At 42.5% G+C, this 54,482-nt stretch carries 49 protein-coding genes, 2 pseudogenes and 1 riboswitch; of the genes and pseudogenes, 5 read left to right on the top strand and 46 right to left on the bottom strand.

What is annotated here, in order from left to right; translation table 11 throughout:
• Window positions 1-461 precede the first annotated feature (461 nt).
• The 31 genes and pseudogenes from L4D76_RS20970 to punC form a co-directional block, all read right to left on the bottom strand.
• A complete protein-coding gene (locus L4D76_RS20970) occupies window positions 462-1,889 on the bottom strand; it encodes an O-antigen ligase family protein (protein WP_428442821.1) in 1,428 nt (475 codons plus the stop codon).
• Window positions 1,890-1,963: 74 nt separating this feature from the next.
• Window positions 1,964-2,464: a hypothetical protein gene (locus L4D76_RS20965; RefSeq protein ID WP_428442820.1), complete on the bottom strand. Its 501-nt coding sequence runs from the start codon at window positions 2,462-2,464 to the stop codon at window positions 1,964-1,966.
• A gap of 92 nt (window positions 2,465-2,556) precedes the next feature.
• Complete coding sequence (locus tag L4D76_RS20960) at window positions 2,557-3,333, bottom strand: tyrosine-protein phosphatase (RefSeq protein WP_428442819.1); 777 nt, start codon at window positions 3,331-3,333, stop codon at window positions 2,557-2,559.
• Window positions 3,324-3,587, bottom strand: a complete 264-nt coding sequence (locus L4D76_RS20955; protein WP_428442822.1) for a VanZ family protein — start codon at window positions 3,585-3,587, stop codon at window positions 3,324-3,326. Before L4D76_RS20955 ends, L4D76_RS20960 begins: the two co-directional genes overlap by 10 nt.
• Before the next feature lie 142 nt (window positions 3,588-3,729).
• Window positions 3,730-4,407 carry a VpsP family polysaccharide biosynthesis protein gene (locus tag L4D76_RS20950; protein WP_428442818.1) on the bottom strand — a complete coding sequence of 226 codons (678 nt, stop codon included), beginning with the start codon at window positions 4,405-4,407 and terminating at the stop codon, window positions 3,730-3,732.
• A 7-nt stretch (window positions 4,408-4,414) separates the two neighbouring features.
• Window positions 4,415-4,546, bottom strand: a pseudogene (locus L4D76_RS20945) (UTP--glucose-1-phosphate uridylyltransferase); the annotation flags it as partial.
• A gap of 120 nt (window positions 4,547-4,666) precedes the next feature.
• Entirely contained in the window at window positions 4,667-5,413 is a 747-nt protein-coding gene (locus L4D76_RS20940; RefSeq protein ID WP_428442817.1) for a WecB/TagA/CpsF family glycosyltransferase, read from the bottom strand.
• Window positions 5,413-6,597 carry an aspartate-semialdehyde dehydrogenase gene (locus L4D76_RS20935; RefSeq protein ID WP_428442816.1) on the bottom strand — a complete coding sequence of 395 codons (1,185 nt, stop codon included), beginning with the start codon at window positions 6,595-6,597 and terminating at the stop codon, window positions 5,413-5,415. The genes L4D76_RS20940 and L4D76_RS20935 overlap by 1 nt, the downstream gene beginning before the upstream one ends.
• Complete coding sequence (locus L4D76_RS20930) at window positions 6,587-7,666, bottom strand: glycosyltransferase family 4 protein (protein WP_428442815.1); 1,080 nt, start codon at window positions 7,664-7,666, stop codon at window positions 6,587-6,589. The genes L4D76_RS20935 and L4D76_RS20930 overlap by 11 nt, the downstream gene beginning before the upstream one ends.
• A 10-nt stretch (window positions 7,667-7,676) precedes the next feature.
• A complete protein-coding gene (locus L4D76_RS20925) occupies window positions 7,677-8,801 on the bottom strand; it encodes a sugar-transfer associated ATP-grasp domain-containing protein (RefSeq protein ID WP_428442814.1) in 1,125 nt (374 codons plus the stop codon).
• 1 nt (window position 8,802) lies between these two features.
• A complete protein-coding gene (locus tag L4D76_RS20920) occupies window positions 8,803-10,134 on the bottom strand; it encodes a phenylacetate--CoA ligase family protein (protein WP_428442813.1) in 1,332 nt (443 codons plus the stop codon).
• Window positions 10,134-10,565: a serine O-acetyltransferase gene (locus L4D76_RS20915; protein WP_428442812.1), complete on the bottom strand. Its 432-nt coding sequence runs from the start codon at window positions 10,563-10,565 to the stop codon at window positions 10,134-10,136. Before L4D76_RS20915 ends, L4D76_RS20920 begins: the two co-directional genes overlap by 1 nt.
• A gap of 5 nt (window positions 10,566-10,570) precedes the next feature.
• Window positions 10,571-12,010 carry an O-antigen ligase family protein gene (locus L4D76_RS20910; RefSeq protein WP_428442811.1) on the bottom strand — a complete coding sequence of 480 codons (1,440 nt, stop codon included), beginning with the start codon at window positions 12,008-12,010 and terminating at the stop codon, window positions 10,571-10,573.
• Window positions 12,011-12,689: 679 nt separating this feature from the next.
• Window positions 12,690-13,790, bottom strand: a complete 1,101-nt coding sequence (locus tag L4D76_RS20905; protein ID WP_428442810.1) for a glycosyltransferase family 4 protein — start codon at window positions 13,788-13,790, stop codon at window positions 12,690-12,692.
• Window positions 13,787-15,220, bottom strand: coding sequence for an oligosaccharide flippase family protein (locus tag L4D76_RS20900; protein ID WP_428442809.1), 1,434 nt, complete (start codon window positions 15,218-15,220; stop codon window positions 13,787-13,789). Before L4D76_RS20900 ends, L4D76_RS20905 begins: the two co-directional genes overlap by 4 nt.
• A 1-nt stretch (window position 15,221) precedes the next feature.
• Entirely contained in the window at window positions 15,222-15,347 is a 126-nt protein-coding gene (locus L4D76_RS20895) for a hypothetical protein (RefSeq protein WP_428442808.1), read from the bottom strand.
• A gap of 62 nt (window positions 15,348-15,409) precedes the next feature.
• The gene (locus tag L4D76_RS20890; RefSeq protein ID WP_428442807.1) at window positions 15,410-16,543 is read right to left on the bottom strand and encodes a VpsD family glycosyltransferase; all 1,134 of its coding nucleotides are present in this window, start codon (window positions 16,541-16,543) and stop codon (window positions 15,410-15,412) included.
• Complete coding sequence (wecC, locus tag L4D76_RS20885) at window positions 16,540-17,787, bottom strand: UDP-N-acetyl-D-mannosamine dehydrogenase (RefSeq protein ID WP_428442806.1); 1,248 nt, start codon at window positions 17,785-17,787, stop codon at window positions 16,540-16,542. The genes L4D76_RS20890 and wecC overlap by 4 nt, the downstream gene beginning before the upstream one ends.
• Before the next feature lie 76 nt (window positions 17,788-17,863).
• Complete coding sequence (gene wecB, locus L4D76_RS20880; RefSeq protein ID WP_428442805.1) at window positions 17,864-19,000, bottom strand: non-hydrolyzing UDP-N-acetylglucosamine 2-epimerase; 1,137 nt, start codon at window positions 18,998-19,000, stop codon at window positions 17,864-17,866.
• A gap of 32 nt (window positions 19,001-19,032) precedes the next feature.
• Window positions 19,033-21,240, bottom strand: a complete 2,208-nt coding sequence (locus L4D76_RS20875; protein WP_428442804.1) for a GumC family protein — start codon at window positions 21,238-21,240, stop codon at window positions 19,033-19,035.
• A 52-nt stretch (window positions 21,241-21,292) separates the two neighbouring features.
• Window positions 21,293-21,820: a polysaccharide biosynthesis/export family protein gene (locus tag L4D76_RS20870; RefSeq protein WP_428442803.1), complete on the bottom strand. Its 528-nt coding sequence runs from the start codon at window positions 21,818-21,820 to the stop codon at window positions 21,293-21,295.
• Between the two features lie 37 nt (window positions 21,821-21,857).
• A complete protein-coding gene (locus L4D76_RS20865) occupies window positions 21,858-23,057 on the bottom strand; it encodes an outer membrane beta-barrel protein (protein WP_428442802.1) in 1,200 nt (399 codons plus the stop codon).
• Window positions 23,058-23,076: 19 nt separating this feature from the next.
• Window positions 23,077-24,477 carry an undecaprenyl-phosphate glucose phosphotransferase gene (locus tag L4D76_RS20860; protein WP_428442801.1) on the bottom strand — a complete coding sequence of 467 codons (1,401 nt, stop codon included), beginning with the start codon at window positions 24,475-24,477 and terminating at the stop codon, window positions 23,077-23,079.
• Between the two features lie 736 nt (window positions 24,478-25,213).
• Window positions 25,214-25,450 (bottom strand): HP1242/YdcH family protein, encoded by a 237-nt coding sequence (locus L4D76_RS20855; protein WP_428442800.1) that lies wholly within the window; start codon window positions 25,448-25,450, stop codon window positions 25,214-25,216.
• A gap of 343 nt (window positions 25,451-25,793) precedes the next feature.
• On the bottom strand, window positions 25,794-27,017 hold the full coding sequence (gene gltS / locus L4D76_RS20850) for a sodium/glutamate symporter (RefSeq protein ID WP_428442799.1): 1,224 nt from the start codon (window positions 27,015-27,017) through the stop codon (window positions 25,794-25,796).
• 688 nt (window positions 27,018-27,705) lie between these two features.
• Entirely contained in the window at window positions 27,706-28,044 is a 339-nt protein-coding gene (locus L4D76_RS20845; RefSeq protein WP_428442798.1) for a hypothetical protein, read from the bottom strand.
• Between the two features lie 286 nt (window positions 28,045-28,330).
• The gene (gene artM, locus L4D76_RS20840) at window positions 28,331-29,002 is read right to left on the bottom strand and encodes an arginine ABC transporter permease ArtM (protein ID WP_428442797.1); all 672 of its coding nucleotides are present in this window, start codon (window positions 29,000-29,002) and stop codon (window positions 28,331-28,333) included.
• Window positions 28,999-29,688: an arginine ABC transporter permease ArtQ gene (gene artQ, locus L4D76_RS20835; protein ID WP_428442796.1), complete on the bottom strand. Its 690-nt coding sequence runs from the start codon at window positions 29,686-29,688 to the stop codon at window positions 28,999-29,001. Before artQ ends, artM begins: the two co-directional genes overlap by 4 nt.
• Window position 29,689: 1 nt before the next feature.
• On the bottom strand, window positions 29,690-30,421 hold the full coding sequence (locus L4D76_RS20830) for a lysine/arginine/ornithine ABC transporter substrate-binding protein (protein WP_428442795.1): 732 nt from the start codon (window positions 30,419-30,421) through the stop codon (window positions 29,690-29,692).
• 195 nt (window positions 30,422-30,616) lie between these two features.
• Window positions 30,617-31,345, bottom strand: coding sequence for an arginine ABC transporter ATP-binding protein ArtP (gene artP / locus L4D76_RS20825; RefSeq protein WP_428442794.1), 729 nt, complete (start codon window positions 31,343-31,345; stop codon window positions 30,617-30,619).
• Window positions 31,346-31,951: 606 nt separating this feature from the next.
• On the bottom strand, window positions 31,952-33,160 hold the full coding sequence (gene punC, locus L4D76_RS20820; RefSeq protein ID WP_428442793.1) for a purine nucleoside transporter PunC: 1,209 nt from the start codon (window positions 33,158-33,160) through the stop codon (window positions 31,952-31,954).
• A 105-nt stretch (window positions 33,161-33,265) separates the two neighbouring features.
• Here punC and punR point away from each other — a divergent pair, with 105 nt between their 5' ends.
• Window positions 33,266-34,168, top strand: a complete 903-nt coding sequence (punR, locus tag L4D76_RS20815) for a DNA-binding transcriptional activator PunR (protein ID WP_428442792.1) — start codon at window positions 33,266-33,268, stop codon at window positions 34,166-34,168.
• A gap of 158 nt (window positions 34,169-34,326) precedes the next feature.
• Window positions 34,327-35,412, top strand: a complete 1,086-nt coding sequence (locus tag L4D76_RS20810) for a DUF4382 domain-containing protein (RefSeq protein WP_428442791.1) — start codon at window positions 34,327-34,329, stop codon at window positions 35,410-35,412.
• A 40-nt stretch (window positions 35,413-35,452) separates the two neighbouring features.
• On the opposite strand, the gene L4D76_RS20805 is transcribed toward L4D76_RS20810, so the two are convergent.
• The 10 genes from L4D76_RS20805 to purR all read right to left on the bottom strand — a co-directional run bounded on the left by L4D76_RS20805 (window position 35,453) and on the right by purR (window position 46,345).
• Window positions 35,453-35,995 carry a hypothetical protein gene (locus tag L4D76_RS20805; protein WP_428442790.1) on the bottom strand — a complete coding sequence of 181 codons (543 nt, stop codon included), beginning with the start codon at window positions 35,993-35,995 and terminating at the stop codon, window positions 35,453-35,455.
• A gap of 415 nt (window positions 35,996-36,410) precedes the next feature.
• Window positions 36,411-37,019, bottom strand: a complete 609-nt coding sequence (locus tag L4D76_RS20800; protein ID WP_428442789.1) for a CDP-alcohol phosphatidyltransferase family protein — start codon at window positions 37,017-37,019, stop codon at window positions 36,411-36,413.
• Complete coding sequence (locus L4D76_RS20795; protein ID WP_428442788.1) at window positions 37,012-37,662, bottom strand: ATP-binding cassette domain-containing protein; 651 nt, start codon at window positions 37,660-37,662, stop codon at window positions 37,012-37,014. Before L4D76_RS20795 ends, L4D76_RS20800 begins: the two co-directional genes overlap by 8 nt.
• Window positions 37,628-39,337: an ABC transporter permease gene (locus tag L4D76_RS20790; protein ID WP_428442787.1), complete on the bottom strand. Its 1,710-nt coding sequence runs from the start codon at window positions 39,335-39,337 to the stop codon at window positions 37,628-37,630. The genes L4D76_RS20795 and L4D76_RS20790 overlap by 35 nt, the downstream gene beginning before the upstream one ends.
• A gap of 193 nt (window positions 39,338-39,530) precedes the next feature.
• Window positions 39,531-40,706, bottom strand: a complete 1,176-nt coding sequence (locus tag L4D76_RS20785; RefSeq protein ID WP_428442786.1) for an ABC transporter substrate-binding protein — start codon at window positions 40,704-40,706, stop codon at window positions 39,531-39,533.
• Entirely contained in the window at window positions 40,703-42,982 is a 2,280-nt protein-coding gene (locus tag L4D76_RS20780) for a dihydrolipoyl dehydrogenase family protein (RefSeq protein ID WP_428442785.1), read from the bottom strand. Before L4D76_RS20780 ends, L4D76_RS20785 begins: the two co-directional genes overlap by 4 nt.
• Window positions 42,983-42,995: 13 nt before the next feature.
• Window positions 42,996-43,583 (bottom strand): carboxymuconolactone decarboxylase family protein, encoded by a 588-nt coding sequence (locus L4D76_RS20775; RefSeq protein ID WP_428442784.1) that lies wholly within the window; start codon window positions 43,581-43,583, stop codon window positions 42,996-42,998.
• 120 nt (window positions 43,584-43,703) lie between these two features.
• Entirely contained in the window at window positions 43,704-44,096 is a 393-nt protein-coding gene (locus tag L4D76_RS20770; RefSeq protein ID WP_428442783.1) for a hypothetical protein, read from the bottom strand.
• Window positions 44,097-44,323: 227 nt separating this feature from the next.
• Window positions 44,324-44,914 carry a TfoX/Sxy family DNA transformation protein gene (locus L4D76_RS20765; protein ID WP_428442782.1) on the bottom strand — a complete coding sequence of 197 codons (591 nt, stop codon included), beginning with the start codon at window positions 44,912-44,914 and terminating at the stop codon, window positions 44,324-44,326.
• Window positions 44,915-45,037: 123 nt separating this feature from the next.
• A riboswitch (cyclic di-GMP riboswitch) is annotated at window positions 45,038-45,142 on the bottom strand.
• 198 nt (window positions 45,143-45,340) lie between these two features.
• Window positions 45,341-46,345 (bottom strand): HTH-type transcriptional repressor PurR, encoded by a 1,005-nt coding sequence (gene purR, locus L4D76_RS20760; protein WP_428442781.1) that lies wholly within the window; start codon window positions 46,343-46,345, stop codon window positions 45,341-45,343.
• Between the two features lie 552 nt (window positions 46,346-46,897).
• Here purR and L4D76_RS20755 point away from each other — a divergent pair.
• Together L4D76_RS20755 and L4D76_RS20750 are read left to right on the top strand one after the other, a co-directional pair.
• Window positions 46,898-47,293: a hypothetical protein gene (locus tag L4D76_RS20755; RefSeq protein ID WP_428442780.1), complete on the top strand. Its 396-nt coding sequence runs from the start codon at window positions 46,898-46,900 to the stop codon at window positions 47,291-47,293.
• 80 nt (window positions 47,294-47,373) lie between these two features.
• Window positions 47,374-47,571: a hypothetical protein gene (locus L4D76_RS20750; protein ID WP_428442779.1), complete on the top strand. Its 198-nt coding sequence runs from the start codon at window positions 47,374-47,376 to the stop codon at window positions 47,569-47,571.
• A 56-nt stretch (window positions 47,572-47,627) separates the two neighbouring features.
• Here L4D76_RS20750 and L4D76_RS20745 read toward each other — a convergent pair whose 3' ends face one another.
• The 4 genes from L4D76_RS20745 to torC form a co-directional block, all read right to left on the bottom strand.
• Window positions 47,628-48,194 carry a hypothetical protein gene (locus L4D76_RS20745; RefSeq protein WP_428442778.1) on the bottom strand — a complete coding sequence of 189 codons (567 nt, stop codon included), beginning with the start codon at window positions 48,192-48,194 and terminating at the stop codon, window positions 47,628-47,630.
• Between the two features lie 221 nt (window positions 48,195-48,415).
• On the bottom strand, window positions 48,416-49,066 hold the full coding sequence (gene torD, locus L4D76_RS20740) for a molecular chaperone TorD (protein ID WP_428442777.1): 651 nt from the start codon (window positions 49,064-49,066) through the stop codon (window positions 48,416-48,418).
• A gap of 179 nt (window positions 49,067-49,245) precedes the next feature.
• Window positions 49,246-51,777, bottom strand: a complete 2,532-nt coding sequence (gene torA / locus L4D76_RS20735) for a trimethylamine-N-oxide reductase TorA (RefSeq protein ID WP_428442776.1) — start codon at window positions 51,775-51,777, stop codon at window positions 49,246-49,248.
• Between the two features lie 77 nt (window positions 51,778-51,854).
• Complete coding sequence (torC, locus tag L4D76_RS20730) at window positions 51,855-53,021, bottom strand: pentaheme c-type cytochrome TorC (protein WP_428442775.1); 1,167 nt, start codon at window positions 53,019-53,021, stop codon at window positions 51,855-51,857.
• Window positions 53,022-53,221: 200 nt separating this feature from the next.
• Here torC and torR point away from each other — a divergent pair, with 200 nt between their 5' ends.
• Window positions 53,222-53,935: a two-component system response regulator TorR gene (gene torR, locus L4D76_RS20725; RefSeq protein WP_428442774.1), complete on the top strand. Its 714-nt coding sequence runs from the start codon at window positions 53,222-53,224 to the stop codon at window positions 53,933-53,935.
• Window positions 53,936-54,296: 361 nt separating this feature from the next.
• Here the strand turns inward: torR and L4D76_RS20720 are convergent.
• Window positions 54,297-54,482, bottom strand: a pseudogene (locus tag L4D76_RS20720) (IS4 family transposase); the annotation flags it as partial.

Below are 54,482 nucleotides of genomic sequence, written 5' to 3'. Positions count from 1 at the left end.
GTTATATACCACTCTAGGAGTGACACAAAGTTCAGCGCCGATCTCTTTAGGCGTAAGCATACGAGCTAATAATAATATTCCTGCGGCTCGAGTGCGGATATCTCGGTGTATATGGTTCAACGACAGTTGCTGTAGGGTATGACGTTCAAACTCAGTTAGCTGTACAGTACATTGCATCGTGCGGTTCAATCGGCGTGTGTCAGGTGATAATAAAAGTGTAGCTTAATGAATTTGGTTTTCCTTAGGCACTTAGATACTTAGAAATTGTCCCAATAGATATACTACAATTATATCCTATTTTATTATTTTAAGAGTGTAGCTTTAATGGAGGTTTGGTTTAGCCCAAGCCATGGCTTGCTGTCAGTTTTTTACATAAATTTTTTCAAATATTATAAAGGTGAGATTTAATTGTATACTCGCCAATAAACAGTTAATGGGTGATTTCTTTGCTGGCTGCCAACCTATTTTCGGTGAATTATTCCTGCTTTGTTTGCCGTTACCCAGCCGTCTCGGGGCATTTGTCTGACGATGGTTGCCAGGCATAGGATCACGATAAAGGTGGCTGCATTCGCTGGCGGCTGCAGGTTAAAGTCCACGCTGATATGGATCAGCATTCCAATGATTGCCATGCAACAGCCAAAGGCGACCCCTTTCATCAGCTGACTATGACGGTTGCGCAGAGTCCATAAGGTATACCACAGGGTAAGTAACACCATTGCCCCCAGCATCAATGTTGCCGGCAGACCAGATTCAATCGCAAACTGCAGGTAGTCGTTGTGTGCGTGATCGTAAAAGATTCCCAAGAATTCCTGTTGGTAGGCTTGAAATGTAGAGTAGAAACTACCGGCGCCGGTGCCGGTTAGTGGAAAATCTCTAATTATATCTAGCCCCCAGTATACCACCTGATCCCGGTCTTCCTGATCCAGTGAGGTTTGCTCCAGTCGCTGTTTAACTTTTTCCAACCCGAACAGAGTACCGACCACAATAGTGTCAATCGCCAGAATGCTGACAATCAGTACAGTGAAGGCCCGAGGGCGGTGTTTATACAGTAACAGCACGAGTATTGAACCAATCACGGTTGCGGCAAAGAATGCAGTGTTGCCCATTCGGGAGCGGGTCATCACCAGCGCAATGACCATGATCACCAGACACAAGCGTATAAGCATTTTATTGCTGAGCATCGCCTGGATCCAGCGCACAAACCTTATGCGCCAGTTTTGTGAAGGTGAGGCATGCATCTGAGATACAATCAAACCTATCCCCAGCGACAGTACCATCATCAAATAGTTGGCCAGATGGTTTTTATACACGAACGAGCCGGTGGCGATATCACCCAGTGCGAAACCAAATACTGGGCTGCTTTTGATATCCAGCAGTACCAGCATCGCTCCATAAAAGGCCTGCAGGGTACCGCTGATGACCAATGCGGAAACAACCCATTTAACTCTGCTGCCATTGTTGACAAGCAGGCAGACGTTCAACGCCAGCAGAAAGTAGCTGACTCCCTTGAGCAGGGAAATAAAGGTTTGTTCCCTGTCGAGAGAGAGAGAGGCGGTTGTGATTGTCAGACCGGTTACACTATTGGTGGCCTGATGATAGATATCAGCCGTTTTTGGTGATATCCAGAACAGAGTTGATAATGGTACTGGAATTATCTGCAGCAGGGTCCAGAGCTGAAACAGTACTAAAGGACCTAATAACCACTTAAATGCGAGCAGCTGTTGCCAGGGTAGAGTGCCACGGTAATGCACCAGCAAAGCCAGCGTCTGAAGGGCTACCCAGATTTCCATAATGGACCAGGCCCATGGACGGTTGCTAGCCAGCGGGATTGGTAACCAGATCAGTAGCGCAAGTAGGCTATAAAAAGTAATTCGTTCCGTTTTTGGCATGATGGTTTAATAATGCTTATTACAGGAAGTGAAAAGAAACCGGGACTTAGAATCTGAGGCTTGGAGCCTATTGTTTAGTTTGGGGAGGCGGTGCCGATGCCGCCGGTACCGCCGCCGCCGTTACCAACAGACATTGGTGTGCTCAGCTGTTTATAGATCGTTGGGGTTGTGTTCGTGGCAGTACCAGCTACAGGTGCCTGAGTTAGTGTAAGTGGGTCATGCCCGGCAGTGATTAGCGCTGCAATTATATTGGCCGACTGAGAGGGAGCTTGTTTGATTGCTGCATCCACAATTTGTTGTTCCAGCTGTGGTGCTGCGCTTACCGCAGCCACTGTAATCTCGCTTGCTTGATTTGGGTTTGTTTTTACAAGTGTTGATACCACGGTAGTGAGTAGTTCAGGGTTGATTTTAGCAATGGTACTGATAATGGATCCGAATTTCATATCTTGCTCTGTTGCGTTTGTAATCACGTGCTGAATGTCTAGTCCAGCCGCGATATCAGACTTTATATCAGCAGTTGCATTACTGCTTGCCAATGCTAAAGAAAGGATAAGGCATGCGTTGCGTAATTTCATGGTCTACTCCTTGTGTGCAGGTTTTCAGATAGCCTGAAGGCAATTATTTAAACGAGAACAGCTGCAAGTATTGCTTAGCTGGCCAATTGGTTTTAATTACATATTTTTCCGAGTACTTGCCAAGATGGATTCTGAATGATTTCGTTGGGAGTGTGATAACTCATCATCCGTGCTCGATTGCTTCCAAACAGTTTTTCGACTACGGTCACGCCTGATGATAGAGTAGCGGGGCGCCGATCGATATTGTGCCCGTCACTGGCTATGACGTGTGCATAATCTTCAGACATCAGAGTGATGGCAGCTTTTTTTGACTCTTCCCTGAAGTGACCAGACAGAGAGCCAGCAGTAATTTGCATCAGACAACCCAGCTTAATAAAGGGTTGCAATTTTTTTGGATCACGCCAGATATCCCGATTCCGTTCCGGATGGGCAATCATAGGTAATATGTTGTTGGTTAGTAACCATTTAACCAGTTTCTCGGAACCTAGAGGGATATGTCCGTGGGGGAATTCAAGTAATAACACTTTTTTCCCCTGGTAATTGCCAATGAAGGGCAGCTGATCTTTCTCTGCCCACTGCATTATTTCCGGGCAGAGGTGAATTTCTGCCCCTACCCGCAATTGCAGGCCGATCTCAGCACGTTTGAAAACAGGCAAGAAAGCGGCTGCAACCTTAGTAATATTCTGGATGCAGTTATCGTAAATGCCCGGATGAATGTGTGGCGTTGCTACCACACACTCGGTACCGTCAGCCAATGCCTGCTTTGCCATTGCCAGTGACATCTCAAGATCGCAGGCTCCATCATCAATGCCCGGTAACAAATGGCAGTGTAAATCAATGTGCACTTGCTTAGCTGAATTTATGAACAATGGCTATGATCCTTGGTGGTGGTTTTCAGGAGCAAGCGGCTTACTATCCAACCCAGCAGCAGGCCAACATAGTTTGCCGTTAGATCCGCAAAGGAAAAATGACGATAAATGGATAATAGCTGCAGCAATTCATCGGCTGAGAATAATACAAACAGACAGATAAACGTCCGGTTGAACAAGTTTGCCGGTGGTTGGTGCTGGTAAGTACTTGCAGCCAAGTCCACCAGCAATGAGATACAAAAGGTTACCATCAGGTGAAGTACTTTGTCCCCCCCGACAACGTCCTCAGCGGCTTGAAAAAAAAGTTATACCAGCCGATGCTTTTCAGCAGTGAGGCGCAGATGAATAGCGCGACTGACATCAGCACAAATATTCGAAATAGTTTGGTGATCAACATTAGTTTTTTGTGACTCCACATCGTTTTGTTGTTAGGTTGTTTAATGCCAACAGTCGACAGCCTCGCTCTTTTTGAAGCGGTGAGGTAACAATTCGTTCCATATGTGATCGGGTTTGATAATGCGCCATTGCCTGCAATACGGCATCGAAGACGTCCATCCGTTGCTCTGAAGTAAGTATCGACCAGTTAGCCAGACCAATTTCAGCCATGCCATATAGTGTTGTTGCATCAAAAGGTCCGAATCTTTGACTTGTTGCCATCAACTGGAACATCCGGTCAGCCCCGGCTCCTTGTTGCCACTCAATTTTCGCCAGTCTGGCGTAACTGTCTGGCCAGCCAGGTCGCTGTTCAATTGAAGCGCGGTAATAATTGCTGGCCACTGAAAGTAGCTTTTTACGTTTCTCTTCAGAATCGATCCCTGATAATAACAGCCACTGAGCCTGGGATGCCGCGAGTGAGTTATAGTGAGGGTGCTCAGCATGTAAGCTTAGCATCCGGTGGGCGAGGATAGACGCGTTTTTGAGTTCCTGCTCGTTAGCTGAGCCATTAACTGCCCAGCGGTGTTGCATCTGCTCCAGCCCTACAGCATAGAGATTGGCAATACCGAACCTGCCAGCAAAAAAAATCAGCAGGCAGGCTATGATTGCCAGGCAAAAAGAACAACCTCTGCTAGCCATTGGAAACCAGCGCTTCATCAACACCATACTCAATCAGTGGATTGTTGACGATGGGCATCATTTCTTCCAGCACCGACTTTGTTGCCGACAAAAAGCGGTTACCGTAACTTGCAGTCGGGAAAAGGCATTTTTTGATCATATTTCAACCCTAAAATAATATAAGCCATAAATATAAAAACAAAGATGAGTAAGAATCCAATGAGGATTATTAGTTATCAGATATTCTATTTTGTGATTATTATCTTTTGTGACTGGATTTTTAATGGCTATTTGTAGAGGAGGATAACTTCTCTTTTAATAGTAGCCAGGCAAATTTAGAGTTAGTCACTAAGTACCTTTTCCACATGCGACTTGGCTCTTGTACTATTCGGTAAAACCATTCCAATCCATTATCCTGCATCCATTTTGGAGCTCGATTTACCTTACCAGCAACCACATCAAAAGTGCCTCCAACACCCATTACGAAATTAACCTCTAATTCATTCTTCCATTTGTTAATGAWATTCTCTTTTTTGGGGGAGGTGATGGCAACAAACAGTAATTTAGCCCCTGACTCACGGATCTGATTTACTACGGCTTCTTCATCGTTCCAAAAATAACCATGATGATATCCGGCAATCTTGAGTTCAGGGTATAACTCACTGACTGTATTGGCTGTTTTTGATACAATTTCTTCCTTAGCCCCCAAAAGAAATACAGGGAAGTCTCTATTTGCACTCATTTTCAGCAGGTTATGAAAAAGATCTACGCCAGTAACACGTTCTGGAATAGCATGGCCGCAAAAACGGGCACCCCACACAACCCCCATACCATCTATATTGATCACATCACATGCTTTTATTGAATCGGCTAGTAGCTTGTCTTTTTGCATATGAACTAATTTTGCGACGTTTACTACAACGTGTTGTATAAATTCGCCTTTGGACACTTTTTCTTCAATATAGGCAACCGTCAAATCCATAGTAGCACTGTCCATCGGTGCGTTTAAAAATTCAATTCGTTCCATTAGTTAGTCCTTTCTGATGAAAGTCTATTATAGAAAGCAAAGGAGTAGTAAACCCAAGCCTGAGTCCAGCGGATGTAATTTATTTTATTGGTGAAATATTTGTGCTTTTGATAAACAAATCGTTGTTCATTAGGGATGTACAACGTTTCGATAGCGCGATGAATAATCTTTTCGACCAGATCAATATCTTTTGGTTTACCGCTGACTTTTAAAAACGTCACTACAGCCTGAGATACAGAGTGCATATCTAAGGGGTATTTGTTGTTGTTGTAGTACTTTGCCGTACCATCCTGCTCAAAAAGCTCAGCCCTGTAATAAGCCAACCCCTTTTCTATAGCATTATCAAACTCTTTTGTTGAAAGTGCAGTTCTTAAGAGGTGCAGAGCTTCCAGAATAAATCCTGTATGAAAACCATCGATAAACTGATGATGATGTTTTGAGCCATAAACCCATTCGCCAGCTTTACCTTGTTCAGAAACAGATTGCCTTGCCACCTTCAAACTCACCAGCTTAAATTCTTCATTACCCGTCACATTAGCGACAAATGCGACCCAAGCTGCTCCCCATAAGCTGGCATTATGTACAAACGCAGTTTCTCCCGGAATATAGGCAAAAAATGATCGGCCATCATATTCACAATAGAGCATTTTTACAATGAAATTCGCAGCATCCAGTGCCGGCACGGTATATTTTGTCTTACCTGTTATTTTACCTAATTGATACAAGGCCTGAGCGACATAGATAGTCGTGATCACATTTGGCTTGCCTTTAGGTACATAAAATGCCCGAGCATTCCAGTCAAAGTGATACCCCCAACAAGCGTGCTTCCATTGAGCCCGATCACTTTGCTGAGTTAACAGCCAATCTGCAAGTTCAATTGCTTGCGTTAAAAAATCTTGTGTTTGGACTGATTTATAATTTTCTAATAACCCCAAAATAAAAATAGCAATACCTTTTGGATTACGTTTTTTAGCTACACTGAATAATGCACGAAAATTGATAACCGAACGTTTGTGAATTTGAATCCATGCCAAACCAAACAGGCCCTTTTTTAACAACGGAAAAACCGAAAAAAAACGACTGTTTAGGCCATCAAAAGGATCTGAGCCAACAAAAGATTCCTTTTGTGCCTGGGCTAGTAAATTCTTAGAGATTTTTAGTATATCTGAATTACTATTTTGCATGTGGTATCTCAAGTAGATCTTGATAAATTGATAACAATCTGTTGGCAACGATTTCCAATTCGAATAATAGTGAAAATTTATTTTTTGCTGCATTTCCCATTTTTTTACGTAATTCATCATTTTCTGCTAGCGTACACATTGCTTTGGCTATAGCTTCTATATCTCCGGGCCTCACTATAATACCTTCTTTCCCATCAGAAATAGCATCAGTAGTTGAACCTACAGGGGTAGTGATTACTGGTAAACCTTCACTCATAGCCTCTAGAATGGACATTGGTAATCCCTCGGCATAGCTAGGGAGTACAATAACGTCCGTTTTTGCTAATAACTTTTCTTTTTCTTCAGCATTAATCCAGCCTAAAAAAGTAACTCTTCCTGAAATGGTTGAGTCCTCAACAACTTTAATAAGTCTGGGTAAATCACCATTTCCTGCCACATACAAATGAGCGTTTTGGTTGATTGTTGAAACAATGGTAAATGCATTTAATAAGTCAATAATCCCTTTTCTTTGCGAAAGTTCACCCATAAAGGAAAAGTTACACACTTCATTTTTATGACGAGGCTTCATCGGTTCAGGACAACTTATTGGGTTGTGTAATACTTCCCATGCTACACCTGTATAATTAAATAATTTATCTACAACTGGAAAGCCTAAACATAACCTTTTGGAATACAGTGAAAATATATACTTAGTGAGCTTGAATTTTAACAGTGTAATGCCAGTAAAGTATTTATCGATCTGAGCTGTATGGAGATGGTATATCACAGGCAGTCCAAATAATTTTCCGACTAACAAAAAATATAATTTCCTGTAAAAACTCGTTTTTAATGAACCATGAATATGAATTAGTTCATATTTTCCAAATAACAAGACGAAAGGAAACTGTAAATAAGCCCACAGTATTGTGTAAATCTTATTCAACGACGAAACTGATGAGTGAGATGAAAAATAGCGTACGCTACAATTTTCGTTGAGTAATTTTGATTTCTTAAATGTATTTATAACAGTAGCAACCCCTCCCTTACCGGATGGCGAGACAGATACAACTATAACTTTAAATTTACTCATTTTAATCTCTCTACATATAAAGATATTTTTTAGGATCGCATTGTATAAAATCTTTCCTTATTCCACCTAGTCCGGCTTGTAAATGATCAATACCAAAATAGGTGTTAGCTTCAATCACTAATGCCCCATGTTCGGTAATGGCAATATCCCAGCCAACCAAATCTAAAAAAACGAATTGCTGCGCAAAACCTAAAATTTGTTCCTTGATGTTGTTCCAGTCAGGGATCTGTAACTCAGAAAAAACAAAATCGGTATCTGGGTGAGAAACAAATTTTTCGATTCCGTAATTATAACTGGCATAATCCCGTATGGCAGTACCGGTTTCGAGATTAATACCAATTAAAAACCCACCTGCAGAGCCATTATCAATTTCACGCCCAGAATTACCCATCCTTAATGTCATACCGATTAATGTGATCTTTCCATTATCATCTCTTTTAGTGATGGCCCTGAGAGTGTTTACACTATGCGGATAAATTTTGTCAATATAATCAATCTGCTTAATAGATGGCTCGATAACATAATTGCCAGCGAGTTCTTTAATCAATAAGTGACTTAAAGGTTTATTAGCAACCGTGTAAATCCCATCCACACAATATTTAGCTATTAGAATGCCTTTTCCACCTCTGCCATTAATAGGTTTTATGAAGATTTTATCGCAATTTAATGTTCCAATAACGTCATCGAAGCGTTCTTGGTTAACAACACTACCCTGGGCATCAAATAAAACATTGCCTTTTTTTAAAAATAAAATTTGAGATTGAGGGAAACCGAGGCCTGTAAATAAGCAATTCATTACTGATTTATCTTCTAAAATTGCATTTGCATAGGCAATATCATCGTAATGGGGGTACAAAACTTTATAGAAATAATACCCGGGAATATAATTTTTCATTTCTTCTAGAGAAAGTGTGCAATCAGCAGAATAGAAATCATGCGTATAATATTGCATTGGAATACAACCCCAAAAATCTTTAAGTGCCATTAATTCAGACTTAATCTGACTTTTAGGTTTTAAATTATCACACTCTCTAAAACGCCTCATGTTAAATTTATGCTTTTCGTTGAATATGACATAATATAAACAACGAATATGATCTAATATTAAATGTTTACACCGGATTAAATATTTCATCCTATAATCCTTCTATTTCCCTGACAGCTTGCCGAACTTTACCATTTTTTGTTCTTGGTAATTGCGTAACGATGCCAATGTCAACATCAATAGATTTACCAACTCGTTCTTTTGTATTAGCAATCAACAATGCTTTTTGTTCAGCAGTAAACAACTTATCCTCTACTACGGCCAAAATTTGAATATAAGTTAGTGACTTTTGCACAAACTGACATGCAATTAAACCTCTCACACCTTTGGGGATATGATTAAGAATATGAATTCTCTGACCATCCTCACCTATAAGGTAATCACCAACACGACCTTCAATATGGTCAATTAATGGAAATACACGACAACAAGGACAAGACTCATCATCAGATAAAACAACATGGTCACCGGTTTTATACCGGATAAGGGAATAAAGGCTGTTGTTGAAATTGGTACCAACAATTTCGTGCTTTCCGTCTCCAGCATCTAATAACTCTACATGGGAGTAGTCAGTTAAAATATGGTAGCGTCCATACTCACAACTCGCTATAGCCGCGACTCGCTCAAATAATCCATACCAATCAAAAACAGTACACTTAAAACGTTTTTCTATCAGTTTTTTATCATCGGATGACAGAGACTCAGAGGAGGTCATAATTGATTTTAGCTTCCCCTGATAATACTCATTTTTAACATCTAGATATTTAGCCAAAGTAACTATCGAAGAGGGATAAGCTTGAATAACATCAACACCATAGTCCACCATGGCCTGCAGGTATAAAGGCAGGTTTTCAGTTGTCATGTGAAAAGAGGAGAGCAAGATCATATCCTCAAAGTAGGAGTAACGCCAAAATGGTTGTTTCTTCTGACTTAAAGGAACAATCATATCACCTCGGATCCAAGCTCTTTTATCACCCGGCTTAAAGCCTGCCCATTGTAAACTACGAGAAATAAAGGCTTGTTCTATAATTACTGAATCCATATTTTGCGGAATAGATAAAGGTGTGCCTGTTGTACCACTAGTACAACCTCTCACCACTACACCTTTAATGCTTTCATTAATAAAGGATCTAGGGTTATCCTTAATATCATTTTTAGAGAGAAGAGGGAATTTATTGAAGTCAACACCATCGAGTGAGCGGTAAAATGGAACATTCCTTACAGCAGTTTTTAACACCGAGTCTAATTTCTTTTTTCTGTAAGAATTAACTTTCTTTTCGTCTTTTTCCAGCACATATAAGGATTCATATATTTCACTAGCACGTTTATTTTCTCTTAATGATTTCCGAGCAAAAGATCGACCAGAGATCAATAAGTTTTGAATGCTAATGGGGGCGTTTTTGTAGAAACCACTTGTAAACATCAATAATAATCCTTCGAAATAATGTCAGTTTTAACTATTTTTGCGGGTACTCCAACTACCATAGTGTTATTTGGAACATCATTTATCACTACAGCATTAGCACCGACGACGCAGTTATTACCAATTTTTATGTCGCCTAAAACTTTAGCACCAGTTGCGATATAAACATTATCGCCAATTACAGGCACCTTAAGAGACCGAGATCGCCCGCCAATAGTTACCCCTGATCCAATAACACAATTTTGCCCAATGACTGTTCGTTTATGGATGACAACAGCTATGCCACCATATCCAAGCTTAGTTCCATTACCAATATTAGTCTCACAGTACACAGCGCTGTTATGAATTAAACGAATTAATAAGTTTATAAGCTTGGGGATTATAGGGATCCCTTTTCGATGAAGATTATTTCCAATTCTATATAAAATCATTTATTTCATAACTCCATACTTTCTTTATGTTTCATGCAGCTAGAGATAAAGAATAGACTTAAAGCTAAAGCAACTATTCCATCAGGATAAGTAAAACCATAAGTTGTAGTGCATGTTAGCCAAACGGCTGTGATAAAAGAAATATTACCTATGATAATAGCTCTTGCATTATCATCCAATCCTGTAACTATTAAGAATAGTCGAAATAAAACCACGAACTTATATAAAACCCAAAAAACCCCAACTAATCCGAAACTGACTAATAAAGTAATTAGGCCACTATCATTTGTTTGCAGCAATAATGCACGCTGTATTTGACTTTCACTAAGACCTTGCTCATTAATATTAAAGTTAAATAATGTGGTTGCATAGTTCGAATGCACAAAGCCTGGTCCAAAAACAGGATTGTCAATAAATGCTTCTAAACGCTGAGGGTTTTCTGAAAAACGGTAAATAAAGTTGCCTTCATCACTACCCACTTCTTGAAAAATAGAGATGAAACGTTCAAAGATAAAACTATCCGACTGCATTAATAAAAAAGGGGAAAACAAAGTAAAGCCTAAGCATAAATAGTAAACAACGTTTTTCTTAACTCTTGATTCCGACATTACGAATATAATAATCAAACCTATCAACATAGCCATCCAGTAAGTTCTAGTATAGGATAGAATAATAGATGAAAGTGAAAAAATCACAATCAATAATAAAAGTCGTCTTGAACTTTGATCGCATTTGTTTAACAGTAATGATACTGAAACAAAAAAAGTGAGTAGTGCAAAAAAGTATGCTGTTAGATATACTCGAGTTACACTTACATTATCAGAAGCTAGTTCTATGACAGTCGTACTTTTTGTAAAGTTAAGCCCTGATATTTGTAATAGCATCATAATAAACTGAATAATACATAACGTAGCTATAAATCGGAATAATTTCCGAGACGAACTAGAATCGAAAAAAAATCGCAACAGATAGAAATAAAATAACAAATAAAGAAATCCACGCCCGACCTTTAAGGTCGAAACAATAGGAAGATCATAATGAATAGAGGTAAAAACAAATTGAACAACAACCATTGCAATAAATAATAAGACTATGTATGCAATAGAGCGTACTGCATAGTTATCCTTATGGAACTGTAAACCTCTTTGTAATACATCAAAAAAGTAAATTGAAATCAAAGCCAAAAATAACAAATCATCAAATTTAAAAAGTCCTGGTAAATTCATAAAATCTTCAATATCAATAAAACCTAGAAAGCGTACACTTGAGAGTAAAAATAAATAGGCAATTAACTTTGGTTTTTGTAGTAAAAAGTAACCAAGTGGTATTAATAAGGGTATAAATAGCGCTTTATAGTTCTCTGCTATTGAAAAAAAAACAACATAAGCAGATAAACAGCAGGTGATAGCGATAAGATAAAACTTCTTGGCTAGGTTATTAAACATGAGAAATAATCTCCATATTAAATCGCTATCAAACATCTTGCCAATTATAATAAATGTTAATGGTATTAATATCTGCTTAAACGTCCTGTCTAGACTGAAGATTCGTTTCTATAATGCATTACTTCGTCGTCGTTCGCTTTTGCATCACCTAAGGCTACTACTGAATCAGATCCACTTTTGAAAATTGCATCTATGTCGGAGTCGATGCATGGAACTGTATGTGTCATAGCTTAAAGTAACACTAATCCAAATGCCTCATAATAAGAATGGATTATAAAACGCCTACATGTTAGTATATTTATTATGAATTATTTTTGTCATTTTTTTCGAGCTGAATTTTTTACATTTATGGTTTGGAATAGTTTAATCTTAGGTCTGTCAACAATAAATATTATTTGTTTGAAACATTATTTGGAAATTTCTAAAGCTTGTAAAATCATTGAGCATTGATTTGCATCTAAATTTTTCCTGCAAATATAATTCAGACATTCCCAGTTAATTTATTTTTTATCCTTTGTGTTTTTTATCAGGTTGTATTTTTGTTTGGTCTTTATTGTCCAAAAATATATACACCATATCTTTGGGATAGAGTGAATTTTCATACTAGATATCGATTGTATAATTCAGGAAAGAGCTTTTACTTGCACCAGAAAAATTAGCACAAATAATAATGTAGATATTATTTATCTACAATATCATTTATGGCTCTAAGCAAACGCTCTTGATCAAATTTTTGATCAAGCTTCAATGCATGATTAAAACATTTTAGACCCCAAGCTTCATTGTCTTTCAAGATTTTATTTATACGGGACTGCCAACTTAGGGGGTTAAGATAATCTTGTACAATAAGTTCATTACTGCAAACTGTTTCGGGTAAACCGCCTCGATTAGAGACAATAACAGGAATTCCGTGAGAAGCAGCTTCGACAGATACTTTTCCAAAAGCTTCTTGCCAAATTGAAGGAACAAGTAATAATTTAGATGTAGAATACATATCAGCCACATCTCTAAAGAACGGATGGAACAAAATATTTCCTTGTTGTTTTTTCTGTAAGTTACGCCCAACCACTCGGAACTGCTCTCTTGGCATAAGATTGGCTATTTTTAAAAATGTATCAATTCCCTTCACCCCACTATCACCAACCATAGTTATGTATTTAGCTTTACAGAGGTCCGTTTGCATTTTACCTTCAGTTTGAGTGAAGGGATAAATGACTCTAGGAGTGATGCTTTCTTGTTTTTTTAATAGATCAGAAATATAGTTTGAATTGGCTAGAACTATATCGCTTCTAATTAACGATTTTGAGTTTTTGTTACAGTGAAAAAGAAAAAACGGATAATCCATTACTCTGCGTATTAAACGGAATAATTTTAATTTAACTGTTTTTGTTTCGCCATACTCAGGTCTTTTATTTAGACTAAACTCGTCATGAACATAGTAGATAGCCTTTCCGCCATGACCTACAGTTGCATTAATCGCGGCAATAGATGTCGCACAATTCCCAATAACAAGATCGAACTTGTTTTTTTTAAAAAAATCATAAATTAAAAAGTAGTTTAAAAAATCATCTAAATAGCTTAGATATCTTACATTTACAAGCGGTATGATTGATAACTTTTCATAACTATATTTATTATGTTTTTCATAAATTTTTCGTTCTCCAGAAACTACCGTTATTTCATATTTATCATTTAAGTTAGATACAATCTGGTTGATACAAGTTTCAGCACCACCGATTTTATATTGAGCATTCAGGCTAAACAACGCTATTGTTTTCATAAGCACATCCTGAAAAATAATTTTTTTGTCGCTTCGTTTTTATTTCCATATGAAATTGTAAGTGCGGAAAAAAGAGCAAAGAGGACAGTGGATAAAATTAACAGTGATCCCAAGCGGCTAAACAATTGTAGAAGAAGTGCACTAAAGCAGTAAACCAACAACGATAGAGTTACCGGAGCAATAAATACCTTAAAATAATCAATTATATTTAGATTGATTATTTTTGATAAGAAAATAAGTTGGGAGCTAACAAATACTATTTGGCTAAATACAAAAGAATATGCAATGCCAGTCACACCGTAAGTTTCATATAAGACATAAGAAAGTTGAACTAAAACAAAAAGTGCGAGACTGTTAGAAATAATTTCACGATATACGACGCCTTGAGACTTTAAAAGATCACCAACTATTATAGAGAGTGAAGAGATAACTGCGCCCACAACTAAAACCTTCAATATAGGTACCATTGCTAGCCATTTTTCTCCATACACAAGGCTAACAAGCACATCGGAATAAACAACTAATATTGTTGAAGCTGGAATAAATATCAAGGCCAAAATAAACGTCGTTATCCGGAATGTATCAGACAAGAATTGTTGATCATTTTGCTTTTTAGAAAATTCCACATATAAGATGGTACTTACATTTCTAACAACTAGATTTAAAGGCATTTGTAGTACTTTTAGTGCTCGGGTATAAAGACCAATACTAGCGGCCCCTCCAGACAGGTTTACAAAGTATCTATCTGTGTTTGACGTAGAGAAAAGAAAGATACTTTGGAGTGTCATAGCAAAAGACATACGGCTAAGCTTGTATATTGAAGATACATAAAAACCAGATAATAGATTATAATTTCTCACAGATATAGAGAGAACAATTAACAACTTAATTACTTGTCTAGCCAAATATGCATACAGCAAAGAGTAAAAGCCAAAATCAAGTAAAGCTAAAATAGTCACGATTACAGAATATAAAACTACAGAAGCAAATTCCGCTGCCCCCATTTGCCAAAAACAATCTTTTTTCAATAATGCTAATCGATATATATATTCTAACGTAATGACTGGTAAAGCCCAAACGAGAACAGAGTAACTTTGTGCAAAAGTCACCCCCCCCCAAAATCGTGAAATCGGTTCAATAAAGATTATGCTGACAAAGACATAGAAAATGCTTAATAACATCGAAACTATTACGATGCTACTTAAATCATGGTCAGTCGTTGTTTCACTTTGAACAAATGCCATTGCATAGCTTTTCATAGATAGCATGCTAAAAAGTTCAACAACAATTAACGCCAATGCAAAAGCACCGAAATCAGATGGCATTAACATTCTGGCGACCAATATTTCAGCAATAAAGATTAATGCTTGGGAACCGATGTTAAATATACTTGTAGAAAGAATGTTTTTTAACATTTTTTTTGTAACCATTTCAGTTTGCTCGGGTCAATTCTAATAATTCTTTCACCATTAACCTTGCGGAGCTAATGTAGTAGCGAATCGACATTGATTCAGCAGCTTCATCGCCTTCTTGACGGATGGAAGCAACAATGTCCATTGTTGTTACTTCTGGCCAATATCTGTACAGGTGCGAACTTGAACAAACTACTAAACATAATTTTAGCTCTCTGTGTATAAGGCCTCATAGGCCGAAACTACACTGGCAGCTGAGAACTCCACTTCTAAATAGCGGTGCGCTTCCACTGAATTGACTTCTTGTAACTTTTCAATAGCTCGGACTTGAGTATCAGTATTTACATACTCAACTTCCAGCCTCTGAAACGCTTCTCGCCGCTCAGCCAAAATACCCACTTCAGTGGTCAGTAGGGGGAGGCCGGTTGCTAACATTTCCAACGGCGCCAAACCGAAGGTTTCCTGCTCGGAAAAGAAGACACCAATATCTGCTGATTGATATTCGCGGATAATCTCACCGCGATTTAATCGTTCGAGAAAAGAGACTTCATTATTGAGTTCCAGTTCTGCCACTTGCTTTTCAAGCTCCATGAAATACGCTTGATCGACATTGGGGCCAATAATGGAGAGATGAACCTTTTTCCCCGCAGACTTTAATGCTTTCACCAGATTTATGGCCAGGTCGATTCGCTTGCGCCGGTTAATTAGTGCACAGGTCACTAGCCTCAATACGCCACCCGTTTCAATCCGCCGATCCAGAGCAACAAAATAGGCATCGTCGATGGGATTGCCAATAACGGTTACGGGCTTATCTATATTCTTCACCAGCGCCTTTTTAAGCATCTCGCTAACACAGGTGTAGCTGTCAACATATAAATTGGACATCCAGGGCATCAACTCCACATACAGGAAGTCGTTAGCCCATGACACGGGCTTGCGACAGATGTTTTTGTAAGAGTGGAGGGTTAAAATCCTTCTGCAGGATTTAGGAACACCTAACAACCAGGAGGCAATATGGGAATGCACAATATCTGGCTGATAGCATTTGATTTCAGCCCTGACTCGTAGATAAGTGCTAACGACTCCAGGCCACTTTACCCCCCAGCGCTTTTCATTAGCAGGGCAAGTTACAACCTCTAAATTGCCAGAAAGCCGTATAACCTCACCAGTATATTCATTTGAACAGAAGGGGTCGAAAGCCATTACCCTATAGTGAAATTTTTCACTTGGGTTCTCACTTAGGAATTTGATCAACATTTGACATACGGAGTCTACGCCACCAGCATTTTTGGAGCCCCATTCAAAGGTGGAAATGGGCATTACTAAGAGGATTTTCTTCATGCTGACACGATCCCACGCGTATCAATCACAATCTTAGTTGTAAACTGTATCTTATCAGCCGCTTTAAATTCTTTATGATCAACAAGTACAACAACCACATTAGCTTTTTCTAGGGCAGTTTCTAACGAAGTTTGCTCTACGCCTGCTTCAACCAGTTTCTTGGGAATGGCTTGAACATTTGGCTCTACAGCAATAATCTGTCCAATATCTTTATTTGCTAGCTCTTCAACAATTTGTAGCGCAGGGCTTTCACGCAGATCATCAATATCAGCTTTAAATGCTAGGCCTAAACACGCAATCACTGGCCGTTTAAATTCATCTGCCGCTTTGGTGATTTGTTCAATCACATAAGATGGCTTAGCATCATTAATCAGACGTGCTTGTCGAATGATTTTCGCTTCATCGGGACAACGGTCAATAATAAACCATGGATCTACAGCAATGCAGTGACCGCCAACTCCAGGACCCGGGTTTAAGATATTTACACGCGGGTGGCGGTTGGCTAGTTTCACCAGTTCCCATACGTTAATTTTTAATTTGTCACAAATAACTGATAGCTCGTTTGCAAAAGCGATATTAACATCACGGAAGGCATTTTCTGTCAGTTTTGCCATCTCTGCTGTACGAGCGTTAGTAATAATGCACTCACCACGAACAAAGGTTTTGTATAGAGACGCCGCCTTATCTGCGCAGTGTGGTGACAACCCGCCTATCACTCGGTCATTCGAGATTAGCTCCTGCATCACGAATCCCGGTAGCACTCGTTCAGGGCAATGTGCAACATTGATGTCAGCGTCATCACCTTTATCTTGTGGGAAAGAGAGATCCTGACGCGCTTCTTTTAGCCATCCAGCTAGTTTTTCTGTAGTACCAACGGGGGAGGTTGACTCCAAAATAATCAGGTTACCTTTTTCTAATATTGGAGCAATGGCTTTAGCTGCGGCTTTGATATAGGAAAGATCGGGTTCATGATTGTCGCCTATAAATGGTGTAGGTACTGCGATCATAAAGACTTCAGCGGGTTCTGGTGTTGTTGTTGCGCGCAGCATTCCAACAGTTACTGCACTACGAACGGCGATATCGAGGTCAGGTTCGACAATATGAATATCACCAGCATTGATGGTGTTAACAGCATGTTGGTTTACATCAACTCCAGTAACCTTAATACCGCGAGAAGCAATAACTGCAGCGGTTGGTAGGCCGATATACCCTAAGCCAATGACGGAGACTTTGTTGAAACTCATTATTACATTCCTTGATAAAATTGAGTATGAAAGAAAATGACACATTCAGTAGTGAAGAATATTATTTATGAGGCGGCTATGAACTCAATAAGGTACTTAGTATGTCTGTGATCCTTGCACTTGCTCTACCATCACCATACGGGTTATGTGCTTTTGCCATTTCTTTATATAGCTGTTCGTTATCAAGCAGTTGAAAGACACTAGAAGTGATTGTATCAATATCTGTTCCCACTAGTTTTACTGTGCCAGCTTTCACAGCTTCTGGACGCTCGGTTGTATCACGCATTAGCAGTACTGGTTTACCTAACGAAGGAGCTTCTTCTTGAATACCTCCAGAGTCGGTTAAGAGAATGTCAGCTTTTGTCATTAGGTAAACAAATGGCAGATAATCTTGAGGTTCAATTAGATGAACATTAATTAAGTCAGATAAAAGACGATTAACTGGCTCTTGTACATTTGGATTAAGATGAACCGGATAACAAATCTGAACATCGTCACGTTTAGCACATTTTGCTAAAGCTTGGCAGATGCGTTCAAATCCATCACCAAAACTTTCGCGTCGGTGGCCTGTAACAAGTACTAATCTTTTGTTTGGATCTAAAAATGGGAAGCGTTCCGCTAATTGTAGAGCTAGTTTTCTATTTGTATTAATTTTGTTTTTTACATCGAGCAAAGCATCGATAACAGTATTACCAGTAATGTGAATGTTTCCTGTGGGAATATTCTCGGCGAGTAAATTCTGCTGAGAGAGTTCGGTTGGAGCAAAATGTATATTAGTTAAATTTCCAGTTAACTTTCTGTTAGCTTCTTCGGGCCATGGTGAATAAATATTGCCAGTACGCAATCCGGCTTCAATATGGGCAATTGGTATTTGTTGGTAATAAGCGGCAAGGCTTGCTGCGAATGTTGTGGATGTATCACCATGTACTAATACACAGTTTGGTTGTAATTGTTGCAATACATCACGTAAGCCGTTCAGAATTTTACATGTCACATCGGTTAAGTCTTGACCTGGACTCATTATGTTCAAATCAAAATCAGGAGTGATTTCAAATAGGTCTAATACCTGATCTAGCATCTCTCTGTGCTGAGCAGTGACACAAACATAAGTGATAAATGCTGAGCTTTGTTGGCAACCTTTTACGACAGGAGCCATCTTTATCGCTTCAGGGCGGGTTCCGAATACAAATAGGATTTTCTTTTTTGTTGTCATCTTGGCGTTCTCTAATTGTACTATTCAGTTGCTTAGTAATAATCGTCATACGAGCTATAACCGTATTCATGTTTAGCATTTTTTGCATTAACTTGATTGATGATTACACCATCAATAGCAATGTCATGTTTGATCAACTTCGAGATAGTGGCATTGATCTGTTTGAGTCTGGTTGTACCTGCTTTCACTACAATGATGGTGGCACTGGCAATTCGCCCTGCTACTAGTGCATCACTGAAGATCAGGGCGGGTGGGGTATCAATGACAATACGGTCATATTGTTCTTCAAGTTGGGTCAGTAGTGCAACCAGCTTTTTCGAACTTAACAACTCAAGGGGGTTTGGCGGTAGCAGACCGGCCGGCAGCACATCCAGATCTGATTGGTCGTCGTGATAGATACACTCATCAATAGTTGCCCCCATCACCAGCATATTTGAGACGCCAGGGTGACTTTTTGCCATGCCAAAGCGTTCACCGACGGAGGGCCGTCTCAAATCACAGTCGATCAGCAATACTTTTTCCATGGAGGCCATGGCGACAGCAAGGTTGATGGCCGTCGTGGTCTTGCCTTCACCGGGTAACGATGACGTCACTGCAATTCGCTTACGTGTTTGGTTGACCAGGTTAAGCAGCAATGTTGTCCGGATAGAACGAATAGACTCAGTAAAAAGGCGCTGTTCGCTATCGAAAAATAGGCTGGCATCCAGCGCTTTATTCCGGAATCGCTTTGATTTAACTGACGGAATGGCTCCCAACGTATATAAACCGAGTTTGTCTTCAATATCCTCGGCATGCTCTATGGTGCTGCGAAGCGACTCTAGTATAAACACTAATATTATTGCCAGCATCATTCCGGCAACGGCCGCGATACCAACGATCTTGGTTTTTTGCGGTTTGGCCGGCTTCATTGGCGTCATCGCATAGTCGGAGAAACGGGCGTTAGCTGATTTAAAATCGCTTGTTGCACTGGTTTCTTTCTGGCGGTTAAGGAACAAATCATACAACTGGCGGTTGCTATCAACTTCCCGCTTTAGCGCATCGTATTTCGCTTCTTTGACGGTCAGGTGCTGGTATTCGATTTTTTTGGCGGTCAGCGCTTGCTGCAGGCTGGCTTCTTGTTGTCGGGCTGCCTGGCGTTCCTTGTCCAGTCCTTTTACCAACTGTGCCAGCAGATTTCTTGCACTATCTTGGACGGTTTTTAGTTGCGCTTGTACCTGGATCATCTTGTCATGCTTTGGGCCATACCGATTTGATAACTCAGACACCCGTGTTTGTACTTCAATTTCGGCTAGCCGAATATCGCGCATCTGTGGGTGATTGGAGATTTCCGTGACCGAAGACAGGCTGGACAGATCAGCGTTTTTGCTTGTTTTGAGCAGGTACGAGAGTGATTCTGCGGCGATTCGGCGATCTCGCGCTGCTGACAGTCCATTGGTCAGATCAGACAGTTCAGTCGATGCTAGTCCGTCAATTCCGTCAATGCCGCTTAAGTCGATCAGCCCTTCCTGTTGCAAAAAATCGGACAGTTGATCTTCAGAGTGGAGGAGCTGTTGTTTCAGTTCATTAAGACGTCCGCTAAGCCAGCCTGAGGCCTGGGTTGTCATTGTTAGTCGAGCTTCCAGGTTGGATTCGATGTAGCTGTTGCCGACTTCATTAGCGATGCGGGCGGCTAACTTACGATCTTCCGATTCAAAGCTGATGTTCACCAGTTGGGTATTTCGTACTGGCGAGATGGTCAGTTTTCTTTTGAAGGTCGTTAAAACTCTCTGCCTGAGTGCTTCCTGTAATTGCTCCTCTGTCGCGGGTTGCTCTTCAGGCAGATAGGCCTGGATAAGCGATAGCGATTTTATTTGAGTTTTAATGTTTTCTAGTACCCCTGATTTTTCTCGCTGACCATTAAATTCTGGCAGGGTGGCTAGATTGAGTTTGTCGATAACGCGTTCGGCAATCTGGTTCGATTTAAGGATTTCAAACTGAGTCAGGTAGTACTCTTTTTGGCTGGTGTCGATCCCGACAATCTCTTCGATGGACACGGCTCTTTGTTGTTGGGCTTCGATCAGCAGGACGGCGGTAGTGCGATAAACTGGGGTGATAGATAGCACCATCAATACGGTAATGGCTGTCGTCAGTGTTGTGAACAGAAAGATCGACAGCCAGTATTTTTTTAAAGTGGACAGGTACTTCCCTAAGTCAATCACTTCTTCTTTAAGTGGAAGTTTGTCATCAGTTTTTTCCAGCATATGCATACCCAGGTATTAAGCAGAACCGAACTGAAGGAGGAGAAGGCACTAGTTAAAAGAAGCTCTGGTCAATCACGATAATATCACCCGGAGCGACAGCATGCTTTAGATTGACTTTTTTTTGTTCTCTTCCGCCATTGGCTGGGTTTATGCTGATTGCATTGCGTGAGGCGCGGTCAGTAAACCCTCCAGCTAAAGCAATGGCCTTATCTACGGTTAACCCTGGCTTATATTCGTACCCGCCCGGTAGTTTTACTTCTCCATTGACATAAATCTGACGAAAAGTGACGATATTAACCCTGACCTTCGGAGCAATTAAATAATCACCAAGTAGTCCGTTATATATTACTTTTTTAAGCTGTTCAGGGGTTTTTCCTTTTGCAGAAATTTGACCAATATAAGGATAGTCGAAAGTACCACTTGAGCTTAATAATAATTCTTGTATAGATAGCTCTTCTTCACCATAAACTTGGATTTGAATTCTATCTCCGGCATCCAGTTTGTATGTTTGTTCAAAATTGGCGGCATTTGCAGCAAAAATCATTAATAGGCTAAATAAAATAGAACTGATGGTTTTCATACAACACCTCACTAATAATAGTATTACCAATTAAGCATCACAGGGTGAAGAGTGCGGTGAGGTACCAAATTTGTTGTTCGTGACCAATGTTGGCTTGGGATGATGTTTTGTCTGTGAAATCCCAGCCTAAAGTAATGGATAACCATCGGCGCATATCGTAACTTGCTGAAACGCTCCAAATGTCAGTTTTATCTTTACGACTGACACCAGTGTAGTTCTCATCGGCATTGCTATAACTGACATTTGTCGTGAAACGCTCACGCCAGAAGTGGTGCCAGCCTAAGGTATAGATTGTTTCTTCAATGTAATCGCCATCTTGATCGGGATCTCTGGCTGTTTGTGAGGTGTCGAGGTTTAATATGGAATACCTTTTTGGCGACCAAGTGATACCAATATCCCAACTGGCGCCATCGAAGTCTTCACGGCTAGAGTCTTTAAATTGTTTATCCTGCAATCCCAGCCTGGCCGTACCTGTTGTTTTCCCCGTAATGTCCCATTCAGCACCAATATAGTAGTACATGGTATCGTTATCTTGGCTGGCTTGTTCTGGTGCAATTTTATCGTAACGACGATCTTCCTTTTTTATGTTAAGTAGTAAATCAGTAGTAGACGTTAGCTGATAGTAAAAGGCAGCATCGTAGCGACTTTCGTTATAATCATTGAACTGTGTAGTATTGCGAAAGTTTTTGTATGATTCGTCGTACCAACCAATAGAGCCTTCTAAACGTCCTTTCGCACCTTCGGCGCCATAAATATAGGTAGCATTGAGATGGTTAGTGACATATTGGATTGGTTCGTCAAAGTTCTCCGTGGAACTACTTATACCTTCAGAGATACCAGAGCCACGTGGTTCATGTAGGCTACTTAGTTCGTAGTTAAGCATCAGGCTATTACGTAAGTTAATATGCCATATGCTTGCCAGATCAAGGTTATGGTCTAAATAGTTGTCTGCGGAGCTATCAAAATAAGAGCCATTAGTCAGCGTGTAGCTGGTAGAATAAATACTATCGCCATGCTCAGCCATTGCCATAACTGAAGGTTCCATCTCTAATAACATTGAAGATATTTTGTTACGGCTCTCTTTCTCACTGGTAATATTGTCGTTATGCCCAAATGAAACAGCAAAAAAAGGGGTTACTTCGATACCTGAATCCGTTACATATGGATTGGGTATAACTGCAGCCATCGTCGTTTGTGAAAAGAGAATGAGATATAGAACATGATATTTGATTGACATAATAACTCCGTTTTATATATCAATAAGCCGTACTACCCGTAAATCCTCGAAGAGCAGTGAGGTATATAATTTTAATGTCCATCAATAATGACCAACGCTGGATATAGGCGAGGTCATATTCCACTCTTTTTTCCATTTTATTCAGGGTGTCAATTTCACCACGATAGCCATTAATTTGTGCCCAGCCAGTAATGCCTGGTTTTACTTTGTGGCGAAGCATATAGCGTTCGACAATCGCTCGATATTCTTCGTTGTGGGCAACAGCATGTGGGCGTGGACCAACGATAGACATCACCCCTTGAAGTACGTTAATAAACTGTGGCAACTCATCTAAAGATGTTCGTCGAATGAATGCACCAAATGGCGTTATACGCAGATCGTTTTTGGTTGCTTGTTTGACGACATGGCCATTATCCATAGTGTTCATTGAACGAAATTTCCATACCTTAATTTTTTTCCCATCAAGGCCGTAGCGATCTTGTTTAAAGAAAACAGGGCCGGGTGAAGACAATTTAACACCAACAGCAATTGCAATCAGAAGTGGTGAGATCAGCGTCAGAATAATGGTTGACAGTATAATATCTTCAGTGCGTTTTACCCATGCCGTCAGGCCGTTAAATGGGGTGTCAAAGACACTTAATATCAGTGTCTTACCAATATGACTCCAGCGAGAGTACAACAGATTATAAGTGAAAAAATCGGGCACCAAGTAAGTATTGGCAGTGGTGTCTGAAAACTCACCTAAAAATTTTGTGATTCGTCCTTTGGCACACAAAGGCATTGCAATATAGATATGTTGCAATTCTCCCCGCCTGGCTTTTTCTAATGCATCGATGACTGTGCCACATAGTGGAGCATTAAGTTTATGGGGTATACGATCTTCTGTACGCTCATCATAAAAACCCTCTAGTGTTATGCCTGGGTTCTCTTTGAGAGTTAGCTCAGCCGCAAGTGCTATACCGTTTTCTGTCGCGCCGATAATGGCCGCTTTTTGAGTGTAATAGCCATAGCGGTATAGTTGATAAATAAATTGCTTTAAAACGAAGCGCCAGCTCACCAGAATACATGGGGTAACGCTTAACCAAATTCCCATCACAACGCGGGAAAAATCAGAGCTTGTTTTGCTGAAATAACCAATTATCGTAAGCATGGATGCCATTAATAACCATGGTAATAGGATAGCCATAACTTGCTCACGGAAGGCACTAACTCGCCATGAGCGATAAAGATGGCAGCTTTCCGCTGTTAACAGAAAACAGACTATGCCTAATGCACCTGCAATTTGGTAATTGTTATTAACACTTTTGGTGTAGGTTTCTACAGAAACGTAGAGTGTTAGTGCGATAAAAACTATGTCGATGAGGCGGTAAAATAATCCAAAATTAGGCTCATCTGATCGAATTAAGTCTCTATCTTCCATCTTGCTGTTACCTTGTGGTAATTGTTTGGTCTTTGAACGGTCTATTCATTGTCTGTATGTTTACTTCTTTAGTATGTTATTTCCCTGAGGTTAGGGGGTTTAAGTACGCTACCGCCATTAGGTTATAGCTCCCACCGCGCTTAAGCAGAAAAATCAGACTGTATACCTCCTTTTTTATGTGGATATTGTTGAAAGTTATGCCCTCCTTTTTGTAAAGACAATGAAGAACGCTCTATCTTTTATGAACATAAGCGCTTAGTCAAATGCATGCATTAACTTGCGACTTCTCTATAAAGTTAGACCAAGTAAGAAAAGTTGGAAGAATGGAAAAAAGATTAGATTTCTAGTGCGATTGAATACGACTCTAATGCTTAACTCATACTTTTTTTGATGAAAGCATTAGTTCATACCTCCATTTTCTTTGAATTGAATGCTCCAGTGGCTCACTACACTGTCCATTATAATTGAGAGTCGATATTTGTAGAACACAAGCCAGGCGTTTGACTTTACTACTACGATGTCTGAATGGGATAGTTAGATCATTCTCTTGGAAAATCAGTCATCAAGGTTATGATGTATGAAGGTTGTGATGAGGCAATAAGCTGAATTTATGGCACTGACGGTTATTTAGCAGCACAATATTGGTACCCATTGTATTGAAAAATTGGTGATTACAATTGGGTTAAGCCCGGTTAACTTACCGGGCTTTAGGTGGAATATGTTTCCTATTCAGATGCTAGTTATTTAATGCGCTGTATATTTTATCCTTTAGCTGTGCACGTTCCATTTTGAGCTGAGCGTAATGCTGATCTTCGGTAGGAACATTATTGCCTTCTAATCCACGTATAACATGATCGAGTTTATGGTATCGGTCTGACATTGATTTGAAGTTTTCATCCGTCATTTTGAGCTGATGGATTTTATTCTGCATTTCAGGGAACTCAATGAAGAGTGCATGATTTTCACCTAACATCTTTATACTCCATACGTTCTTGTCTATCGTTGCCCTGCTTATATTTTGTTCTTATCTAGGGGGGTAATACAGTTGTATCAAACGTAAGCGCACACCCTTTGTTAGCCTGTAAACTTTGTCGTAAGCAACCATTTTTGCTGTCCGCATGATCCAGTCGTTTCATGACTCTGAAACTGCTGTAATCACAGGTCGACTTTGATGGTCACATATAAAGAATAGAACGAAATTAGATAACGCGTTAGGTGAGAATCATCAGTATCTTGTTACTAGTGGGAGAAATAGAGGATATGATGGTTTGAAAGAACGGGAGTGACAACGTCACTCCCGGTGGTATTGAAGCAGCTTATTGAATGAAGCTGAGGTAGCCTTGAAGAACTATCAGGTTGGTAATATCAATAAAGAAGGCACCAACAATAGGCACCACCATAAAGGCTTGTGGTGAAGGTCCGTTACGCGAAACCAAAGAGCCCATATTCATAACTGCTGTCGGTGTTGCGCCCATTCCGAAGCCACAATGACCTCCGGCGATGACTGCAGCATCATACGTGCGGCCCATAACCCTAAATGTCACGAAGTAGGCAAATAAAGCGAGTGTAAGAGTCTGGAATGCAAGAATAACCAACATTGGCAGTGCAAGTTCTAATAAGTCCCAGAGTTGCAGGCTCATCAATGCCATAGCAAGGAATAATGAGAGCGATATTGTGCCGAGAGCATCGACGGTTTCTTTGTTGATCTTGTAAACCTTAGTGGTTTCACAAAGGTTTGTAATGAAAACGCCAACAAAGAGGGCATAAACAAAATCAGGAATGCGTAGCCATGCGACATCAAAGCTATCTACAAACGTTTTAATATGCACCGCGCCCGCAACACAGACGAGTAAAATGAAGAGTACCTCGATACTGTTTTTTGATGTAATTCTGTCTTCTTCATGATCGCTGTAGGTAACAAGATCCGGATGTTTAATATGGTGGTGTTCACCGTCACCGAACGAAGATTTCAGCTTATATTTACTGATCAGGCGCTGAGCAACAGGGCCGCCAATGATTCCCCCTACCATTAGGCCAAAGGTCGCAGAAGCCATAGATAGCTCAAGGGTGTGCAAACCAAAATCAGATGCGAATGTTTGTGACCATGCTGCTCCCGTACCGTGACCGCCGGATAACGTGATTGATCCGACAATCAGACCAAGCAAAGGATCTAGGCCAAGCATCGTGCTGAGGCCAACACCAACAGCGTTCTGGATGATAATGTATACGGTGGCTAATCCTAGAAACAGGAAAACACGAGACCCACCTTGCGCAAGCAGTTTAAAACTTGCCGCTAAACCGACGGTGGCAAAAAACATCTGCATCAATGTGTTTTTAATGCTTAGATTAAAGGTGATATCAACGCCTTGTTGATGAATGATTGCGATGATCACAGCAACAACCAGGCCGCCTACAATAGGCTCAGGAATATTATATTTTCTAAGTACTTTAACCTTGCTATTAATAAAGTAGCCAAGAAAAAGCACGACAATCGCAATGAGCAAGGATTCGAGCTCGTTAATTTGAATATTTGAGTTCATTATTCTGTCTTTTCATACTTTTCTTAATGGCTAATTTTAACGGCTAAAATGCCCTGTGCCTATATTGCTTTTGTATGCCGAATAGTGTAGTCGCACGTGATAACCGATGTTTTAAATGTATATAATCTGGTTGCTTTGTTAATTGTGGTTGTTGGTTTTGTATGCCATGTTGGTATTGGCTGTTTGTATTTTGATGTGGGAGTGAAGGGGCGATGAATTGAGTAATTATGTGTATAAATTCAGATGTGTAGAATGAAAAATAGCCGATTAGGTGTAAGGCTTTAGCTGTTTCAATACGTTATCGCTATTGTGCGTTTTATTGAGTATTCAGTAAATATAAATATTCTTGAAATCTTTTTGTAATGGTGTTGTTAATTGGTGTTATTTATAGACAGTTACGCGTATGAAAATAAAATACGTATCAACTGTGTGTTAAATAACCATTTTTATTTTTATATTCCTGCGGTATTTTTATGATAAAAAATGTAAAAGTTCTAACTCGGGGACAGGATAGCTTAATATTTATACTATCTTGGTGGGAAGCCGTGATTAATAGCAAAGCATTATACGAGATAATGAAGTGAGTATTATATTAAAACGGCGTTCAAAATGGCTGTTTTGCACTGTTTTGCACTGTTTTGCACTGTTTTAATATGAGCCACGTACTTATAACCAACTTGATCGGCTGTTAGTCAGAGTGCTTTCTGAGCTTTAAGTCTTTTCTTAATTGCTGGATATAATCCAGTCTTGATTGACTGACAGGTGTCGGCTGCACTTGTTGTAGCTCTAGGGTATAGGCTTCTTGTTCAGTGACACAACGGCCATGTATACGGACATGAGGTGCTTTGCTTTCAATTGTTGCTTGTGCCGAAGCATCATCTTGTGCTTTTGCAATGGCTTCGCGCGCCTTACTCTGACCTGTTGCGTCTTGTATAGCAGGCTGGCGGCGATAAGACTGCCGATTTGAAGACTGAGGTTGCTGATCACGTTGCTTGATGAAATTATCTAAATGGTCACTAAAGCTCATAGGTTGCTGCCTTATTAATGTTACCTGAATATCTTAAGTCAGCCTGACGGCTATTAGAAGCGTAATAATAGCATTAGGGATAAATTTTACGGTAAACGGTAAAATTTCAGCGTCCTACATTCTAATTTAGCTCAGGCAGAGCGAGCAGCCATGAATTTTTGCTCGAATTCAGCCATCACTTCACTGTTTGGTTTTGTGCCAGATCGACGAAGCCAATAGCGGCTAGCTACTGGCTTAACGTTAATGTGTTGAATGGAATGAGGGTGTTAACGAATAAGGATTGGTACTAATGTGTGTTTTCAAACGCCAGGGCTTTTTTCTCGACCTTACGAAATACCAGAGTCAGGACCCCGTTAACCGTAAGGTAGAAAGCGCCGGCAACACTAAAGACGACTAACGTGTCATAGGTTTGCGCATTAATACGCTGCGCATAGCCCATGATATCCATAATCGTAATTGTGCTCGCCAGGGAAGTTCCTTTAAACAGCAGAATTACTTCATTTGAATAAGCCGGAACGGCACGACGAATGGCAAAAGGGAGTAAAACCCTTAATGTTGCCACCTTATCCATCCCCAGTGCCTGGCAAGCCTGCCATTGGCCGGATGGAATCGCATCAAAGGCCCCCTTAAACAGTTGTGTACTGTATGCCGCGGTATTCAATGCCAGAGCGAGCATGGCACAGAACCAAGGCTGACTTAGCCAGATCCACAACATGCTTTCACGTACAGCTTCAAATTGCCCTGGCCCGTAATACACCAAAAAGATTTGCACCAATAACGGCGTACCTGTAAATAAAGTGATGATGCCACGGCTCAGCCAATGAATACCGGTTGTACGCATGATTAACGTCAAGGTCATCAAGATAGCGATAATACAACCAACAAACAGTGAAACGACGGTTAATTCAATACTGGTGAGCAGGCCTTCAAGCATCTTCCAGACATGTTGCTCATTCATGCGGTCGCTCCTTGTGGTGCGTTAAGGCCCTGAACGGTGAATTTCTTATCAATCACTTTTACTGCACGTTGGGTAATTAACGTAATAATCAAATAAATTGCAGCGGCACCCGCATACCAGGTAAAACTTTCGTGCGTAGCAGCAGACGTTAACTGTGCCTGCTTAAGCAAATCGGTGACGCCGATCAATGAAACTAACGCTGTATCTTTTAACAAAACCAGCCATTGGTTGGTTAATCCGGGTAGGGCATGTCTAACCGCCTGTGGTAAAACAATTCGTGTAAAACCATGAAAGCGGCTGATCCCTAATGCACTCGCGGCTTCCCGCTGACCATTTGAAACCGCTTTTAATGCGCCCCGTAATGTTTGCGCAGCATAAGAGGCAAAAATTAATGACAGCGCGATGACACCTGATAAAAATGGGCTGATTTCGACATAGTCGCCCGTGATCATAAAGAATATCTGACCTGAGCCGAAAAAGATGAACAGCACCACTAACAGCTCAGGCAAACCACGAAGAACGGTTACAAGTGCCGTCGTCGGCCAAGAAATAGCGCGGTGGCGCGACATCTCGCCACCTGCAAACAAAACAGCTAGCACTAAGCCAACTAATAAGCTGGTAAATGCAAGCTGAATGGTTATCCAGCTTGCTTCTACGAGCGACAAAGAGTAACCTGAAAACGCCATATTACTTACCGAAATACTTATCAAAAATAACCTGGTACTGGCCATTAGCTTTTACTGTTTTAAGTGCAGTATTCAGCTTATCAACTAATTCTTGATCGTCTTTATTAACAGCGATGCCAAAGCCGTTACCAAAATAGGTAGTGTTCGTGACTGGCTTACCGACGTAGCTGAGCTTATCGTTGCTCTTGAACCATTCCGCGACAACAGCAGTATCACCAAAGACAGAGTCGATACGGCCATTTTGCATATCAATGAAAGCATCCTGATAGCTTGCATATGGCACTGCAGTTACGTTTGTCATTTGTTCAAGCAGAAAGCTCTGGTGTGTTGAGCCGTTTTGTACACCAACCCGCTTGCCTTTAAGTGCAGCTTGATCAGCAACGTTGTCACCAAGTGCAACAAATGCCGCTGCATTATCGTAGTAAGCATTGGTGAAGCTAACTTGCTTACTGCGGGCTTCAGTGATATCCATTGCAGAAATCGCTGCGTTGTAGCGACGGAACTTTAACGCAGGAATTAAGCTGTCAAATGCTTGGTTATGGAAAGAACATTTTGCTTTGATCTCATCACACAACGCGTTCGCTAAATCAACGTCAAAACCTTGGATTTGATTGTTTTCATCAACGAATTCAAATGGTGCATAAGTCGCTTCCATCGCGAACTTTATCTCTTCCTGCGCAACTGCATTAGCTGAAGCCAGGCCAATTAACGTTGCTAATAAAATCTTTTTCATCGCGATACTCCGTGCGTTTTTGTTTTTCATCAACCATTAATTAATGAAAAATCAGCTTTCAGCAGGCTCTTTTTAAGAAGAGACTAGGCATTGTTATGTCTGCTGAAATATCTGGGTTAATAGAAATAAATAAAGGTGTTATATCACTATATAGAAATATCTGAATCGCCAGGGACTATGCAAATTAGCTATTCATCAGTGAGTCAGGTATTCCGCAAATTCAGGGGTTGCTGGTGTATGGAACGCATCTTTCGTACCATGTTCTACTATGTATCCCTTCTCAAGGTACAGAACATGACTTGCAATTTTTTTTGCGAATTCAACTTCATGAGTGACTACAATCTGGGTGATGCCGGTTTCACTTAGCTCGTTAATGATCTGGACGATTTGATTGGTGATTTCCGGATCCAGTGCCGCTGTCGGCTCGTCAAAAAGCAGTACATCAGGTTTCATCATTAAAGCACGGGCAATTGCAACACGCTGCTGTTGACCGCCAGAAAGTTGCATCGGCCAGGCATCCGCTTTATCTGCCAGTTGCAACGTCACAAGAATTTTCATTGCTTCTTTATGTGCGCCTTCTTTATTCATACCAGCAACTTTCACTGGGGCTTCCACTAAATTTTCCAGAACTGTCATGTGTGGCCACAGGTTATATTGTTGGAAAACCATACCAACCTTACGACGTAGTTTTAAGCCATCTTTTTCTTGCACTTCAGTGGCGAAATTAAATGCTTCGTCGGCGATATTCAGTTCACCGCTATTTGCTGTTTCCAGTAAGTTCAGTACCCGCAGTAGTGAGCTTTTACCTGCACCACTTGGGCCTAACAACACGAGGGTGTCTCCTGTGTGGCAGGTGAAATTCACATCGTGAAGAACCTGTGTGTTTCCGTAGAATTTGTTGATACCGCTTACTTGAATACTCATGCCAATATGCTGCATTAATTGTCACCGGGTGTTTATACTACCCATAATGGGATCTTATGCAAGAAAAACGTATAAAAAATCGCTTTTGTTACTTGTTTGTATATCAATTGTTCGTTTTTCAGGGTTAATGACTGGTTTAACCACTGAATTAGCTAAGTGTTGTTAATGAAATAAATAATCCAACGCTTAGATATTCATGACGATTTTTTTTGATCAGTCACTGAGTCCATCGCAGTCAGCAGGAAATGATAAGCATGTAAATAAACCATTTTCAATATCGCTCATCATGTCTATATTCCTGATCAATAGCTATTTTTTGTCTTCTGCTGTAGTTTTGCTCGGGCTGTTTGTAGAGCTGGAATCCTGAAGCATGAAAGATCTCCGTTTGAATAAATATTGACTGACTTATTAAAAGAAAACTAGTAATAAGCTGCCGTATATCTGCTGATTACTGCTTAGTGGTGTGGATTCATGGCGGGGCAAAGAAAGTGACTGCGAGATTTTAGTCATTCCAATGGCTTAAAAAATAAGGATTTGAGGCAACAAAAAAGGCTGCCCGAAGGCAGCCTCAACTAATTATGCAAATGTGACTGTTCAGAAATGCAATTATGCGGTTTGTACCTGTTGCACTGTCTGACGACGAGCCTGCACAACAAGTGCAAAACCAATGATTGCGACAAAACCTGCAGCGAACATTGCCGTTGTTACCGTAATCAAGCCTTTTGCCGTGAAAGCAGAAACAACGCCACTTGCAGCGAAACAGATAATGGTTTGCAGGAAATTCAGCAAGCCTGCTGCAGTCGCACTGCAGTTTTTGAAGTCTTCCAGTGCCTGACTAACAACAATCGGATAAATCGCACCATTGGCAGCAGCAAGGAAGCAGAATGGAATAAGGATCGGCCAGATAGTCGTTGGCTCAGTATTGGTTGAAATAAGGAACATTACCAACACACTTGCGAAAAAGAGTTTTAATAACCAAGGTAAGATCTGCTTGCCTTCGAAGCGGTTCAGTAGAGTACGACAGCCGTAGCCACCGATAATGAAGCCAACAGTTTGTGGCGCATAACTCAGGCCGATATCAGCACCTGAATAACCCATAGCCCCCATTATAAAAGGAGAGCCAGTCAGGTAGGCAAAGAATGCAGCAGAACAGGCAGCAAAAATAAGCATGTTTCCGACGAATTTTTTTGAACTTAGAATTTGCTTATAATCACGGCGTAACTGGATGGTCACTTTTTTATGCGTTTTGCTTATGGGTGCGCTTTCAGTCTCTTTTAGTGTCATAACAGCCAAAACAGCACCAAAACCAACCAGAGAAATAAAGATGCTACGCCAGCCGAACTGACCTTCAAGCAGTGCGCCAACCAGTGGGGCAAGGGCCGGAGATAAAGCGACAAGCGGCATGATCGTCGCAAAAATACGCTCAGATACCTTACCTTCGTAGCGGTCAACAACAACAGCCTGCCAGATGACGGTGGCACTACAGGCTCCTAAAGCTTGAGTAAAACGTGCTGCAAGGAACAGTTCGACAGTCGGAGCAAAAGCACATAGTACTGATGCAATGCTAAATAGGGTCATCCCCCCCAGAAGAACTTTGATACGGCCAATTCGATCCGATAACGGGCCGTAGACCAGCTGACCAAGCGCCATTCCCAAAAGGAATATACTTAGGGATAAGCCAATAAGCGACTGTGTGGTGTTGAAATCTTCTTGAATAGTCGCAAATGCCGGCAAATACATATCTGTAGCCAGAAAACCTAACATACTTAGGCAGGCAAACCAGCTTAAGGTGACTTTTGAAGGTTGGTTTTTCATTGTGGTTAACTTTATTGAAATAACATTGTTCGCAAGTGTAGTTGTGGTTTTCCTTGCTGTGAAACGGTAATATTTCAACATTGCTTTCAAAAAAATTGATTTGATATGTTTTCGTACAATGATCTGCAAGTTATTGATGTTGTTGCCAGGCGCGGTAGCTTTTCTGCCGCCGCAGAAGAATTACACAAAGTGCCAAGCGCAATCAGTTATACCGTGCGGTCAATAGAAGAGCGATTAGCTGTCGATTTATTTGTCCGCATGCACCGACAGGTGAAATTAACCCCCGCCGGCGAGTTTTTTGTCGAAGAAGCACGCAACCTGATCAAACAGATGGAACAGATGCGATTACAGACCCAACGGGTAGCCAACGGCTGGTCACAAAGCGTTTCGGTCGCGTTAGATACGGTTGTGCGTGAAAGTCGGGTGAATACCTTAGTTCGTGACTTTTATCAGGCCTTTCCCGATGTCGAGCTGCATTTGACCATGGAAGTGTTCAACGGTGTATGGGATGCGTTGGCTGATGGTCGTGCAGATATTGCGATTGGTGCAACTGCCGCAGTCCCTGTTGGTGGTTATTTCGATTACCGCGATATGGGCACACTGTCTTGGAAGTTTGTAGTCTGCAAAGATCATCCGTTAGCAAATACCGAGCATAAACTTGGCTCTGATGAGCTTGCGGAGTATCCCGCCATCTGTATTGAAGATACATCCAGAACCTTGCCTAAACGCGTAACCTGGCTGATGGATAACCAGCGGCGTATCATGGTGCCAAATTGGCACAGTGCCTTGCAGTGTTTAAAGGCCGGGCTAGGCGTATGCGTGGTCCCTGCGCATATGGCGATGCCTCGTATTGAAACTGGAGAGCTGGTGGAAAAACAGTTAGTGAATAAACCGCCTGTCAGTCCGTGCTGCCTGGCCTGGAACACCGAGAATTCGAACCCGGCACTTGAGTGGTTGCTCGATTACTTGGGTGACAGCGAACAGTTACACCGCGAATGGATGCGCTAGTCATGATGTTGAATACTGTTAGCTGAATTGCCAATGATACCAACTCCATTAATTAATGCTCGCGGAATTGATCAGATAATTAATGGATTTGGTATTACATTCAACGGAACCTCGACTACAATCCTGATAGGCCCTCTGTTTCCAGCAAGGATGTGCATATGAGACCGTTATTTCCCCTGTCTGCTCTGTTCATTGCCCTATTTGGCCTTAGTGGCTGTGGCGATTCCTCCGATTCAGCACCAACCGCTAAGGTTTCTTTCTCGATTGCCGATGCGCCGGCTGATGGTGTGAAGGAGGTGTGGGTGACTTTCGAATCCATCACTTTAAATAGTTATACGGGTGATAAAAACAATAAAGATGTTGATAAAGAAGTTGATGAGTCCAACTCACAAACTATCTTCGTAACCGATGCTAAGAATAAAGCTAACCCTATACGTATCAATTTGATGGATTATCAGAAAGGTAAAAGTAAACGGATCATCAATGGCGCTGAAGTGCCCGTGGGGGATTACAGCTTGACCGTAAATACTTCCGGCTGCTCCCAGAGTGCTGCTGATGGTGCTGATGGTGCTGATGGTTCTGCTGGGCCGACCGACCATTGCTGGGTGAAGGAATATGACGAAGGCACTAAGCCTTTGAAAACCCCCAGTAATAAACTTAAGCTCGGAAAATTTACGGTCAGCCAGAAAGATAATCAAGCCTATACCATCGATATTAAACTGCGTTCCTCTCTTGTTAATAACGGCGGAGGCGACAATTACAATCTCAAACCCCATGGCATTAGCATTGTAGATACCGCCACCGTGGGCAGTATCAGCGGCACGGTAGACATTAATCTATTTTCTGCTGGTGATTGCTTCGCCGATAGTGGCAATACGCTTTATCTCTATCAAGGGGGCTATAGCGGTGAAGGATTGAGCAGCATGACCATGGGTGATGAATTTGACCCTGATATTGATACTGATGTTCCTGAAAATGTTTTGATGCCATATGCCTCGACGTTACTTGATCCTAACGAGGGGGAAGACAGTAATGCCTACGTCTTTGGTAACCTTGCCGCGGGGCAATATACGCTGGCATTTAGCTGTACTGATGCGGGCATTGATCAGAGCGGAGGTGCTATCCAGGGAGATCATCCTGAGTTTTATAATCAGATCCCGATTGCGAAATCCGATAGCCAATGGACAAAACTCACCGTCCTCTCGGGTGAAGATACCCGTTATGATTTTTCGGAAGTTGAGTAGGTAGCGGTTTGGTTATATAACGATAACGGGTTCCATCAATTTACTTTTTATCTCCTACAGGCACCATGAGGTGTCTATAGGGGGTATCTTTCCACATCACGTACGGCCCGCCCGTACTGGGATCATCGGTTATTCCCTCAAGTAACTCCTTGGGGAGGATTATCATCAAATGCGGACCAGTTTCGGTATAATCCGCGGCTTTTTTGGGGTCAGGGTGATAAGGGTCTGAGTTGCTAAGGCCGGCACCCTGATCCCCTTGAAGCATATAGGAAATCCCGATTCCGGTTGCTTCAAAAGGTTCTTTATTACCAACTGCATTTAACATTGTCATCCATAATGCATCGTTACACATGGGGGCACCGTCTTTCGGCATTGTGTCTGGCAGACACGTCCAGCCATTACTGCCCTCGGCAATTACCTTACCGTTAGCAATTACGGTCGCATTCGCACTAATTGAAGTTGGCGCGGCAGATCTTGCTTTAGCAATGATTTTTTCAACGTCATCTTCAGCGGCACTGATCCCAACGCCCGATGAGCATATGACAAGTGGTAAGATAACCTTTTGAGTGAGACTTTTAACCATACTGATTCTTCCTATTCGGCGACTTTCTCTGGCACGGTATAACTCGTCAATACCATGGCCTGAAAAGTCAATCTGAAGTATAGAAGTTATTTTCAACTTCGTAAGTATGGCGAAATTCGAGCCTTAGTGGTTTGGGTATATACCCAAACCACTTCAAGATGCCGTGTTCAGCGAGAATTCAGTGGTTTTTAGGCAAGGCAGCCATATGAGCGAATAGTGGTTCTATTTGAAGTATGGCTAACGCAGTATAAAAGCCACTGAAACTCGCCCCTTGGGAGCTTCTCTGGAAACTCACTCCCGCGCGAAATGTGCTTGAAAGGGGGATACCATTCCTACTCACATTTCGCTTGAATTGAATTCCCAGAGAAAGCTCTGAATCATGCATCTTGAAGTAGTTTGGGTATAAATGTATCTATTAATCTCTCAATGTCTGATAGCCTGCCCAGATCCGTGTTGCTGTTGTAACCCAGCACAAGGTACCGAATATCCAGGCAATAGTTGAGAAATGCTGTGGGAATAGACAGAACAAGATAAAACAGGCAATTGTTTCTGTCCCTTCGGTCAGGCCGCCAATGTAGTAAAGCGATTTTTGTTTATACACCAGGTTTTCGATATTGAGCTTGCTTGCCATGATGGCAAAAGAGAGGAAACTTGATCCCGTACCGATAAATGCAAAAATCAAAAACGCACCAGCAACTGCATTCGCGCCAGGATCAGCCAGAACAAAGCCAAATGGCACCATGGAATAGAAAAGAAAATCCAGGGTAATATCGAGGAAACCACCGCAATCAGTGATGCCTTGTTTACGGGCTATCGCGCCATCTAAACCATCAAATAATCGGTTAATGAGAATAAAAGCCAAAGCCCAGTCATATTGTTGAAAGGCGAGGGCGGGCAGTGCCAGTAATCCCACCAAGAATCCGGTTATTGTTACCTGATTGGCAGTGATCCCAATTTTATCCGGTAGGGCTGCAGCCGTTTGTAAAGGCCGGCGAATTATTTTAATGGCATAACGATCAATCATGACGAGTCTCCTTGTTCCAAGGCCAGCGTAATACATTACCACCATCGGGAATATCGTCATCATCATGGGTGACCATCAACGCTGGAATGTTCTGTGCTTTTATTTGCTCAAAGACAAACTGCCGGAAAGCGGTTCGTAACTCCTTATCTAATTTACTGAAAGGTTCATCAAGTAAAACCGCTTCAGGCTTCGCCAATAAGGTACGCATCAGGCTGATGCGGGCTCGCTGACCGCCTGAGATTTCAGTTGGCATATGATAAGCAAGTTCTTCTAATCCAATTTGTGCCAGGGTCGAAATGGCGTGTTCTTTTCGGTTACTTCCCTTTATCTGCCGGGGCAGGCCGAAGGCCAGGTTTTCCCATATGTTCAGGTGAGGAAAGAGCAGATCATCCTGAAACAGGAGCCCAATTCGGCGCTGATCAGGCTCCAGTTCGTTCATCGAACTTTCATTCAGAGAAATTTGACCGTGCAGGGTAAACACTGGGCTTAAATGGCCGGCAATCGCACTGAGCATGCTGGATTTACCGCAGCCACTTGGTCCCATTAAGGTCAATACTTCACCGTGATTAACGGTAAAGCTAACAGACGAAATAAGCGGCATAGTACCATTACTTATAGTGAGGTTTTCCACAGATAAGGTCATCCGTGTCGGTACTCCGTTGTTGCTGACTGCGACGGGAATAGTTTCCCGAGAAGCGACTGGCAATAAGCGCCAGGGTAAAGAAAATTAAAGGTAATAACCCTTGTAATAGTCCGTAAATTGCACTGACTCGGCGATCCTGCCCACTGGCTAATGCCACCGCTTCAGTTGTTAAGGTCGAGATACGTCCCGCGCCTAAGATTTGGGTTGGCAGGTACTGCGCCAGGCTCACACTCATCCCAACGGCAAGAGCCAGCCAGATAGCAGGCATCATGAGTGGACGTTTTACTCGCCACCAGGCAGACCACGCACTTAAGCCTAAACTGCGGGCTGACTGGTCCAGACGAATATCATAAGATCGCCATGGCCCGTCTAATGCCAGATAAAGGTATGGAAAAACGAAAAGAACGTGGCTCCATATCACCCATAACCAAAAGTGCTGCCCGGTAAACAGGTAAGTGGAAACCTGAATGCCAAATAAGATAGAAAGCTGGGGGATCACCATAGGCAAGGCAATAAGCCAGGTTGGTACTCCTCGCTGGTATTTTTGTCGGTGTTCCAGACAGCCGATAGCCAGCACTAATGCGATAAATGCACTGCTGAGTGCCAGCAAAATGCTATTAGATGCCAGTTGTATTAAAGACTCGCTTTCTTGTAGCCAGAAACGTGTGCTATAGCGGCTGGGCAGCAGATCAGGAAAGCGCCATCGTTGGGCAAAAGACCAGATGATCAGCACTGGAACCACGATGACAGGCACAATCGTAAAGGGCCAGTGCAAGTGAACACCTGGTAAAAATAATTTCTTCTTTTTGGATGACGGACCTGAATATTGCCATTGTCGCTTAATCTCGAAAAGCAGCCATTCCATCAGACGAGCCAATGCTAATACAGTGAAAGAAAGCACAAGTAATATGATGGCACCGACAGCTGCACGGGGGATCTGGGTAAGATCGGGTTCATTAAACCATTGCCAGACTAATATCGCTAATGTTGGCGGGCGTGACGGGCCTAAGATCATGGCGATATCTACCACGGACAAGCCATAAGCTAATACGGCATAGATGGGCATGCGCATTTTAGGTAGCCACTGCGGCAAAATGACTTTTAGCCAGCTATCGCTGTGGCTGTAGCCTAGACCGGAAGCAACAGCCTGTAATTGATTGATCCGTATTTGATGGAGTACTGAAACGCTCATTAATAACAGAAAAGGGGTTTCTTTAATTGCCAGTGCCAGCATCAACCCGATGCCATAAGGATCTTGGGTGAGAGCGAACAGTGACGAGGTGTCGATGCCAGCGGTTTCAGCCAGGCGGAATAACCATCCTGTCGGGGAAAACGTGAAGGCAAAACCAATGGCAAATGCCACATGAGGCAGCGACAACATGGGGGCGATCAGATGCTCAATACGTTGCCAACGCGAACTGTTCCAGTTCGCCTGTAAAATCAGAAAGCAAAATGTGGTTGCCAGCATGGTGCTGCCGACACCAGAAAGCAGTGTCAGCAATATGGACTGGATAAGGCCGGGCCACTGAAAGGCCGAGGTAAATGCAGACAGATTCGGGGAATCTAAGCCAAGTGCGGGTAACCAGGAAAAAGCCGGGATCGCAATGCCAATTACGCCGGGTAGTAAGGGCAGTGCACATATCACAATGGTTGCCAGGTAAAGCAAACGGATCATGGCAGGCTCAAAGCGTGAGTGACTTGAATGTTGTACAAATAAAATAGCTGCATGCGTATCAGTGTTATTCCTGATGAATTATGAAAAAAGAGTGCCGAGTTTCCAGGATCTCGACACTCGTATACTAGAAACTAGAAACTAGAAACTAGAAACTAGAAACTAGAAACTAGATTCTAGATTCTAGTCTCTAGGATTAATGCCCGTACCGGCGCTGCCATTCTTGTTCAATCGCTGTCAGCCAGCTTGGGTGAGGCTCGGCAACGGGTTTGAATAATGCAAAACCCCGGCTGCCACTATCTAGAGCCTCTTCTTTCAGTACCGAAGGATCGCCCCAGATGCTGGTATTTGCTTTACGTGCTTGAGCTTCAGGGCTTAGCAAAAAGTTAATGGCTACCTGAGCACCTTCTTTCGCTGATGCATTCCATGGAACGGCTAGAAAATGAATGTTTGATAGTGCCCCTTGGTTGAAAGCATAAGCCTGGGCTGTTTCTGCTAGCGTACCGTGTTCAATCGCAGCATTAGCTGCATTCGGGTTGAATGTAATGGCTAATAGTAGCTGCTGATCATCCAATAACTGAATTGTTTCGGTTGTACCTGATGGAAAACGCTGACCTTGTTGCCAGGCTACCGGGTGAAGCTGATCAAGGTACTGCCACAATGGTGCAGTGACCCGGTCAAAGCGTGCTTTATCTTTACTCAGAGCAATTGGTTGATAAAGCGCGGGCTTATCATCAGTCTGTTCAATTAAAGCTGCTTTTAAGAAACTGCTGCCATGAAACTCCGGTGGTTGAGGGTAACTGACTTTACCTGGGAACGCTTTCGCCAGGCTTAGCAGCTCAGCAAAACTTTGCGGTGGGTTATTCAGCGTCTGTTTATCATGAATGAAAACGAGCTGTCCGACCCCCCAGGGGGCTTCTAATCCTTCCGTTGGTTCGGTGAAATCTTCGAAAACCGGCAGACGCTGATCAACATATTGCCAGTTAGGAAGTTGCTCGACAAAAGGCCCGAACAATAACTCTCCTTGTTTCATTGAACGGAAGTTCTCGCCATTGATCCAAACCAGGTCGACACTGCCGTCGCTGTTTTTACCGGCCGTCTTTTCAGCCAGTAGTCGTTGGGTGGTTTCTGCGATATCAGCCACTTTCACATGTTTAAGTGTGACGTTGTAACGCTGCTTAAGTTGCTTCGCTGACCAACGCAGGTAGTCGTTAATTTCCTGACTGCCGCCCCAGGCATTAAAATAGACCGTTTGCCCGCTCGCTTTACTTTCAATAAGCTGCCATTGCTCAGACTGCTGAGTTGAAGCTTGTTCTGCATTTACCAAACAAGAGGCTAGCGATAGTGCCAGCCCCATAACTAGTTTTTTCATTGAATGTCCTTATTCTCGTTTAATACTGCCGCTGATTTTATATTTGCTGTTTCTTCTAAGTTGATTGTTTGTGCTTTTATATTTTCTGACTGGTTTTTGTCCGAGGCTTTTTCGTGCCGCATCCAGGTGTGATACTTTTTCACCCAAGCCAATAGCACCTGTGGTGCATTCGCTTGTTTCCAGACACCTGCCGTATACTTATTGGCTTCACTCATGGTCGGGTAGGGATGAACCGTTCCCAGTATTTTATTCAGCCCCAACCCATGACGCATGGCTAAGGTAAATTCAGCGAGTAGCTCACCGGCATTATTGCCGACAATTGTTGCACCGAGAATTTTATCTTTACCTTTCGGGGTGATCACTTTGATAAAACCGTAATCTTCGCCGTCTGTGATCGCCCGGTCAAGATCGTCGATACCATAAGTAACAACTTGATAGTTAATACCTTTGTTTTGCGCTTCTTTTTCGTTAATACCGACTCTGGCAACTTCGGGTGAGGTGTAAGTCGCCGCGGGCAATACGGAATAATCGGCTTTAAATTTCTTAAACTGGCCAAACAGGCCGTTGACTGCGGCATACCATGCTTGGTGTGCTGCTGCGTGGGTTAACTGAAAAGGCCCCGACACATCACCGACGGCAAAAATATTAGGATATTTGGTTTGCAGGTAATCGTTCACCTCAACGGTGCCACGTTCTGTTGTCGTAATACCGAGCTGTTCAAGACCAAAACCCTGAACATTTGCCACGCGACCAAGGGCGAGCATAACGGCATCAAATTCAATAATGACTTGTTCACCGTTGTTTTCCAGATAAGCGCGTTGAACATGTGTGTCATCGTCTTGCGTGAGACCTTTTTCAGAAACTGACTCGAAGCGTATCGCTTTATGGGCAAGTCTGATGTCAACTCCATCTTTGATCATGCTTGCTTTGACTAAAAGTGAGGCGTCGTTATCTTCGCGAATGAGTAGTTGCTCCGCCATTTCGACTAAGATTACCCGGCTACCTAAACGACTGAAGCTCTGCGCGAGTTCACAACCAATCGGGCCCCCGCCAAGTACTAGCAAGCGTTTTGGCTGCTCTTTAAGCGACCAGATTGTATCAGACGTTAAGTAATTAACATCTTGCAGTCCTGGAATATTAGGGACTAATGGACGGGCACCTGTTGCGATAACAATGTTACGGGTGGTGATGCGCTTGCCATTCACTTCCACTTCCCATGGGGAAAGGATTTGTGCTTCGCCTTTGACACAGTTAACCCCTAGCTTGGAGTAACGTTCGACCGAGTCGTGGGGTTCGATTTTAGCAATAACGTTATGAATACGTGCCATCACCTGTTCAAAATTGACCTGTGGCTTATCCGTTGTGATACCAAATTCATGGGCACGGGAAATTTCAGCCATGGAGTGTGCAGCGCGGATAATCGCTTTTGATGGTACACACCCGGTATTGAGGCAGTCCCCCCCCATTTGATGTTTCTCGATAAGGGTTACTTCGGCTTTAACGGCTGCGGCAATATACGAGCTCACTAAGCCGCCGGCACCCGCACCGATAACCACCATATTCTGATCAAACTGATCAGGGCGCTGCCAGTCAGCATATACGCGACGTTGGGTAATGATGTTCATGATGAACTTAGCAATGAGAGGGAAAATTCCCAGCAGTGCAAGAGAGGCCAATACAGGCGCTGAAATAATACCGCTCAATGTTTCAATTTCACCTAACTGCATACCTGCGTTGAGATACACCACGGTACCTGCCAGCATACCTAACTGACTCACAACGTAGAACATACGGGTATTCAGCGGGGTTAAACCCATTAACAGGTTTACCACAAAGAATGGGAACACGGGAATTAAACGCAGGGTGAACAGGTAGAAAGCCCCGTCTTTTTCGATACCGGCATTAATCGGAGCAATACGATTACCGAATTTAGCTTGTACCCAGTCACGTAGAATAAAGCGGCTGAATAAAAATGCTAACGTTGCGCCAATAGAACTGGCAAAAGACACCAGTACTAAGCTCCACCAGAAACCAAATAATGCAGCACCTAACAGCGTCATGATGGCGGCACCGGGCAATGACAGAGCCGTTACAATCACATAAACGGCAAAGTACACCAGACTAGACAAGAAAGGTTGTTCGGCAATGGTGTCTTTTAATGCTAGTTGCTGAGCCTTAGCTTGTTCCAGGGTGAAGTATTGCCCCAGATCAAACGCGAACCAGAGCCCAATCAGGGTGATAATTGTAACGAGGAGCAGGAGTTTTTTTCTATCCATGATGACACCTCTGCTATTTAGTTTGTGATTCAGCTGCTGATGAATCCTTCTCATCGTCAACTTGTATAGGTAAAGAACATAGCTCTTGACTAGGAACATCAAGCGCCGTATTAAATTTAGCGGATAAGTTCTGGAATGCCGCTAACGCCGTCAGCTCAACAATACTATCTTCATCAAACCACTTTTTAAGATTGGCGATCATTTCTTCGCTAACGCGCTGGCCTGTGATCGTCATCGCTTCCACATAGGTTAAAACAATCTGTTCTTGCTCTGTGAATAATTCGCTTTGCTGCCAGTGGGCAAGGGCTGTAATTTTTTCGACAGAGTTGCAGCGTTCGGCGAGTTTCATGCCGTTGGCATCAACGCAGAAGGCACAGTCGTTAAGCTGTGATACGCGTACACCAACTAAAGAGCGGATCACGGGAGAGATAGGTGATGACTTACGATCGAGAAAACCAAAGAAACCCGCAACTAGCCAGAACAGTGCCGGACGTCTTCCCCACAGCAGGGCGGGGTTTAAGACTTCCCCATAATGGCGTTTTTGAAGCCAAAGTAATGGTTTAATAGAAAAGGAATAACGAGGCTTGGTTGAAATACGCACTTTGGATCCTTATTGCTGTAGTTGTTCTGGCATAACTCAATGCTATACCAACGCAGCAACAAAGACCGGGCTAAGGGTATGAATATTTCAGGAATTTATGAAATATATCTTTTAATTCGATTAGTTGATGGTTATTTCAACACTTTGAATCTCAACTTGCTGTGCAACCCGCGAATCAGGTTGTTCTGTGGCTAGCAAATAACCGCAGGCCACCACAGGAAGTAAAGCTAACAACATGGTTTTACCAATATGGTAATTACGGTACCAATATTTTTTAGCTCTTATTTTAAGGATTAAGCCCCAAAACAGCATTAAAAGGTTAAATGCACCAATGATGGTAAGAGTGTCATACAGCAGATCTAACGGTGCAAACTGGTTGTAAACAAAAAACATCGCCATTAACGGTGGTAGCAAACTGATAAAGATCAAACTGCGAAGTAGCTTTGGCCACTTATAAAATTTGTCTCTAAATATGTGATCTGTTTGACCCGGGAAAGGCTTGGAGCAGAACATAGCAACCTCTCAGTAAATAATGCTCGCATGATTTTACAAACCTTCATATTAATTGAAAGCTTATTGATGCATTTATGAGCAGCTTTGTGAGAGGGTTCAATATTTGACATAGCCTGACATAAGGTAATACGAGCTTTTATGCATAGTCTGCTGGAGAAGCAGAGACAGAGAGATCTGTGAGGTAAAAAAAGAGGCGTGATGCGCCTCTTTCATGGTTGATCAATTGATTATGGTAACGCAGACAACAACTCGGTACGTCGCTGTTCAGTGATAACAGACCAATGTTTACCACTGATCGCACCTTCCAATGCCCATAACAACTCGACATTTAATGATTCTTGATGCGTTTGCTGTAAAGCTTTGTAGGCATCAAGTGCGCCAAGATCAAAAAGTTGTTCTATGGTATCAATGCCTGCTTTCTTTAACATTCGTTCATTGGCTAAACGTAAGTTCGGAAGGTCTTTGATACGATTAGGACCGGTGTTGCTTTTGGTCTTTTTATCTTGTTGGGCTGCCGCTAGAGAGCGTTTTGCCTGGCAGAGAATTTTACTTGGGTCATTCCACCATTGGTCAGGAATAGCATAATGCTTGGTGACAACCGGAAATCCGCGCTTCTTGTACACGTATGGTTCAAGGCCGGCTTGCTTAAATTCTTGTTCATTATCGGCATTTGCACGCAAGTGTAGTTTATCGTTCACTACGAGAGCGAACATAGTTTCACCGGCGAAAATACCAAAACCGCCAAACATCGAGCGTGACTTAATGCACTCTAAACAGTCAAATAATTTTAATGTGTCTTTTAGTACTGGTTTATCCATGCTTCTTCTCGGTGAAAAATACTTTGAGTCACCTAACATCGGAGCGAGGAAATCAGATTAGCAAGTTGCCGAATAGTTTTGTCAAATGTGTGTAAAAATTTGACCGTATCCGAGCAAAAATCCATCGGTAACCCCGCTACCATAAGTTAAGTTAGTTATAAAAAACCACTTTCTTTTAGGCCGGAAGCTTTGCGTCCCACTCTTTCGGGTGGTTTGCCTTGTTCGTGACTTAATAAAGTTTATCGTAGATAAGGTATTTGTTCTTACTCTAAGCTATTGGAAATGTGATACTGCTTCCAGTTATTTGCTTTTTTATATGTTTTACGCCGCTGTTAAATTGAATTGAGCATTTTTTCTGATGATATATTCGTGTCTAAAAAAGCCGACAAGTGATGACTTGTCGGCTTCTTGTTGTACGCAGTGGGATCAGTTTAAGTCTTTGACAGATTTCCGAATCACTAATTCAGGTGCCATTTCAAACACACGTCGGGCATGATCCTTATCTTTCACGCGTTCCATCAGAATTTCGACTGCCGTCTTACCTAAACGACGTTTAGGCTGGTGGATAGTGGTCAACGGTGGTGAGAAGTATGGTGCTAGCTCAATGTTGTCGTAACCGATGATAGAAATATCGCCAGGTACGCGGATACCTGCCTGCTCAAAAGTACTGATCAATGCCATTGCCATAATGTCGTTGAAACAAAAGATGGCAGTAGGGCGCTCGTCCATTGCAATGTACTGGTTAGCAGCTGCAACAGCAGACTCACATTCAAAATCCCCTTCAAGAATCCAATCATCATTCACGACCAGATTGGCTTCTGCCATTGCTTTTTTGAAACCTTTTAAACGCTCACGGCAGGTGACTTTCTCAACATGACCTGACAGACAGCCAATTTTAGCATGGCCGTGTTCAATAAAATGCTTGGTAGCAATGTAACCACCAAATTCAGCGTTATCCTGGATCTTATCTGTATGCGGGCTTTCCGGGCCCCAGTCCATGATCACCATTGGCAGATCACTTTTACGTTCAAGTAGGTCAAGTAGCTCTTGGTCGATATCCGAGCACATCACAAGCAATCCATCAACACGCTTTTCAGCTAGCATGCGCAGGTAATCACGTTGCTTAGATAAGTTACCTTCGGTGTTACAAAGGATCAGGGTGTAGCCATCCTTGTAACAATACTCTTCAACACCGTGAATGACTTCGGCAAAAAACGGGTTGGTTGATTTGGTTACCAACATACCAATGGTGCGAGTCGTATTACATTTGAGGCTTCGTGCTACCGCACTGGGTGCGTAGTTGAGTTCATCAACGGCGGCCAGTACTTTTTTCTGTGTTGCTTCTGCCACGAAGCGGGTTTTGTTGATCACGTGAGAAACTGTTGTGGTCGACACACCAGCCATACGTGCAACATCTTTAATCGTTGCCATATTTATTCTTCTAATAATTGTAGGTCAGAGGTCTGATCCGACCAATTCTTAACTGATACCAAATTGAGTAACTACGCAACCGTTAATTACCTATTTATTCAATTTGGTACGATTGATATTTCACAAAGTATAAAACGTCAAAAAGCCGCTTCTCTAACGAGCGGCTTGGTATTAATGCTAGCCCCAAAAGGCGTTTCACTGTGTAATCGCTTGCGTTCACATTTTACTGAGTGTAGCGCACAGTGCAACGTTTCTGTATACCAAGAGGAAATTACTTGATAGACATCAACAATCTTTATGCAACTTCAGTAAACTAGGTTCATAATAATGCATGGATAAATGCTTTTTAAAGTCTTTAATGAGAGATTTTGGCTAGGCTTTTCAGGTCAGTAACGACGACATAGTTGGTTGGTCCCTTGTTTGTTTAGGTCGTTATTGCGGACTCTGGCGGAAACGCTTGATCAGGATCATCGTAACACTTGGGCTCGCTTGATGTGTCGGAAATTCGTGTGATAATTGTCATATTAACGACGATGATATTGGGTCAAATTTATGTCCGGTGATAATAAAAGTGGTGTTCGCTTTGCTTACATTGCGAGCTTTCTTACGCCTTTAACTTTAATGATTTCAGGCATTGTTGCGGTTATATATTCCGCTTACCAGTTGAATAAAGGCACTGATGAACTGACTTACAGTCATTACTACACCATTATTCGCACCTTCTTCTTGTTCTTTACTTTCTTTGTGGTGCTGGGTGTAACTGCAGCGACTACTACAGGAATGGTTGCTGGCGCTGAGTATTGGGTACACAGCGATTTTCTGGATAAGGCTCTTCACGTCATTCCGGTTGTTGGCCTTATCATTGCTGCTCTGGCAATTGTGAAATGGTTTGTAAAACATATCCAAGGGATGAAGTTACTTAGCCAGAATAAAGCTATTGAGCTTTAATTACCAATGAGCAGCTCGAAGTCCATGTCAGCAAATTTAGATTAAAATTAATATTGAGCAGGCTGCTTGGAGTAATAGCGATGGTAACAGCGCTAACTGGCCCCACCAAAGAGCAGGGGCATCAGATTTCCCGAACTGCGAGACGAAACAAACGGTTAAGTATGCATGAAGGGATTGCCCCCTGGTGTGATTGTTGTGTTTGCGAAGCCGAGCCCTACTGGGCCGATGTGGCCAAGGAGATGGGAATTAATCTGAGCGATTATGAAGATGATTGCTAATCCAACTTCACCGCGGCACACTTGCCGCGGTGAGTCACTTTAACCAATCTTTGCTATTACTGAATAGTCTCGATTAAATTATTTAGTTCATCAACCAATTGCTCTGTTTTGGGATCCTGGGCTTTCATTGCCGCGAAGGTATCTTGCTGGAGCTTTTCCTGCATACCCATTAGGTCTTTGTCGGCCATGATAGCCTGGCGTTGTTCCGCCATTGTTTGTTTGGCCGCTGTAAACTCTTTAATTAGCTCACTGCGCTTTTCTTCGCTAAGGGAAGTATCCTGAACTTGCTCTTGGATCTCTTGTGCTTTAGCTATGAACTCTTCAGGCGCATAGCCGATTTCATCTGCTTTTTGCTGAAACTTGCTCTCTAACTGCTTAGATTGTTCTGCCAAGTCTGGGTTAGCTTGCAGGGTTTGCTGCCTGATGCTGGTGAGATCCCGCTGGATTGAATTAATGCGGTTTACTGTATCTCGTTGTGCAACTATTGAATCAGCGGCTATGCCACTGGCATTAACTTGAGGAGCCAGCAATATCATAGATAAAAATACCAGAGGCAAAGACATTTTAACAAACCAGCTCTTCATCGATGGAGAGGGCTTTACTAGCGTATTGAGTTTATGCATCGCAGATATCTCTTTGTTATCAGTGTTGTTTAAATCTATAAAAGTCACGAGCAGGTAATGTCAGGGTATTGTCATGAAAGCTGTTCGTTTGCTGAACCGATATAACAAGCAGGGAGTGGGGATAGATAATTAATGGAATTGGTATGAAGAAAAAAAGCCGGCATTTAATGCCGGCAACTAGAGATAGTGTGGTTCAGTATTTATGATGACCGATTAGATTATTATTCTTCTCCGGCAAGGAATGCCGAGTCTAATTTACAAAATGCAACAAGCAGATCAACAGCTGCGGTATAGAAGCCAAAGTTATCGCGTGATTTACATGCTTGGGCAAAGATTGGCAGCCAGTTCAATAGCATGTTGTTCACGAATGACAACTGCGCCTGCATCACTTCTTCTCGCTTTTCTTCGTCTTTTTGATGGTTAGCCAGGATAATCAGGTTGCCCATGAAATCCAGCTCAACAGCAATGTGGTCAGCGGGTTCATTGAATTCTTTATGTTGAGCAATGTTGTACTGCTCCATTAGCTTGTTCATGTCTTGTGCCGGCTTGTCATTCAGCAGGCCGCTTTCACCGACATACATAGAGGCATATGGCAGGGCACCAGACTTTGGTGTACTCAGGAATAAGCCACAAAAATCTGCTGCCAGCTCAAGCTGTGCATCTTCACGCACCTTTAAGCGATTAATTGCCTCGCGGAATGACTCGACAGGCTGTTTAAGCTCTGGTGTCATACCAAGACCAGACAAGAAGGTGAACATCTCGTCACCGTGATATTCCACTAAATCTTCCGTCGTCAACTCACGAGCTAATAGTGAAGACATCCACCAGTAAATTTCAGCACGTTGTTCGTTGAAAGCAATAAATTCTTGCATGATCACTGTCACTCCAGACACTTAAAAACATATTCACATAAAACATAATGTTGCTAATGATTATATGTGAATAGGTTCTATTTTTGGGGAAAGAAAGGCAATGTTGTTACTCACATCGCCTATAAATTTATCAATAGCCTGCAACTGCAGGCTATTGATGTCTTTTCGAATAAAGCGAATTACGCTAAATCCATCGCCGGGAAGAGCGGGTTGATATCAGTAACTTCTTCCGGGCCATTGAAACCCGTTACTGCAGGTACTTTACCCGTATATTTCTCGATCTCTACCTGGGCAGAAGCAGCAGATGTTGCCTGAGCCAGTTTTGATGAGCCGACATCTTGTGTCAGTACGTTTGGATCACCGTAAGTACAAAGTGTACCTGGCTTGCCACCTTCTAGCGGGCTATACCATGCACCTTCGTGGATACGACAAACACCTGATTTGTAGTCGTCAGTAACAACGGCACCAGCAAGAACTTCACCACGGTCGTTGAATACGCGAACGATGTCACCAGATTTAATACCGCGTGTTTTCGCGTCTGCAGTGCTGATGTATACAGGTTCGCGATCCGCAACAGCGTAAGTAGCACGGTGATCAGTTGACGAACAAAGCTGCGAGTGCAGACGGTGGTTCGGGTGCGTGCTCTGCAGGTTCAGCGGGAACTTGTTAGAACGAGGACCGCCGTGGCTACGTTCATTCTTCTCGAACCACATTGGGTGACCCTGACAGTCATCGTAACCCATATCTGCGATTGTCTTACAGTAAATCTCGATTAGGCCAGAAGCAGTACCTAGTGGCTCCAGATCGGGTTCTTTACGGAATGATTCGTGACGAACCCACTCTTTACCTTCAGGGAATTCAATGAAGCCTTCGCCTTCCCAGAACTTCTTGAAGTTAGGCATACGAACGCCAAGACCACGGCCCTGCAAACGTGCACCGTTATAGATCTGTTCGATCCATTCCATCTGTGATTTACCACCGGTGAACGCTTCTTCACGGTCAAAGCGGCGACATAGTTCGCGGAAGATATCGAAATCGTCTTTCGCTTCAAACATAGGTTCAACGACTTTTGGTAGTGCAATAATACCGGCGTTTGAGTGGTTACCGTATTGTTCGATATCGTTACGTTCATGCGTGGTTGTTGCAGGAAGAACGATATCGGCAAAACGACAAGTCGCTGTCCACTGGTGCTCGACAGAAACAACGGTTTCCAGCTTACGCCACGCTTTGATCATCTTGTTACGATCCTGGTGGTGGTGGAATGGGTTGTTACCGCAGAAAACAGCCATCTTCATTTCAGGGTACTTCACATCGTGACCGTTCCACTGGATGGTTTTGCCCGGGTTCTCGATACAGTCAACGAAACGTGCAACCGGAATGTACGTTGAGTAGCCGTTGAATGAACCGTTATGAATTGGGTCAACACCCGTTACACCGCTAAAGCCGGACATTAGCGGACCGTTAGAGGTCGTAGATCCTGCATCATTGTAGTGCCAGCCGAAACCGAAGCCACCACCAGGCAGACCGATCTGGCCTAGCATTGCTGCAATAACAACAAGCATCCATGCGTACTGCTCACCATGCTGCATGCGCTGCAGACACCAGCCACCGATGATCTGAGTACGGCCAGAGGCCATTTGGCGAGCTAGGGCGCGAATGTCATCTGCTTTGATGCCACAGATTTTTTCTGCCCACTCAGGTGTCTTCGCAACGCCGTCTTTCTCACCGGTTAGGTAAGGAACAAACTTGTTGAAGCCTGTGGTGTAGTCAGCAATGAAATCTTTGTTGTACAGGTTCTCGGTATACAGAGTATGTGCGATAGCCAGCATCAAGGGTACATCGGTCTGCGGGTTAACAGAAATCTGCTCACCGCCTATCGCTTTTTGAGTTTCAGAACGAACTGGATCAACGTAGATAACTTTGATCTCGTTGTTCTTCACTTTCTCAGCTAGCTGCTGAAAATAAGCGTACGGGCTGTGATCCGGAACTAGCCAGCCAACCTGTAGGTTTTTAATTGGGTCAGAACCCCAGATAACAATGGTGTTAGAATGCTCAAGAACCAGCGGCCAAGATGTCTGCTGCTCGTATACTTCCATTGCACCAGCAACGTAAGGTAGAACAACCTGCGCAGCACCTGTAGAGTAGTCACCCATTTTGCCTAGGTAAGTACCGTGTAGGCCAAGAGCACGGCTCATCATGGTACCCGCAGAGTGAAGTTTACCTACTGACTGCCAGCCTGTGTGGCCGCCGTATAGCGCACTTGGGCCGTAGCTGTTCTGTACACGTTCCATTTCGTGGTAGAAGAAATCCAGCGCCTGGGACCATGGCACACGAACGAAACGGTTGTCACCACGTTGTGTTGTATCAGACTTGAAGCCGTGTTTTAGCCAGTCGATACGGACCATTGGGTATTTAACACGTGCCGGGTTGTAAACCACTTCACGTACACCGTTGATCATCGGGGTTGGGTGGAGGTCTTTTTCGAAAGGTACAGTTTCTACCCAAACGCCGTTCTCAACTTTAGCGCGGAAAGCCCCCCAGTGAGAGCCAGAAAGTACTTCGCCGGTGAAACTTGTTTTGGTATCAGCAGCAGCCATTGCTTTGCGTGGTGCAAGCAGGCTAGTTCCAACCACCGTTGCTACACTCGTAGCAGCAAGGCCAGAGAGAAAGCGACGGCGCGATACGCCTTTATTTAGAATTTGAGTCGCCATATAGGAAATCCTTAAATTAAAATTCTGTTTCAAAGGGCGGGGGAGCGATTATGCTTGTCAGACCCGCCCATTAGGAATTAGTGTGCGCCAGCGCCGCCAGTGTCTTTACCGTGGTTCTGCAGGTACTTCAGTAAAGTACGCTCTTCCGTTTTACTTAGACGGTAATAGGCGCTCATTGCATTCAGTCCAGAAATCCAACCGTTGGCTGTGAAGTGAGCTGGATCCGGAGCGGCGTGGCAGGCATTGCAAGTTGCGCCGTACATGTCTTCTGCGTAGTTCCAGATTGGCTGAATGTTGTCAATCATGCCTTCAGCGGTGATCCAGGCTTCAATTGATACGTGCTGCCATACGATGTCAGTTGCGCTGTCAGTTTGCTCTTCGATTAGCTGCTCAGTCGCTTTAACATCACCACGGATAGTTGCCTTGAAGACACGCTTGCCCATGTATTCAGTCATTACACGGCCTTTACCCGCTTTTTCAAGCCAGCCATCAACCTTGATTTTCAGCATCTCGTCTTGGCGTTCAAGAACCGTAATTTCAGAGGCCGGAAGAAGCTTACCTTCAGCTTTGGCGTTAGCATCAGCGGATGCATACAGGTCTTTTTCACCCAGAGAGTAAAGTGTCTCAGTTGCTGCACCTTGAGCATTAGCAGTTACCTGAAGCACTTGGAAATCCTTTTGGAAACCGCCGGCCATGTTAGGTAGTTCGTGGGCAATACCTTTGTGGCATTCGATACAGTTCATCTCTTCGGCTGCCGCTTTTTTCATCTCAAATGCCGCTTTTGCAGACTGTTTGCTATGATCCATATCGTCATAGGAGTGGCAACTCTTACACGTCTTGGAATTCTGGCTGCTCATGCGATCCCATACGGTCTGCGCCATATGTAAACGGTTGTCTTCAAACTTTTCTGGCGTATCGATTTTACCGGTCACAAAGTGGTGATAAAGATCTTTAGCCGCTTCAAGTTTACGGAAAACTTTGCCGGGTAAGTCTTTGGGCTGGTGACAGTCAACACATTGAGCCTGAACACCGGAAGCATTTTTAAAATGAACTGTTTCTTTGTATTCTTCGTAGTTCTGCTCCATGGTGTGGCAAGAGGTACAGAATTCGATAGTCGAAGTGACTTCAAAGGCTTTGTGGACAACAAACGTGCCCGAAAGAGTAATACCGATACCGACTAATACCAATGCAAGAATTGGATACTTGCTGCTTGGTTTAATCAACTTTTGCCAAAGTTTTTTCATAGTGGAATATTCCAGAAATAATGAATGTCTGCCGTAAAGTACGGTGACGTATAATTTTTTATGGTTTAATCTTAAAGCTACGATGTGAAAAAGGTTAAGGGTTGGCATGAACAGCTTTGGCCTGTTTATGGCAGATTGTTAACAGGTAATTGTTGTGTTGCCGTTTTAAAAACCTTCGAAATATAAATAAAGAGATAAAAATGAGTCATCACGTGCTTGTTGTAGAAGATGAGATTGTGACCCGAACTAAGCTTGTCGGGTATTTTGAAAATGAAGGGTATAAGGTCAGCCAGGCGGATAGTGGCACTCAAATGCGCGAGATTATGGCGACTGAAAAAATTGATCTTGTGATGCTCGATATTAACCTTCCGGGTGAAGACGGTTTGATGCTGACTCGTGAATTACGTAGCCGTTCTGAAGTGGGCATTATCTTAGTGACAGGCCGTACGGATAGTATCGATCGTATTGTCGGGTTAGAGATGGGTGCCGATGATTATGTCACTAAGCCGTTTGAACTTCGCGAGCTACTGGTTCGGGTGAAAAACTTGTTATGGCGTATGGCCTTAGTTGAAAAGGCACGTGATGAAACCATGGTAGAAATGCACGAAGATAACATGATTCGTTTTGGTGACTGGCAGTTTGATATCAATAAACGCGCGCTGACTCATAATGGCCTGCCAGTAAAATTGACTAAGGCAGAATATGAACTGTTAGTGGCTTTTTCCTCACATCCAAATGTTGTGCTAAGTCGTGAGCGGATCCTGAATATGTTAAGCCATCGCGTAGAAGCACCTAATGACAGAACCATTGATGTGCTTATTCGTCGCATGCGTTCTAAGATGGAAGTTGATCCGAAAAACCCTCAGATATTTGTCACCGTTCACGGTGAGGGATACATGTTTGCGGGTGATTAAACGATCTGTTTTTGAATGCTCGCAATGAGAAAATCATTATCTATTGCGTTGTCATAACTTGTCATAAATTAGCTGGCATATTTTGTATGTCGGCTTTTTTTCTAGTTAAATATTGGCACTTTCTTGATTTTCATCAAGTGATGTTAATGATGGTTAATAGGTTTAACATTTTGGCTTTTATTTGGCTATGTTTTTCGCTAATTCATTGGTGCGCATATATTTAATAGATCAATCAAATTAACACGGTGTTCACTTGGTTTGAGTGTAAAGTAGAAGAATGTAAATAGGTGGATTTTGAGTGATGAAAAATTTGGACAATGCTGATTGTATAAAATAAAGCCTGACATTGGTCTAATGCCGTTCACTTAACGTGAGCGGCATTGTTTTTTCTAACGGGATATCGGTTTTTTGAGCACTTCAATACTCTAGGGTAACTTCGTTCTCTTCTAGCAGGTAAAATAAACTGCTTCGCGATCTCTTCTAGTACCATTACTTGTTTCGGTATGTTCCCTGGTGTCACAAATGGCAACTGCGTTAACTCATGAAC

It is taken from the genome of Photobacterium sagamiensis (assembly GCF_050337085.1).
GTDB classification, from domain to species: Bacteria; Pseudomonadota; Gammaproteobacteria; order Enterobacterales; family Vibrionaceae; genus Photobacterium; species Photobacterium sagamiensis.
The sequence above is the reverse complement of the archived record's forward strand: the minus strand, read 5'-3'. Positions and strand labels throughout refer to the sequence as shown.

What these genes read in the sequence shown, in the direction of transcription:
- L4D76_RS20890 (WP_428442807.1), bottom strand. Translation starts at nt 16,543, where the DNA reads ATGAAGAAAATCCTCTTAGTAATGCCCATTTCCACCTTTGAATGGGGC.
- torC (WP_428442775.1), bottom strand. Translation starts at nt 53,021, where the DNA reads ATGAAAAAACTTTGGCAAAAGTTGATTAAACCAAGCAGCAAGTATCCA.
- torA (WP_428442776.1), bottom strand. Translation starts at nt 51,777, where the DNA reads ATGGCGACTCAAATTCTAAATAAAGGCGTATCGCGCCGTCGCTTTCTC.
- wecC (WP_428442806.1), bottom strand. Translation starts at nt 17,787, where the DNA reads ATGAGTTTCAACAAAGTCTCCGTCATTGGCTTAGGGTATATCGGCCTA.
- L4D76_RS20870 (WP_428442803.1), bottom strand. Translation starts at nt 21,820, where the DNA reads ATGAAAACCATCAGTTCTATTTTATTTAGCCTATTAATGATTTTTGCT.
- L4D76_RS20765 (WP_428442782.1), bottom strand. Translation starts at nt 44,914, where the DNA reads ATGGATAAACCAGTACTAAAAGACACATTAAAATTATTTGACTGTTTA.
- L4D76_RS20920 (WP_428442813.1), bottom strand. Translation starts at nt 10,134, where the DNA reads ATGTTTACAAGTGGTTTCTACAAAAACGCCCCCATTAGCATTCAAAAC.
- wecB (WP_428442805.1), bottom strand. Translation starts at nt 19,000, where the DNA reads ATGACAACAAAAAAGAAAATCCTATTTGTATTCGGAACCCGCCCTGAA.
- L4D76_RS20935 (WP_428442816.1), bottom strand. Translation starts at nt 6,597, where the DNA reads ATGCAAAATAGTAATTCAGATATACTAAAAATCTCTAAGAATTTACTA.
- artQ (WP_428442796.1), bottom strand. Translation starts at nt 29,688, where the DNA reads ATGGCGTTTTCAGGTTACTCTTTGTCGCTCGTAGAAGCAAGCTGGATA.
- L4D76_RS20800 (WP_428442789.1), bottom strand. Translation starts at nt 37,019, where the DNA reads ATGATTGATCGTTATGCCATTAAAATAATTCGCCGGCCTTTACAAACG.
- L4D76_RS20795 (WP_428442788.1), bottom strand. Translation starts at nt 37,662, where the DNA reads ATGACCTTATCTGTGGAAAACCTCACTATAAGTAATGGTACTATGCCG.
- artM (WP_428442797.1), bottom strand. Translation starts at nt 29,002, where the DNA reads ATGAATGAGCAACATGTCTGGAAGATGCTTGAAGGCCTGCTCACCAGT.
- L4D76_RS20905 (WP_428442810.1), bottom strand. Translation starts at nt 13,790, where the DNA reads ATGAAAACAATAGCGTTGTTTAGCCTGAATGCTCAATATAAAATCGGT.
- L4D76_RS20845 (WP_428442798.1), bottom strand. Translation starts at nt 28,044, where the DNA reads ATGAGCTTTAGTGACCATTTAGATAATTTCATCAAGCAACGTGATCAG.
- L4D76_RS20855 (WP_428442800.1), bottom strand. Translation starts at nt 25,450, where the DNA reads ATGTTAGGTGAAAATCATGCACTCTTCATTGAGTTCCCTGAAATGCAG.
- punR (WP_428442792.1), top strand. Translation starts at nt 33,266, where the DNA reads ATGTTTTCGTACAATGATCTGCAAGTTATTGATGTTGTTGCCAGGCGC.
- artP (WP_428442794.1), bottom strand. Translation starts at nt 31,345, where the DNA reads ATGAGTATTCAAGTAAGCGGTATCAACAAATTCTACGGAAACACACAG.
- L4D76_RS20785 (WP_428442786.1), bottom strand. Translation starts at nt 40,706, where the DNA reads ATGAAAAAACTAGTTATGGGGCTGGCACTATCGCTAGCCTCTTGTTTG.
- L4D76_RS20865 (WP_428442802.1), bottom strand. Translation starts at nt 23,057, where the DNA reads ATGTCAATCAAATATCATGTTCTATATCTCATTCTCTTTTCACAAACG.
- L4D76_RS20805 (WP_428442790.1), bottom strand. Translation starts at nt 35,995, where the DNA reads ATGGTTAAAAGTCTCACTCAAAAGGTTATCTTACCACTTGTCATATGC.
- L4D76_RS20780 (WP_428442785.1), bottom strand. Translation starts at nt 42,982, where the DNA reads ATGGATAGAAAAAAACTCCTGCTCCTCGTTACAATTATCACCCTGATT.
- L4D76_RS20895 (WP_428442808.1), bottom strand. Translation starts at nt 15,347, where the DNA reads ATGGACATTGTTGCTTCCATCCGTCAAGAAGGCGATGAAGCTGCTGAA.
- L4D76_RS20915 (WP_428442812.1), bottom strand. Translation starts at nt 10,565, where the DNA reads ATGATTTTATATAGAATTGGAAATAATCTTCATCGAAAAGGGATCCCT.
- L4D76_RS20965 (WP_428442820.1), bottom strand. Translation starts at nt 2,464, where the DNA reads ATGAAATTACGCAACGCATGCCTTATCCTTTCTTTAGCATTGGCAAGC.
- L4D76_RS20750 (WP_428442779.1), top strand. Translation starts at nt 47,374, where the DNA reads ATGGTAACAGCGCTAACTGGCCCCACCAAAGAGCAGGGGCATCAGATT.
- L4D76_RS20860 (WP_428442801.1), bottom strand. Translation starts at nt 24,477, where the DNA reads ATGGAAGATAGAGACTTAATTCGATCAGATGAGCCTAATTTTGGATTA.
- L4D76_RS20910 (WP_428442811.1), bottom strand. Translation starts at nt 12,010, where the DNA reads ATGTTTAATAACCTAGCCAAGAAGTTTTATCTTATCGCTATCACCTGC.
- L4D76_RS20790 (WP_428442787.1), bottom strand. Translation starts at nt 39,337, where the DNA reads ATGATCCGTTTGCTTTACCTGGCAACCATTGTGATATGTGCACTGCCC.
- L4D76_RS20745 (WP_428442778.1), bottom strand. Translation starts at nt 48,194, where the DNA reads ATGCATAAACTCAATACGCTAGTAAAGCCCTCTCCATCGATGAAGAGC.
- torD (WP_428442777.1), bottom strand. Translation starts at nt 49,066, where the DNA reads ATGCAAGAATTTATTGCTTTCAACGAACAACGTGCTGAAATTTACTGG.
- L4D76_RS20770 (WP_428442783.1), bottom strand. Translation starts at nt 44,096, where the DNA reads ATGTTCTGCTCCAAGCCTTTCCCGGGTCAAACAGATCACATATTTAGA.
- L4D76_RS20925 (WP_428442814.1), bottom strand. Translation starts at nt 8,801, where the DNA reads ATGAAATATTTAATCCGGTGTAAACATTTAATATTAGATCATATTCGT.
- L4D76_RS20930 (WP_428442815.1), bottom strand. Translation starts at nt 7,666, where the DNA reads ATGAGTAAATTTAAAGTTATAGTTGTATCTGTCTCGCCATCCGGTAAG.
- punC (WP_428442793.1), bottom strand. Translation starts at nt 33,160, where the DNA reads ATGAAAAACCAACCTTCAAAAGTCACCTTAAGCTGGTTTGCCTGCCTA.
- L4D76_RS20970 (WP_428442821.1), bottom strand. Translation starts at nt 1,889, where the DNA reads ATGCCAAAAACGGAACGAATTACTTTTTATAGCCTACTTGCGCTACTG.
- gltS (WP_428442799.1), bottom strand. Translation starts at nt 27,017, where the DNA reads ATGAACTCAAATATTCAAATTAACGAGCTCGAATCCTTGCTCATTGCG.
- L4D76_RS20875 (WP_428442804.1), bottom strand. Translation starts at nt 21,240, where the DNA reads ATGCTGGAAAAAACTGATGACAAACTTCCACTTAAAGAAGAAGTGATT.
- L4D76_RS20830 (WP_428442795.1), bottom strand. Translation starts at nt 30,421, where the DNA reads ATGAAAAAGATTTTATTAGCAACGTTAATTGGCCTGGCTTCAGCTAAT.
- L4D76_RS20900 (WP_428442809.1), bottom strand. Translation starts at nt 15,220, where the DNA reads ATGGTTACAAAAAAAATGTTAAAAAACATTCTTTCTACAAGTATATTT.
- L4D76_RS20810 (WP_428442791.1), top strand. Translation starts at nt 34,327, where the DNA reads ATGAGACCGTTATTTCCCCTGTCTGCTCTGTTCATTGCCCTATTTGGC.
- L4D76_RS20950 (WP_428442818.1), bottom strand. Translation starts at nt 4,407, where the DNA reads ATGGCTAGCAGAGGTTGTTCTTTTTGCCTGGCAATCATAGCCTGCCTG.
- purR (WP_428442781.1), bottom strand. Translation starts at nt 46,345, where the DNA reads ATGGCAACGATTAAAGATGTTGCACGTATGGCTGGTGTGTCGACCACA.
- torR (WP_428442774.1), top strand. Translation starts at nt 53,222, where the DNA reads ATGAGTCATCACGTGCTTGTTGTAGAAGATGAGATTGTGACCCGAACT.
- L4D76_RS20755 (WP_428442780.1), top strand. Translation starts at nt 46,898, where the DNA reads ATGTCCGGTGATAATAAAAGTGGTGTTCGCTTTGCTTACATTGCGAGC.